Here is a 57,671-nt window from a genome sequence, read left to right as displayed (position 1 = left end):
ACTATCTGGAACAAAATCGGACAGTCTACCAATATAGCCTCCACATTTACCGATTTTTTCTAAATCCACTATATTCCTATTGTCCATGGCAATAATATAATCAAACTTTGTTAAGTCTTCTTTTTCTATTTGACGTGCTTTAATTCCTTCAAAAGAGACTTCATTTTCTGTTAAAATTTTTTGCGTTCCTTTATGAGGCGGCTGTCCAATATGCCAATCTCCTGTCCCAGCAGAATCAATTTGAATCTCATTTTCTAACCCTTCGTTTCTAACAAGTTTTCTAAAAATCGCCTCTGCCATAGGTGACCGACAAATGTTTCCAAGACAAACAAACAATACTTGAATCACATTTGTTCTTCCCTTCTTGTTGCTTTCTTATATACATATAGTATAAACAACCAATGATTAATTATAAAGGAAATTCCTACTAATTTAATAGGATTGAAAAGTTTCATTAACGAAAATGATAAAAAATGTTAAGATAATCTTATGTTATTTTAAAGGGGGACACTTCGGTGGATTTATCCGTAAAGTCACAAGAAAATGTTGAACATATGGTAGAAGCCATTAAAGAAAAATTACGTATGGTCAATGCAGGTGCCATGAAAGCTGCGAACTTTGACGAAGATATGTACGAAGATTTACGCGACATTTACGATCATGTTATGAAACGTGAAACATTCAGTATTAGTGAAATGCAAGCTATTACAGAAGAATTAGGTACATTAATGAAAAAATAGCGAAGACAAGCTGTGAAGAATATTTCTTCACAGCTTATTTTATAGAATTCCAACAAATTCATGAAATCACTTTATTCCGCATCCCCCAAAGCCAAAGTACGATACAATGAAGATAGAACCTCATCGTAGATTATTTCCTCACGCATATCACTACATGTTTTTTTACTGAAGGTGCTTATAATAAAATACCTCATTTACATGCTTTTGCCCGCGTCTCTCCAGAACATAAAGTAAAAATTGTTAAAGCTCTGCGTGCAAAAGGAAATATCGTCTCTATGACTGGTGACGGTGTAAATGACGCTCCTTCTTTAAAGGGTGGCAATGGGAATCACAGGAACAGATGTTGCTAAAGGCGCAGCTGATATGGTATTAACAGACGATATTTTTTCTTCCATTGTGAAAGCCGTTGAAGAAGGCCGAAACATTTATTGCAACATAAAAAAAGCAATTCTTTTTCTTCTTTCTTGTAACTTCGGGGAAATTATTGCACTTTTTTTAGCTATATTACTTGGATGGGCGATACCGCTGCGTCCTATTCATATTCTTTGGGTCAATTTAATCACTGATACACTTCCTGCTTTATCGCTCGGTGTTGATCCTGAAGACCTTGAAGTAATGAAAGAGAAACCTCGCAGAGCAAAAGAAAGTTTATTTAGCGGAAGCATCCCTTTTCTTGTTCTAAATGGTATGGTAATTGGAATGATGACTTTAATCGCCTTTATTGTTGGTACAAAGCTCTATACAGGTGATACAAATCTTTTTCCAGCTTATATTCATGAAGATGCTTTATTGCATGCACAAACAATGGCTTTTGTTGTATTAAGTTTTTCTCAACTTGTTCATTCATTTAACTTGCGATCACGTACGAAATCTATTTTTTCAATTGGACTCTTTACAAATAAATATTTAGTTTTCTCACTGCTAATCGGTGTCGCTATGCAAGTGTGTATCATCTCTATTTCACCTCTTGCAAATCTATTTGGCGTACACCCTTTAACATTAAAAGATTGGGGATTTGTACTTTTTCTAAGCATGATTCCTCTTATCGTTAACGAAGTAATAAAATTATTCAAGAAAAGTGAAAAAGCGATGAGTTAAGTTTCTCATCGCTTTTTGTTTATCCTCGCAATTCTTTTTTAATATTCTCTGTAAGCTCAGCCATACGCTTACGCCCTTCTTCACGTTCCCGCTTATTTTGTTCTTCAATTTGCCGTGTTTCTTGCATGCCCCTTGAAATAATATTCCAAGTTTCTTCTAACGTCTCCATTTTAATACTCGAAGACCCAGATAACCTCGCAACCTCTACACTTTGTGTTGCAATATTTTGGGCATTTTTCTTAAGAAGCTCATTTGTACGACGATCCAATTCGGCCATTGAATCCGCAACTAGTTTTTGACGCTTTGCATTTACAGCTTGAATAATTCCATTTTTGAAGATTGGGATTGTAGTAATGAAGGCTGTATTGATTTTCCCAATTAATTTATTATTACCACGTTGAATCATCCGAATTTGTGGTGCTGTTAACAATGCAACCATACGAGCTTTTTCCAAATCATCGATACGCTGCTCTAAAATTTCAACAGAGTTTCTAAGAGATTCTAACTCGATTCCTGCTAATTGGTCGTTATTTTGCACCCGTTCTTTATACATAGGAATTAATTCTGTATTTAAACGTTCTAACAACATTTCGCCTGCGACCACGTACTTCTCTAAGTCTAAATAGTACTTTAAATTTTGATCATATAAACCGTCTAGCGTACCGATTGATTTTTTCATTTCATCTTGATATTTCGTAATTTCCACATATACTTTGTCAATTTCGCGCCCCATTGTTTGATATTTACTAAAGATTTGTTCAATCAATTTATCTGCTTTTTTAAACATACGAGAGAAAAATCCACCTTTTTCTTCCGCAAAATCTTTACTATCAAATTTATCCATAATTTTACCAAGTTGTTTCAGTAAATCACCGGAATCTTCGACCTTCGCTAATGACATTGTATGTAAAATTTGATCGGCAAAGCGAGAAATTTCCATTGAAGGCTCTTTACCAAGCTCAATTAATTCCAGCTGATCTTTAATATCAATGGCATTATAAATTCGTTGAACTTCTGGATCCTGTCTAAGTTGCATGCGCACATCTTGTGCCGTTTGTTCCGTTAATTCTGTTTTAGAATCAAGTATAACTGGATTCTTCATATACATTTCTCCTTTTCCTTATAAAAATGGACGAAATAGCCCTTTAATTGTTTGAGATAAATTCTTATAAGCTGATGCACCATGAAATTCAAGATTGAAATTCACTTCCTCAAGCCAATGGGAATCAAATGCTGCTTCTGCAATATAGGGCTCAATATCATTTCTTCCTGTTGGATTGAAGTGTAGTACATCAATCCCAATTTGGTTTAAAAATAACAATAACGCTGCGTCAGAACGTGTTAATTCCCCACTCTTCTCATTGTTAAATATAACAATTTTTGGCACCTCTTGTGAATAATCGAATTTCTCAAGAAGTTCTAAAATATGAGGTGGAATTTGAGAAAGTTGCGCAAAAACATATAATGCAACATCTTGTTTTGTTTCTTTTCCAATTGGTTTAAATAGATCGCTTTCGCATGTATGAATAATAGCTTCTGCGATACCATGTTGCAGTCCTTCAGGCAGGCGCTTATGTGGCCACCAATGACTATTCATAATTTGATCTGGATGTAATTTCCCGGCTCGATCTAATGCATCTCGATAATGAAATTGAAAGTTAGCTTTTTGTTCTTTTGTAAATGGAAATCTATTAATTAATAGACTATTATCAAACGATGTAACAGCTTTTAATCGCTGAAAATATTCTTTTTCACTTTTGGAAACCCCTGATATTTTCGCAAATAGAGAAGGAATATAAATATGTTTATTCTCTACAAAAAATGTCGGGCGGACAAATGCCTTTTCTTTTGTAAGAATGAAAAGTTCATCGTATGTTGTCTTGAGTGTACGTGCTACGGGTGTATACATGCGGAATTGCCACGGTTTATATAAGAGTGAATTATCATGATGAAGCACTTGTTCAATTTCCTTCGATGCTTGATATGCCACTGTTGCAACGCGCTCACGGCGGCGGTCTGGAAATGGCTCCAATGAAATGCGTCCTGGGTGAGAGAATACAAAAGTTCGCCCCTCTTCATCAATACTTTCCAAAACATCTTTTCCTTCTGGATGATAATATAAAACGTCACATCCAAGCATAATAAGAAAATATAAAAAGTAGATGCGGCTCTCTTTTGCATCACCATACCAAATAATACGTGGCATTTGTTTTTTATAGTGAATTGTAGAGAACCACTTAGCTATATAATTCTCACTTAATTTGATTATATCAATTAAGAAGCGACGAAATCCTTCTGTTTTTAATGATTGATTATGTTGCTTCTCATATAATTTCAATATAGAAATAAAAGTACTATGTATATAGTACTGTAAATCTGGATTCTCTACTTTTGGTAACAATTGTTTCCCCGATAAGTGTGCAACAAGCCGATTCACAGTAAGACCATTTGGCGCTTCTTGATGCACAGCAAATATCTCTTGAATCTGACGAAGTTTTTCAGAATCAATGACTTTATCTAAATTTTGTTCATACAATACATGAATTCCTTTTGTTTCACTATAATCATATAATTCATTAAAATACTCATCGACATCATTAGGAACTCCAAGAATACGACAGGCTATATAGCTAAATCTCATTTCATTTTCTGTTAACTCATATTGCGGACGTTTTTCTAAAATTGTTTCGAATAGCTGTAAATGAGCTTCTTCTTTTAAAGGGTGTGGATGAAGTGTAAAACGCGAAAACACGAAGGTTCACCTCCAAAAACATTTGCTGTTAAAAAAGATTCATTTATTTCTTTATTATACCATTTTTAATTATAAAAAATGGGCGCTCGTATAACGAGCAAACCCAAGTCAATTATTTATCGTCTTCCTTCGTAGCCGCAACTTCCTCTCTGGCTTGTCCTTTTCGCATATAATGCAAAATAAATGTTGCACTAAATGCGATCACTAAAATCATAAAGAATAACCAGTGCGGTACTTCAATATGAATCACAGATAGTAACATCTTCGCTGCAATAATTAAAATTAAAATATACGCTGTCGATTCAAGTTCAGAAACACGTTCTAATAATCTTAAAAATACGCCTGCAATACCACGCATCATTAAAATACCCAGCATTCCACCTAATAATAGAATCCAAACTTCATTGGATACACCAAAAGCTGCAAGAACGCTATCTACTGAAAATGCAATATCCATAAGCTCAACCATGACAACTGTTCCCCAGAATACACCAAATATTCTAAAGAGAACGCTATTTTGGTTCATACCATGAGCTTCTTCTTCTTCACTCTCACCTTTGCGTTTGTCAATAAAGTACTTGATAGAAAGCCATGCAAGGTAAAGGGCTCCAAGTACTTTCACCCACCATAATTTAATTAAGAACATCCCGATTCCAATTGCAATAAATCGGAACACATATGCACCAATTAAACCATAAAATAATGCTTTTTTACGCTTCTTTTCCGGCAAGTGTTTTACCATTACAGCTAACACAAGTGCATTATCAGCAGATAATAATCCTTCAAGTACAACAAGTGTACCAATTAAGCCCCAAGACACTGGATCTTGTAATACTCTAATCCACATGTCCAAATCAAAAAATTGGGCATACGTATCAAGGATTCCTTGTAAAACGCTCATCTTACCATTATCCCCTATTCTTTGCTAGATTTATAGAAAGGGCAAAAAGAAGGAAACGAAGTTCGTTTCCTTCTTATGCATCCAAGCCATACGCTCTTACAAGCGCACCTAATCCCCCTTGGAATCCACTTCCTACCGCATTAAACTTCCATTGTCCATTATGACGATATAATTCACAAAAAACAACTGCTGTTTCAATGGAAAAATCTTCTCCTAAATCAAAACGTAAAATTTCTTCATTTGTTTCTTCATTTACTAAACGAACAAACGCATTTGCGACTTGTCCAAAGTTTTGATTCCGACTTTCCGCATCATAAATTGTAACTGTAAAAGCTATTTTTTGAACATCCTCTGGAACTTTTGTTAAGTCTACAATAAGTTGCTCATCATCGCCTTCTCCTTCACCTGTACGGTTGTCACCTGTATGTAAAACAGATCCACAAGGAGACTGCAAGTTGTTATAGAAAATAAAATCTGTTTCTTTCGTACATTTTCCATGTGCATCTAGTAAAAAGGCTGATGCATCTAAATCATAATCAGATCCACCATCATACGCCTTAATATCCCACCCAAGGCCGATTATTGCTTTTTTTAGACCAGGGCTTGTCTTACTCAAATCGATTTTCTGTCCCTTTTGCAACTGGATCGCCATCTATCTTCACCTCTATTGTCATTCTATATATATGAACCTAATTACTCTACATCTAATCCAAAGTTATTACATAATGCACCTAATCCACCTTGGAATCCACTTCCTATCGCATTAAACTTCCATTCGCCAGCATGACGATATAACTCGCCAACAACAACCGCTGTCTCAATCGAGAAATCTTCTCCTAAGTCATAGCGGATTAATTCAGCGTTCTTTTCTTCATCTATAATGCGTACGAAAGAGTTAGATACTTGTCCAAAGTTTTGGTTGCGACCTTCTCCTTCATAAATAGTAATTGTAAAGCAAATGCGCTCAATACTTGCAGGAACATTCTTTAAATCTACTTTAATTACTTCATCATCGCCGTCTCCTTCGCCTGTACGATTATCTCCTAAATGTTGTACGGAACCATTTGCGCCCTTTGGATTGTTATAGAATACAAAGTCTTCCGCTCCGGAAACTTTTCCATTTGCCCCTACTAGAAAAACGCTAACATCTAAATCAAAATCATGTTGTCCATCATAACGATTTGTGTCCCATCCAAGACCTACAAGTACTTTAGATAATCCTGGATTTGTTTTTGTTAAATCAACCTTTTGTCCTTTTTTTAATGAAATAGATGCCATTTATTCTTCCTCCTTAAACTCAATTACTGATAACGAGATACAATCTCACTTAAATTTTTATCTTGTGTGCCTTCCCCAACCGCAGAGAACTTCCACTCATTTCCGTATCGATACATTTCACCTGCAATTAATGTCGTTTTCCCACCGTAATTTTCAGATAAATTGTAACGTGCTAATTCTTCACGCGTTTGCGGATTTTGAATACGAATATACGCATTCTGAATCATTCCAAAGTCTTGACGACGATTCACACAATCATAAATGTTTACAACAAACACTAAACGATTAATACGACTTGGAACTTTATGCAATTCTACGAAAATTGTTTCGTCATCGCCTTCTCCTTCACCTGTTAAATTATCACCTGAATGAATAATACTCCCACAAGCAGAAAGCTTATTCCCAAAATAAACGAGATCATTCTTATTCACAAAACGATCGTTTTCTAGCATAACTACTGATGCATCACAATCGATGTTTGGTTTACTGCCAAATAAGGAAGAGAGAAATCCACCTGATTGTCCCACAGGATCCCATCCTAAACCAACCTGTAGTTTTGCTACTTTTGGTTGTCCCTTCGTTAAATCAATCTTCTGTCCTTTTTCTAAAATAATAGGCATGAAGTTTCTTCCTTTCTACAAGATATTCTCCCGAAAAGGGAAAATATTGTATTCTTCTCTTATATTGTAGCATTTCTTGTCGATTGAAAAAAAGAATAAATTTTCAATTATTATGAAAACATTTGTATTATTTATTTAGATGGATGTAATAAATGGTAAATTGCTCCAATCATTCCAGCATGATTACCATGTTGCGCAAGCTCAATCTCACAGTTTTCATAACTCTCTCTATTCAAGTATTCTTTTACTTCTTTTTTCACTTCTTCTAAAAAGACGTTCCCTCTTGCGGTAATCCCTCCCCCAATAATGATTGCTTCTGGGTTAAAAATGTAAGCAAGGTTACTAATTCCAATCGCTAAATGCTGAAAGAATTTTTGAACAGCTTGCGTTGCTTCTTTATCCTTCTTATCGTATAGTTCAAAGATTCTTTTCCCATCCCACTGACCGCCACTTTTATATTGCTTTACAAGGCGAATTAATCCTGAAATAGATGCAACTTCTTCAAATTTTTCCCCTTCTATTCGCATATTCCCCCATTCGCCCGCACTAAATGAATGACCACGATACAATTTCTCACCAATGATAATTGCACCACCAATTCCTGTACCTAGCGTAAGCATAATAAAGTTTGCTCTTTGCTGTCCGACTCCCTTCCATTTTTCTCCTAATGCTGCACAATTTACATCATTCTCTATAGATACAGGGACATTCAATATATTTTGTAATCTCTCAATAATTGGAATGCCCGCATAATTTGGTATATGATCTATTCCGCCTGTTATGATTCCTTTATGAATATCGACAATTCCAGCTGTACTAATGCCGATGCCAGAGATATCGTGAAGTTTCATTAAATGATGAGATAAATGAATCATTTTTTGAACAATCTGCTCCCCACCTAAATGGATTTCTGTCGGAACTGCATGATGTACTAGCACGGTTCCCTCTTCTGACACCACTCCATATTTCATTTGTGTACCACCAATATCAACTGCAATATAATGTTTCATTTTCTTTCATCTCCCAGTACCCTTACTTTTCTATACTTAATTATAACGAATCGAAATTCATATAAAAAAAGGATCTTCATTCTACACGTAAGATCCTTTTCCAGACTAAGTCACATACATTAATATGCTTTTCCCCAATAGACTAAATTGTTCGCTTTTTTGTTACAGCATACACATTCTTCCGCTAACTGCTCTTGTTCAAATGGTATGCAACGCGATGTCACGCCTACCTCTTCTTTTAATTTCTCTTCACATGTAAGGTCGCCGCACCACATCGCTTTAATAAACCCTTGCTTTGCATTAGCTACTTGCTTCATTTCATCAAAACTTGTAACGCTGTATGTGTTTGCATTACGAAATGCCTTTGCTTTCTGAAATAAGAAATTATGAATTTCATTAAGTACCAATACAATCCGCTCTTCTAATTGATCCATTGATACACATTCTTTCTCCTTCGTATCTCGTCTAACAAGTACTACTTGATTTTTTTCGATATCTTTTGGACCAACTTCTAAACGAATTGGCACACCTTTCATTTCATACTCATTAAACTTCCATCCTGGTGTTTTACTACTCGCATCTATTCTTACACGTGCAACTTGTTGAATTCGCTCTTTTAACTCTGCTACTTTTTCCAATATCCCTTCTTTATGCTGAGCAATTGGCACAATCATCACCTGCACTGGTGCAACTTTTGGCGGTATAACAAGTCCATTATTATCACTATGAACCATAATAAGCCCCCCAATCATTCTTGTGGATACGCCCCAAGATGTTTGATGTACATATTGCCATTTTCCATTCCGATCTAAATATTTAATCTCAAATGCTTCAGAGAAATTTGTACCAAAATTATGAGATGTTCCTGTTTGAAGTGCTTTCCCATCGTGCATTAAACTTTCAATTGTATACGTCGCTTTTGCTCCTGCAAATTTTTCCTTTTCCGTTTTCTTCCCTTTAATGACTGGAATTGCTAAATACTCTTCACAAAATGAAGCATATACATTCAAAATATTTAAAGTTTCCCTTTGCGATTCCTCTGCCGTTTCATGAATTGTATGACCTTCTTGCCATAAAAATTCAGTTGTGCGAAGAAATGGTCTCGTCGTTTTTTCCCAACGGACAACTGAACACCACTGATTATATAATTTAGGTAAATCATTATAAGACTGAACAATTTTTGAAAAATGCTCACAAAATAATGTTTCAGATGTTGGACGCACACAAAGTCTTTCCCCTAACTTCTCATCTCCTCCATGTGTAACCCATGCTACTTCAGGTGCAAAGCCTTCCACATGATCCTTTTCTTTTTGAAGTAAGTTTTCTGGAATAAACATTGGCATATACACATTTTCATGACCGGATGCTTTTAATTTTTCATCCAGCACTTTTTGTATATTCTCCCATAATGCATATCCATATGGACGTAAAATCATACAACCTTTTACACTTGAATAATCAACCAGTTCTGCTTTCTTCACAATATCGGTATACCACTGAGCAAAATCTTCCTCCATCTTTGTAATGGCTTGCACTTGTTCTTTTTTCATATTTTCCCCTCCTTTAAAACATAAAAAAAGCCCGCGTCCCGAAATAGGGACCGAGCTTTTGCCGGCGTTACCACCCTGATTCATGCACAAAAGTTGTACATGCTCTCTTTTTTGATAACGGGAATTTCCCGCCGCATATGCAGAACGCAAAGGTAGGTTCCATATCGCCTTTTTAAGAATCTTTCAGCCAATGGATTCCCTCTCTGAGAAAAAGATGAGATATGTACTAGTCCTTTTTCATCGTTATAACAAGATAAATTTTCCTATCATCATAATATAAATTATTTTTTAAAACAATAGTTAATTTTCTTAATTTTTTATATTCTTTTCATTCTCTTCTACGTTTATACTTAATCTATACAGATGTATTTCGAAAAAGCTTAAAAAATTGATGAGCAATCATACCAATAAGTGTTCCCAATAATATAAAGAAACATGCTATACCATATCCCAGTCCTTCCCAACTACCAATAACGAAAATTGTGACTAACAAAAAAGCTATGCAAAGAAGGATTACGACAAGTGCAAATATAATATCAAATGATTTTGCTGGAAACAATTTTTTTAACAAAAACGAAACAGTAAATACGATAACAATGGTCATCGCTCCAATGATATAAAAGACTTCAAATCCATCCATTTCATTCCTCCTTTCATTTACTTTCGTATCCTTATTTTATGTTTGATTTTTCTGAAAGTAAATATTTGAATTTGTTCATACCATCTTTGTAATCTCCTTTTAATAGGAGTATAAAAACAAATGAAATCTTGAGGAGGTGTACACGATAATGAATACAGCAGTAACGAATCATGTCATCATTTTATCTTTCGATTGTTTATCAGCCTTAGATTTTCCTATATTACAAGAGCTTCCCCATTTTCAATCTCTTATGCAGCGAGGAGCAATCGCCAAAAAGGTGGAAACAATTTATCCTTCGTTAACATACCCAAGCCACGCTACGATTGTAACTGGCAACTATCCTAGTAAACATGGCGTTGTGTGCAATACTTTACTTCAACCAGGGCGAGAATCACCAGATTGGCATTGGTATCGGCGTTCCATTAAAGGAACAACATTATATGACGAAGCACGAAAAGCAAATTTAACGACAGCAGCACTTCTATGGCCCGTTACGGGAAGAGCGAAAATAGACTATAACCTACCAGAAATCTTTCCAAATAGACCATGGCAAAATCAAATTTTAGTTTCATTATTTAGCGGCAGTCTGCTTTATCAGCTCGAACTTAACCATCGTTTTGGTCATATTAGAAAAGGATTATCGCAACCAGAACTCGATGATTTCGTTCTTGCTTCCGCTGTTTATACGATTCAAACGAAAAAACCTAATGTGATGTTTGTCCATTTTACAGATTTAGACACGCAACGCCATTATCACGGATTTCGTTCTCCTGAAACAGAGGCGGCTATCAAACGGCACGATGAGCGGTTAGGAAAAATAACAAAGGCTTTACAAGCAAGTGGGATATACGAAGAAAGTACCATTATCGCACTCGGTGATCACAGTGCTCTAAATGAAAGTAAAGCAATTCAATTAAACGTTCTCTTTCATCAAAAAGGACTCATTTCTATTAATCAAAGGGGCAAACTCACACATTGGAAAGCATATTGTCAAAGTTGTGACGGTTCAGCTTACGTGTATGTAAAAGATAAAAATGATATACAAACGATTCAAACTGTTCAACATCTTCTTGAGACCCTTCTTCAAAATAAACAAAATGGAATTGAATTTATTCTTCATGATGAAGCGGCAAAAGAATATGGCGCTGATGGCAATTGTCTTTTTATGCTAGAAGCTCAGGAAGGTTATTATTTCACTGAAAGTTACACCGGAGATTTTATAAAAGAAATTACAAAGAACGATGTAATTTCTAATAAAAAGTATACATTCGGTACACATGGTTATTCTCCTACAAAACCAAACTATGAAACAATCTTTATAGCGGGTGGAAAAGGAATTCGACAAGGAGTTGTCATTCCATATATGCGACTTATTGATGAGGGCCCTACCATTGCACGCTTACTTGGATTACACCTTGGCAAAACGGATGGAACTGTAATAGAGGATTTACTACAATTGTAAAGAAAAATGTGTATATGTAAAAATTATGTAAAATTCATCTCTGTTTCTCTTTTTATCTGTTATGTTTTTGTACACTACTATTAGAACATACTAAGGAGGAACACTTTATGAAAAAAATATCTAGGCAAGAAAAAAGCTGGATATTGTATGACTGGGCCAATTCAGTATATTCACTTGTCATTACAACCGCACTCTTTCCTATTTACTTTAAATCTGCGGCAAAAGAAGCTGGTTTATCCGGTGCAACTTCAACAGCATTTTGGGGATATGCAAACTCTATCTCTACACTCCTCATTTCTATACTTGCGCCAATACTTGGCACCGTTGCCGATTATAAAGGATTTAAGAAGCGCTTTTTCATCTTCTTTTTCAGTCTGGGCATTCTATTTACAAGTATGCTAGCTATCGTTCCTACTTCACAATGGTATCTATTACTCATTTGTTATATGTTCGCTTTAATCGGATTTGCTGGTGCAAATATCTTTTATGATGCATTTTTAGTCGATGTTACATCAGAAGAGCGAATGGACCAAATTTCAACGCGCGGATTTGCACTAGGCTATATCGGAAGCACCATCCCCTTTATCGGTTGTATTGCTCTTATTATGTTATCACAAAAAGGAATCATTCCCTTATCAGCAGGCATAGCGAGTCAAATTTCTTTTGCGATTACAGCTCTTTGGTGGGGACTATTTACAATTCCCATGCTAAAGAATGTAGAACAAAGACACTATATTGAAAGAGAATCAAAACCAATTGTTATGAGTTTTAAGCGTTTAACAAATACTTTTAAAAACATAAAACAATATCGAACCGTCTTTATATTCCTACTCGCTTACTTTTTCTATATCGATGGAGTGGATACGATTATTACTATGTCGACAGCTTATGGAACAGATCTTGGTATTAGTGCAACAAATCTCCTTATCATTTTATTTGTCACACAAATTGTAGCTTGTCCATTCGCTTTACTATACGGAAAACTCTCTGCAATGTTTACAGGAAGAAAAATGTTATATGTCGGCATCATCATCTATATTAGCATTTGCATATATGCTTATTTTCTAAAAACAACGTTAGACTTTTGGATTCTTGCTATGCTTGTCGCAACTTCTCAAGGAGGAATTCAAGCATTAAGCCGTTCCTATTTTGCTAAATTAGTACCGAAAGACGCCGCAAATGAGTTCTTTGGATTTTATAACATTTTTGGTAAATTTGCTGCAATTATCGGTCCCGTACTCGTCGGTGTTACAACCCAATTAACCGGAAAAACAAATACAGGTGTATTAAGTATTACGGTTTTATTTATTCTAGGGGGCTTCATACTAACACGCGTACCTGAACACACTACTTCCGTTACACCACCAACGCCAAAATTAGAAACATTATAATGAAAAAAGTGCCATTTTATAGAAAGTGGCATTTTTTAGTTTGAAAATATACTTTCGAACCACGTTCGAAGCGTATGAATCATTCCAATTTTAACAGCAAGTTTAATAACGAAAACTCATCTTGCAGCTATAAAAACAGAATGCTAGCTTTCTTTTATTTTTCACTTTCTGTTTCTTCTCCATTTCACAATATGACTCATTCTACGCTATGTGCAAACGAACTAATCAAACGTTTGTTTAAAACGAACGATGCGCCTGTAAAAAGCAAAATGAAACAAATGCATTTGCACGTCAATCATATAAACACAAGCACCACTAAACTTACTTCTACTACAAACATACTACACTAACTTTATTTTTTCTCTTACTGCTGATCCGTTCCTAATCTTCAACAAGCTGCGACTTAACTCATACAATTGCATACCAATAACCCATAAACTTGCAGAAAGTTTATTTTTAATCATTCATTTTTAGTTTTCACGATGCAATTTACATATATCAGGAAACTGGGAGACTGTGAGAAAATTTTCTCAAACAGGAAGAATATTATTAGGTTTTGGAGCGACTCAAGTGTTTTGGGGACTTGTAATGCTTAATGGAATTAATTTATTTGAGCATACAAGTAAAATGGTGAAATATAGTATTCTAATTACTGGAATAGTTTGTTGCATTGCATCTAACTTTTTTAAAGAACCTAGGAGTGGTACTAATAAGTAAATTAATGTTAACTTAGCGGAAGTATATCAATCTCTATACTTTTTAGCTACTGCTCCGAATATTGTATTTCATATACAAGTTGTAAATTTAACTTTTCCATTCTTTCTCCTAGTCTACAAATTATCATTGTAATATCAATATATCCTTTGTCTATATAGTTATCGAAAAGTTCTAAATAAAAAGGGTGTAAATCCCCCCCTTTTTATTTAAAGCTTTTAACACCATTTTGCTTTGTACTTTCCATTTGATTTGTCACTTTCGCACTACCTATATTCATACGTAAAATAGGTAAAATTGCCATTAAACTAAGTAGCATTGCTATACAAAAGACAACGATGATTGAAGTCACTTCTTTCACTCCTCCAGCAAATGCATTCCCCATTAGCATAGCTCCCATAAAAATTGGAAGAATGGTACCATTTACACGCCCAACCATATTTTCTGGTACAAGCTGAATCATAAGTGTGCCAACAACAATATTAACACAAGCTAAACAAATGCCCGTTCCAAACCTCATGAAGCTAGTCAACCAAAATGATGTTGATACTCCCTCTACGAGAAATGATAGAGCTAATACAAACATACCAAACACAAACATTTTCTTCGGATGTACCTTGGAAGCAAATATAGCAGCAATACCACCTCCAATTAGCATTCCTATTCCATCGGCAACTGCTAAATATTGAACAGCTTCCTTATTTAATCCTAATCGTTCAATAACGAGAAAAACTTCTAATGGATTCGTTAATCCAACCGCTAAACCGATAATCGCAAAAGCAACTGTAATCATGCTTACATTTTTCGTTTGAAGAACGAATTTCCACCCTTCTTTTATATCGCTTCCTAATGTACGCTCTACTTTTTCCTCTTTTTCAATCCATATTGGTAAAAAGGACAATGCCAGGGCAGATAACAAAAAGAGTCCAATTAAGCTATATAACGCTGTAAACACCCCTAATTGTGTATAAACAACAGACCCTATAACTGGACCAAAAATGAGAAACAATGACTGTAACGTTTGATTGAATGCAATCGCATTTGAAACATATTTTTCTTCTACATAACGCTTAAAAATTTTTGATGATGAAGGCTGAGAAAATTGTCCAACAATCGCTGAGACAAGCGTTGCAAAAAATATGGCCTGCCAATAATCCATTTTTAACAATACAATAATACCTATAATGGAACATACACTTAACATATCGCCAGCTACCATTGTTCGGTTCGGATTCCACCGATCAGCTAGTGCACCGCCGACAAATGAAAAAATAAAAATAGGTGCATACTCCATAACCGATAATAATGAAACTGAGATAGGATCGTTGTTCGTCCTTTCCATAACAAAATATAAAAGTGCCATATTTCTTATCCAAATAGCAAGTTGTTGCAAAATATCGGATATCGTGACTAATAAAAAAGCGCGATTACTAAATAAATTTTTCATTTGAACCTCCTTATAAACCGACCGTTCGGTCTATTTTTATAAGAGAAAGACTACTGATTTAAGAATCAGCTGCCATTCCTTGTAACAATACATCAATTGCTTTTTTATAAACTCGTTTCATCTCTATAGGATCAAGTTCATAATAAAGCACACCAAGCCCAGACAATAAACCATTTACAATATACATAAGATCACGAATATTATCCTGACGAAATTCCCCAGATTGGATTCCTTCCTCAATTAATTTTTCAAATACACCATATGATGCTCTTGCTAAAGTAAGCATTTCATCTAGTACTTCTTTACTCACCACTTGGCTTGTAGAAAACTCTTCTACCGCACTAAAAATCGGGTGTTGTGTATCTTCTACATGAAATTCCGCAAGACCATATAGTTTTTCAGTACTCGTATGATATTGCTTTTCTTTCACATTCCACTTCTCAATCCAATCATACGTATGTTGTTTGACCACAAATAAAAATAGTTCTTCTTTACTTTTGAAATGATAATAAATGCTTCCTTTACTGCGCTCTGTAATTTCGCAAATTTCTTCCATAGATGTTGCAGCGTAACCTTTTTGCGAAAATAATTCTTCTGCTTTGTATGCAATTTCTTTTTTTATTTCTTCTGCACTTTTTCGCATATTCCCCTCCAAAAAACCGACCGTTCAGTCTAATGATAACAAATATAAAATCTTCATTACAAGGTGATATTTCCTAAATTCAGAAAAAAATATTTTTTTAAAGCTAATGAATCGATTCTATGTTTCTATTTATGATCTAGTAAATATACAGGATAAACATTTGTTTCACCGATTTCATAGCAGTTCATCTTAATTAATCAAACGTTTGTTTAAAAAGAAACATACTAAGATATGAACCGTACCCTATAAAATGGACAGTTTCATAAAAAGGCCTTTAAAAATCAAGCACTTAAAAGATGGTTCCGATATTGTAACAGAGCCATTTTGTGATTGTTCATTGATAACGATCATAATTATAATCTTGCATATACTCGTCTATCACTTGTTGAAGAGATTGGAATGTTTAACAACACTTGTCGTTTCATTCATCCATATCATTATGTTTAAACGGTTTTCGCTTAGCATTAGAAAGAATTGCTCCTTGTATAATACTATTATGAGCCAATGCATCATGCAGAATTAAATCTTCTTGATTGACAATATTCCCAATAGTATTAACGTTAGTACTGTGTCCCCCCACCTGAATTAGAGCATCTTCTACATTTAAGAATTCAGCAATTTTCCTTTCAAGCTTTTGATGAATTTCAATTTCTCCGCTAAGTAATCTGCTACCAGAAACACTTGTCCCAAAACGATTTATCGCCTCAATAACAGACTGGTTAATAATATTTGAACCATTAATACCGAGGTAATTGTAAGTGGAATAATTGATCTTCTCTTCTCCGTCTATAATAATTCTATTTGATGCTATTCCATGGTTTTCTCTGAAATACGGAATGTATTTTCTGCTTTCAAGATATTTATGAAACTCTTTAACTTCAGGAAAATCATCAAGCAATGAAGTTGTCTCTTGACTCATTTCTATCTCTAATTTTTCACATATCAAGTTAATAATATTCTCTACTGTTGTATCCTCTTGTTGAAAAACCGCTTCTAAATCGACTTCTTTCATTTCAGGAAAGTCATGTACTACTAATCTATAAAAATCCATAACCATCAATGAGTCAAGACCAAGGTTATTCACTAATGAATGAGTTAAAGCAATTTCACTTTGATCATAACCTGTTATTTCAGCCAAATGACTAATAATTTTATCGAACACTTTATTCATGGTAAACCTCCATTATCCTTTTATGTTGTAGCAAAATGATCTATTAAAAATTTAGCAGCATTTACTGGACCCTCAATATTATCTAAAAGTTCCTGCATCTTTTTCGCCTTGTTATGCATCTCTTTATTTTTTAGCGAAAATTCTATTAGTTCACCAATCTTCTTAGTTGTTATATCTTTTCGTTTAAGTGCTAATGCATTGCCAAAGAGAACACATTCATTTATATTAACTCTTTGTTCTGCCTGCAGTCCAAGTCCAAGGAATGGTTTTCCAGATAAACAAGCTGTTTGAACTGTACCTTCTCCGCCATGAATAATAGATAAGTCTATTATGTTTCCCAATTTATGAGCAGGGAGTAAATCACATAGAATGATATTCTTGCTACTAGAAAAAGTATTGCCACTAGACGCCAGTGTTTTCTTCATAGGGCATATTACTGTCACCGGAAGTTTCTTTAAAACATGTAAGAATTTCATGACAATTTCTTTACTTCCGGAACTTCCCATCGCAAAATAAATAACAGGTTGATTTGAGGGAAGACTATTCAGAAATGAAGGTATAGGAATATCTAGTTTTGCATAAACCGGACCAATATATTTATAGTTAGCCGGAAGCTCTTCCACACCACTAATTTCAGGAATGGTTGTAATTAAATTGTAATCTGCATCTAGTGCATCTATGGTGTATTTTGGAAGGGGCACACCTTCTTCTTCTGCCAATCTAGAGAAAGACTTTGGTTTATAAGTAATGCCTAAAGCAACCTTTTTATAGAGATTCATGATGAATTTTTTAGGTAAGAAAGGCTTATTAATTATGGAGGGTAATTCTAGATGTCCTTTTAATAAAAAAGTTCTAGTGTATGCTAGCGGTTTAATATATACAAGTGGTGTTTGACAAGCTCTCGCTGAAATAAACATACTTAATGTAGTTCCGATAACGACAACTGCCGGATGGTAAGCATTTATAATTCTTTTCTCATTCTCAATTCGTTTTTTGAGATGTTCGTATGTAAAAGGATGTTTTATGCCCTTCATCTGATCAACTTTCATGAGTTGAGTGATATCATCTTCACTTAAGTCTGGTTCAAGATGGATAAATTCAAAGTTAGCCCTTTCAATAAGGTAAGCATATTTTCTAGAATAGCCTATAAATAGGCACTGAAAATATTCAGAACATTTTTTGGCTACTTCTATTGATCTAGTAGTTTCGGCCAAGTTAAAAGTTTCTGGTGCAAAAAGAATTACTTTTTTAATTATCCTCACCTCCCCATATTTACCAATTTATAACAATCATCATTATACGTGATATATAATTATCGAACAAGGTATTTTTGTTTTTTTCTATAATTTATTTATATAAATTATAATCTTTATCTTTACTTATTTTCCTATGAATCGAAACCGTACAGAGTAACGCTTTACTTGGTATCCCGTTGATACAATCTCATCATATAATACTGCACAATTAATGGTACCTTCTTTAATCCTTTGAAAGACGTATGATTTATATGAATTTAGTTTACTTGGCATTTTCTCTACTTTCTTTTTGGACGGTAATTCATCATGTTGAATATATTTCCGAATAGTTTTTCGGATCAAACCCTGTTTCCTCAGATACTGCTTTAATTGTTCAGCCCTTTTGATACAATTGCCTAATCATAAAAAATCCCCCAATCCTGACCATAGTTTCTCCACTTCGTTTAAGTCCTTGGGAGAAACAATTTGTTTGAATGTATCTAAAAAGTGTATCCAATGTATTTTTTGAGGAGATAATGGAGTTACAGACAAACAATGACCATCCTTTCATTTTTAATTTCACACTGAATAAGGATGGTCATTGTTTGTCTTTTTATATCATTTTCTTAACTTGACAGCTCCATTTCTAACAGTCTCCACCACCGCAGCAGCCATCGCCTCCGAAAGAACTTCCACAATCATGGGAGCTACCGCTATCATGTGAAGTCCCGCTATCAGATCCTGCAAATAAAGCGAGGGGAGGTGAAATATGAGTAGATGAATTGTCCCCATTTCCTGTTTTATGTAGGTTTACTTTTTTATTATTTGAGCGAACTGTTTTTACAAGCATTCCGATTAAAATGAAAAATAACAATGCTGCGATTGCAAATCCCATTTCAATCCCTCCTTTCTATTACACCTCACTACATTTTCATTTCTTGCTCTCTTACCGTAATTTATGAAGGATTTGATTTTGATACATACGAAAAGCCGAACTTCCTTTTATTTTTCTTTTTTCCATTAACTGTTGAAAGCGAAGTGTTTTTTCCGTTAACTCTGCTTTTAACTTTTTCGTTTCTGACTCATCATAACAACACGCAATCAAATCCTCTATTTTTAATATCTCCTTTTGTAACTCCATCTCCGGAGGAATCATATGCGCATTCTTCAAAATTTTATAACTCATTCTAAGTTCTGAAGGTACCATTGAAAGATCTTCTAATTGCAGTGGTTTTCCCTTCCCAGATAAATCATTAAGATCACCATTATGAATTGCTTGCTGAATTTTTTCCTCAGCAATATGCAAGAAAACATCCACACTCTCCCCTCCTTACATCCTTTTCCTATTATGTTACAGGAACATACAAAGAATTTCCATTTCATAACGCCTCTTCTCTAAACAATTCTTTCTCAAATGATTCTCTAAATCCCTTTATTTTTAAGTTTTATTCTTCCTACTGTATGCATACTTCGCTTACTGCACTCCTTTATATTGAGAAAACCTTTTTCCAAGCAATAAAACGTTTACACTCAATATGGTGTTTGCTACGATGAAATTACCCCCTGTTACTTGTATAGACCTCGTGATGTCTGTTTGTTTTCGTTAATCGGCAATTTTGCCATTACACCTATTTCAATTTTGAAAGGAGAAATGATAATGAAGATTAAAAAATGTTCACTCTTGCTTCTGTCTCTACTACTCTTCTTGCCTCTTTTTCTTACAAACTTTATAGCTCCAAATTTCGCATCAGCAGATTCGTCATCAACAAGCAAAAAAATCGTTGGATATTTCCCTTCGTGGGGGATCTATGGCCGCAACTATCAAGTTGCCGATATAGATGCTTCTAAGCTCACTCATTTAAACTATGCATTTGCTGATATTTGTTGGAATGGCAGACACGGCAATCCTTCTACACACCCAGATAACCCAAATAAACAAACTTGGCCATGTAAAGAATCTAGCGTCCCACTACAAAATAAAGATGTTCCAGACGGTACGCTTGTATTAGGCGAACCATGGGCTGATGTTAATAAATCCTTTCCTGGTTCAGGAACAACATGGGAAGATTGTGATAAATATGCTCGCTGCGGGAATTTTGGAGAATTAAAGCGATTAAAGGCAAAATATCCACATTTAAAAACGCTTATATCCGTTGGGGGATGGACTTGGTCTAATCGCTTTTCAGACATGGCTGCTGATGAAAAAACGAGAAAAGTATTTGCCGAATCTACTGTCGCCTTTATTCGAGAATATGGTTTTGATGGTGTAGATTTAGATTGGGAATACCCAGGCGTTGAAACAATTCCAGGAGAGAGTTACCGTCCCGAAGATAAACAAAATTTCACACTACTTCTCCAAGATGTTCGAAATGCACTCGATAAAGCTAGCTCTGAAGATGGAAAATCCTACTTATTAACAATTGCTTCAGGTGCAAGCCAGCGCTACGCTGACCATACAGAGCTTAAAAAGATTTCCCAAATTGTAGATTGGATTAATATTATGACATATGACTTTCATGGAGGATGGGAAGCTACTTCCAATCATAATGCTGCACTATATAAAGATCCTCAAGATCCAGCAGCTGATACAAAATATTATGTAGATGGTGCAGTAGAAATTTATAAAAATGAAGGTGTCCCAGCAGATAAAATTGTACTAGGTGTTCCTTTTTATGGTCGCGGTTGGAAAAGTTGTGGGAAAGATAACAATGGACAATATCAGCCATGTACACCAGGTAACGATGGAAAACTAGCCTCTAAAGGTACTTGGGATGATTATTCTACCGGTGTTACAGGGATATATGATTATGGTGACCTAGCAGCAAACTATGTAAACAAAAATGGTTTTGTCCGTTACTGGAATGACACCGCTAAAGTGCCATACTTATACAACGAAAATACAGGAACATTTATTAGCTATGACGACAATGAATCTATGAAGCATAAAACAGATTATATAAAAGCAAAAGATTTAGGCGGGGCAATGTTTTGGGAATTAAGTGGAGATTGTCGTAAGAGCTCAAAATATGACTGTAATGGTCCAAAGTTACTTGATACATTAGTCACGGAACTATTAGGAGGACCTATTCAGCAAAAGGATAACGAACCCCCAACAACTGTAAAAAATATTGTTGTGACCAACAAAAATGCCAACTTCGTACAACTAAGTTGGACAGCATCTACTGATAATGTCGGTGTTACCGAATATGAAGTTCGTTCTGAAAAGGAGAAATGGACAACAACAACAAATAACATCACAATTAAAAGTTTAGCACCAAACACAGAATATGTTTTCTCTATCATTGCAAAAGATGCCGCTGGGAACCAATCACAGCCTTCTTCTATTACTGTTAAAACAGATGACAGCAATACTTCGCCCCCAGACGGTGCTGAGAATGTGATATTTGCAGTTACTTCCAATTGGGGCAATGGTTATAATTTCTCTATTACAATTAAAAATACTGGAACGACACCTATTAAAAACTGGAATTTAGAATTCGATTACAATGGAAATTTAACGCAATTTTGGGATTCGAAACTAATTCGTAAAGAAAAGGATCATTATGTCATAACAAATGCTGGCTGGAATAGTGAAATTCCTCCGGGTGGCTCTGTTACAATTGGCGGTGTCGGAACAGGAACTGTAGCAGATATGTTAAATCCAGTTATACAAACAAATTAGTTTGAACTTACTTTCTATTTATTGAACTCTCCCATCCCTCTTTCTAAGAATCCCTGATGGGGGAGTCTTATTTTCATAATACCTTTCCTCGGTTTGTTATTTACTCTAATCAGTTGAAGTTATTCGTATATTTACCATGTCCCTGTCTCGTTATAAATCTATTTCAAAACAGATCCTTTCTTCATACGTTCTCACCTTATTGTATTCCGCTATTTTAGAGGAGTAAAACTCCCACTGATTAAAGTTTCACTCTATATAATAATTCCTCTTCCAGATTCCTTTCATTTAGTATGGGAACCTTTCTTTTTAGACAAAAACAAATAATCCTTATATTAAGTTTCGGATATGAAGTTTATGTGAAGTTCGATTGAAGTTTACATGAATTTCCTTTTAAATCTCTTGTTTTTCTTTATTCACCACATTATCCTGTAGTCATAGGGACAATCGTTGTTCTAATTTAAGCTATCTGTACATATAAACAAAGATAGTAGCCTGTTAGGGAAAGGCATCTATAAATAGTTATAAAATAGACAATATGATAGAAAAAGCACGCTTATATGCGCACCATAAGCGTGCTTCTTCATATAATTCTCATGTAAGAGTTCTCCAAAATCATGTTAATCACAGGGAAAAGGCATTCACTATAAATGTGAATGTTTTTCTTTTGCTGAACTTCTATTTCTCTAAAAAATAACAAGCCTCTGAACATCTCACATTCAGAGGCTTTCTTTATTTCTTCATATACGGAGCTAATGTCTTTAAAATTTCTGTTTTATCTTCTTTTAATTCCACAGATGTTAACATATCCATTGTTCGCGGACGGGGTAAATGAACGTGTACTTCCCCTACAATAGTTGCTGGTCTTTGCGATAAGATGAATACACGGTCAGATAATAGTATCGCTTCGTCTAAGTCGTGCGTTACCATTACAATTGTTTGTTTCTCTTGATGCCAAGAATCTAACAGCCAGCGATGCACTTCCATTTTTGTAAAGGCATCTAATTTTCCGAACGGTTCATCAAGTAACATAATAGGTTTCTCACATAAATACGTACGAAGAAAGCTAATCCGCTGCCTCATTCCTCCAGATAATGAGTCGGGATAATGATCTGCATATTCAAACAATCCAAATTGTTTTAATGCTTCCATCCCCTCTGCTAAACGTTCTTTCTTAGACTTCTTTCCCTCAATTTCTAATGGCAACACAATATTTTGTAAAGCTGAACGCCACGGAAGCAATAAATCTTGCTGCGGCATATAACTTACACAATCTTGTGTTTGTACAAGCTCATCATGATACGTAATCTCACCGCTAGTTGTATCTTCCACACTGGCAATCATATTAAGCAATGTACTTTTCCCACAACCGCTCGGGCCTACAAAGGATACAAATTCACCTTCTTGTATAGAAGCATGAATATTCTCTAATACATTTTTACCACCGAATGCTTTCACAACATCTTTTATTCGTAATCCACTCATGTTTCACTTGGAAGGAATTCATTTGTAAAGGCATCTTTTACATCAATTTTCTTTTTGATTACCTTATTATCGTATAAGAAATTCATGTAATTTGTCCAAACTTCTTCCTTCTGTACTCCCCACGCTTTTGCATCATCTTGATATTTTGTACTTAACCACTTTTGACTTTCTTGCACTAACTCTTTATTAATATCTGGAACATTCTTGATTAAAATATCAGCTGCTTGTTTTGGCTCCTGAATTGCAAAATGATATCCTTCTGCTGTTGCACTCATAAACTTTTTCACAACATCTTTATTTTGCTTTATGTTCTTTTCACTTGTGATAAGAACAGGGCTATAAAAGTCTAGTGCTGGATCTAAATCTTTTACCATTATTGTATTTAATTCTTTTCCTTGACGTTTCGCTTCAATTCCATCCCAGCCATAATAAATCCATTCAAAATCAGCATCACGACCAATTGATTTGAAGAAATCTGTTTGTCCAAGCACAATTTTTTCTACTTTACTAAAGTCGGCTTGATGTTTATCCATAATGGTTTTTAAAGTTGCTTCCTCTGCTGGTGCTCCCCATCCTCCATAACGCTTTCCTTCAAAATCTTTTGGTGAAGTAATATTATCTTTTTTTAAAGAAGCAAATGCCGATGTGTTATGTTGAATAATTGCTCCAATTGATACAACTGGAATCCCTTCCACACGTGCCGATGTAACATTTTCTTGATAGCTCACACCAAAATCAGCTTTTCCAGAAGCAATCATTTGCTCTGCTGATACATTATCACCAGGCTGAATAACTTCTACATCTAAACCTTGTTTCTTATAATAATCTTTTGTTTTTGCCACATATAAACCAGTATGGTTTGTATTCGGAAACCAATCTAAAACAACTTTTACTTTTTTCTCTTTGTCACTGCTCTCTTCTTTCTTCGCTGTATTACAGCCGACAACACTTACTGCAAACAGTGTTGCTAACATGACTTTTAAGCTCTTTTTCATTTTCTGTCTTCCTTTCTATATATCCATGGTGCTGTTATTCTGGCCATAAACTCTACGATAAAATATAAAAATAACGTGACGATTACAATCATAGCCGCTATACCAAATACACGAGCAGTTAAAAACGACTTTGTTGCACGGGTTAACATAACCCCTAATCCTTCACTTGCACCAAGCCATTCCCCAATAATTGCCCCCATCACACTATATGTAACAGCAATTTTTAACCCTGAGAAAAAATATGGAAGCACAGCAGGAAATTTTACTTTTTGATACATTTGCCATTTTGATGCACGCATTGTTTGTAATAATTTGAGCATATTTTTATCTACCGTTTGAAATCCTTCTAAAATACTAAGGGCAATTGGGAAGAAACAAACAAGAATAACAACCATCACCTTTGGTAGCATTCCATATCCAAACCAAATGATAAATAGAGGTGCAAGCACAACAATTGGAATAGTTTGTGAAATAACAAGTAACGGATTCATAAGAAGGCGAAAAATCGGGATAACATCCATCATAATAGCAATACTTGTTCCAAGTAGAATTGCAAAAAACAAACCGCTTATCACTTCTTGCAACGTCTTTGTTATATTTGGAAGTAATAGCTCTTTCATGCCAATTAATTCTTGTATAATCGTAGAAGGTTTTGGCAGTATCCATGGTTCAATGTGAAATAATGAAACAGATCCTTCCCATATCGCAATGAGAAGAATCAGCCAAGCTGTTGTAATTGCGAAATTAGATCGCTTCTGTTTTTTCATATTCATCACGATACTTCCATACTTTTTCATCAATTGTTACACCTGTGCTTGGACGATAGTGGATTTTAATAGAGGTAATCACTTCTTCTGCTCCAGCATCTACACAAGCTTGTTGTGCACGTTTTATAATATCAAGAAGTTCATTTAAATCTCCTTCCATCGTTGTTTCCATCGCACCTACTTCATAACGAACGCCTGATTGTTGGACAACTTCAATTGCCTTATCCACGACCGTATATAAATCTTTTGTTTTTGCTTGTGGTACCACTGAAAATGAAATTGTAACTTGTTGTGACATGCTAAAATCCCCTTTGCAAAATAATATGTTAAAAACAAGAAAAGGCTTTCCCACTATGACGTAGGAAAGCCTTGTATGCAAGTTATTATAAAATAACATATGCTACATTCCCTTAAGCAACTCCCTACGCTGGCATTATCCAGATCAGGTTGAGGGTCGATGTTCCTTTACATCCTCTCAGCCACTTGGCTCCCCGGTCCTTAATTCGTTTTCATTGTAGCATGATTTATTTTATTGAACAAACAAAAGCATGGTACATCTTGTCTGTTATTTTTCTACGTTTGGAAAATACCCCACTTGTTCTCCATGTGCTAATAGCTTCTGAATAAACTGTTGGTCAATTATTGGCACTGCAATTTTCTTTTTCTTTATCCATTCATTTGTTCTTTTTGTACCTATTACAAATTCAGACTGCTGCGCTCCATCGCCAGCTACTTGTGAAGCAATCAATTCTGCTATCTCCTCATCCTCTTTCGCTAACTGTAACCCTGAATCTACATATTGCGAAAGAGGAACAATTTCTAAATGATGCCCGCATTCTATCATTAACTGCACAAAATGTACAAAATCAATCGGATCTGGATGACAAATATGCAATGTTTCACCTATAATTTGAGGATCTTGCATATACGCCACAATTGATTTACTTGCAAAATCAATTGGAGCAAAGTCCACTTTCCACTTCACGTTTGGTGCTTGTCCAATTAATAACATCGTTTTAATGAGGCGATAAAATGCATTTCCTTCAATATTTTGTTGAAATACTCCCGTTTCGGAATGGCATGTTAAATTACCAGCGCGATAAATATTCCCTCTCATGCCACGACTCATTGCTTCACGAACAAGATTTTCTGCCTGTAGTTTACTATTGGAATACACATTCTCTAACTCTACATGATACTCAAAATCACCGCGTTTTTTATACATATCCCATTGTTCTACTGCTAAATCGATTGGAATACTAATCGTAGAAATAAAATGGAATGCTGCTCCTTCATCGGCTAATGCAAGCATGCGCTTTGTCCCTTGAATATTTACATTTTCAAATTGCTTTACATCCCCAAAATGTCTTACGTCTGCCCCGCAGTGAACGACTGTATCAACTTTAGAACGTATCGCTATAAACTCTTCCTTACTAAGTCCAAAGTATTCTTCACCAAGGTCACCAGGAATAGCTGTTATACGTGCCAGAGCTTCATTTGGAATATCATGAAAATATCCTGTTAAAGTTTCCATAATTCTTTGCTCTACATCTTTTTTAGGTCTTACTAAACAATAAATATGAGCTGAGGTTTGCTGCAATAATTCATATAGGATATGTGATCCTAAATAACCTGTTGCTCCTGTTAAAAAGACATTGGAAATCCGGTTATTAGTTATTCCTTCCGTATACTGAATAGCCTCTGGTTCATGTATCCATTTATATTCATGAAATACATTTTCTTCTAGGGTTAACTCCCTTTGTATTCGCGCTAACTTATACACTGTCTTTTCCTTAAAGAAGTCTTGAATTGTTAAATGCGGAAAATCTTCTTTTAACAATGTTAAAATACGTAATACTTTTAATGAATGCCCACCAATGGTAAAGAAATCATCATGTACACCAATTTTGGAAACTCCTAATACTTCTGTCCAAGCCTGTGCGATAATCTTCTCTGCTTCAGTAGATGGTGCAACATATTCTTGTAGGCGAGTCGGCTCATACTCTTCTTCTAGTTGCCCTAGTTTCTTAACATCTATTTTCTTATTTGGTGTAAGCGGTAGTTCATCAATATAAATTAACTTAGACGGAATCATATAATCTGGTAACTGCTCTTGTAATTTGTAAATGAGTTCTGACATCTCTTTTTTTGTTAAAGTTGTATAAAAAGCAATCAAATATTGACTTCCTTCTTTACTTTTCTTAGCAAACACAATATTTTCTTTTACATTATAATTTTGAGAAATTTGATTTTGAATTTCTCCTAACTCAATACGGTGTCCTCTAATTTTCACTTGATCATCTTTTCTATGTAAAAATTCAATATTCCCGTCTTCTAAGAGTCTAACGATATCTCCAGTTTTATATATATTAACAATAGGGTTGAATGGGTTTGGAACAAATGCTTCTACTGTTTTTTCCGGTTTATTAAAATATCCTTTTGCTAGTCCTACTGATTCTATATGCAGTTCGCCAGGTACACCAATTGGACAAAGCCTCATATTCTCATCCAATATCATAATTTGATAATTTGCACACGGCTTACCAATTGGAACACTTACAATGTTCTCATCCAACTGACTCGGAATCGGATAAGTTGTTGTTACAACTGTACACTCTGTCGGTCCATATACATTATGAATTTCAATATTTGTTCCAATTCTTTCTCTCCATAATTTAATCACCTCGATCGGTAACATCTCTCCTCCAATTGCAATCCGTTTCAATGAACTCAGCTTATATATCTCTTCATCTTCTAAATAGGTTGCTACTTGTCTTACAAAAACTGTTGCTAACGCTAAAATAGAAGTTGCTTTTACTCTATGGATTGCATTTGCAAATGCTTCTACCGATAAGCGTTCTTCTTCTAATAATACATATAAGGTGCCTCCGCAAAATAAAGCAGCAAATAATTCCCATACAGAAGCATCAAAGCTAAATGAAGGAAACTGTGCAAATACATCCTCTTCTGTTAATTTATACTGTCGTTGCATCCAAGTACATAGATTGACAACACCTCGATGAGCTAACATTGTTCCTTTTGGATTCCCTGTCGATCCTGATGTATAAATCATATATGCTATATCATCACAATTGATAGGAAGCTTCACATCATTAACCAAATAATTCTCACTATCATAGATTGAGATTGCTTGAATACCTTTAGATGTAATCTCTGTTTCTTTTGTTAAAATAACTTTCGCTTTACTATCTTGAATAATGTACTCAATTCTACTCTCCGGATAATCTGGATCAATTGGAACATATGCCGCATTAGCCTTCAACACAGCTAATATACTTATCACTGTGTCGATACTGCGTTTCATAAAAATCCCCACATAATCTCCTGGTTGCACACCATTTTGTATTAACATGTGAGCTATTTGATTACTTCTTTGATTCAATTCTTGATACGTTAAAGCACCTTCTTTAGAAGATAATGCAATACGATTCGGAAATTGCTTAACCGTTTTATAAAACATCTCAACAATGCTTTTTTCTGGATATGTTGCTTTCGTATTATTTATCTCATTATAGAGTGCTATCTCTTCATCTGTAATAATTTGGAAATTATCAACGTGTTCATCTCTATTCTGTAAGGCATGTATGAATACTCCCTCTATTTGCCTCATATAGCGAGCAATCGTCTTTTCCTTCCAAATCAAACCATTAAATATTACTTCTACACCTTGCTTCTCTTCATTAAGGACAAACTGTAATATATCATTCTCCTGTGAATGATAGTATGTTTGACCAACAATAATAGGTGCCATTCCAAATAGATTATCATGCTTTTGTAATTCTTGTATGTCTGTCTCATCCATCGCTTGAATTTGACCTATTTGCTCAACGATCTGTTCTTTTAACTTTTTATAAGAAAGGAAAGGAGAGATTTCAATCACAATAGGAAATAGTTTTTCCCTTTCATGATACAAAACAATTATATGTTTCTCATTAGCAATATGATGTAACCACATTATACTTGCTCCTAACAGATCAACCATATTAATTGTTATTGGAAACAATATTGTTTTTGTATCTACTTCTCCCTCTAGATTCCGGAAATCCATAGGAATTCTACTTTTTCCGTTTATTCTTTCTAGAGACTCTTTGATTGTTTCATTATAAGAATTTGTTAATACTGCTTCCATGTCATTCACTTCCCTTACCATCTACACCTTGTTTATGCTCTATTCGCTTTTAAATTCACCAATCAATTCTTGTAACTCTTGAGCAAGCCAACTTAAAGATGTTGCTAGCTCAGCAATTTCTTGAACAGTCATCTCTTGCTCCTTCATACTTTCTTCTACGTGATTACTACTTTCTGCATATGTCTTAGCAATCTGAGATAAATGATTCACAACCTGCACGATTCCTTGACTTTTTTGTAAAACATCACTTGAAGTACCTGAAACTGCTTTCACTTGACTTGTAACAGACTGCGCTGATTTTAAAATTTTGTTAAAGAACTCACCGCTACTATGAACAAGCTCAATTCCTGATTCAACTTCTTTTGAACCTTTTTGCATCGAAACTACAGCTTCTTCTGTTTCTGCTTGTGTTTCTCCAATCAATTTGGCAATATCTTTAGCTGATGTCTCTGTCTGCTCCGCTAATTTACGCACTTCATCTGCTACCACTGCAAATCCTCTACCAGCTTCTCCAGCTCGCGACGCTTCAATAGAGGCATTTAGAGCAAGTAAGTTTGTCTGGTTTGAGATGCCTGTAATTACTGTTACAATATCGCTAATTTGTTTAGAACGATTTTCTAACGAATAGATAATAGAAGATAAATCTTGAACCGCACTTTGAATTAAATTCATTTGTTTCACAATTTGAGAGATAACTTCATTTCCTTCTAAAGAATGTTGCTCCATGCTTTCAGATGCACTTGTAACATGCTTCGCAGCACCCGTAATTCCCTCAAGACTACTGCCCATCTCATTTACAATATGCAAACATTTTTGTACGGAAGCCTCTTGAGACTGTGCTCCTTCATTTAATCCTTCTATAGAACTTGCAATCTCCTGAACTGCCATATTGTTTTCTTCTGTACTTGCAGATAACTCTTGTGAAGAAGAAGAAACTTGTTCTGCTGTCTGCTTTACTTTATCAATAATCGCTTTAAATTTTTGTATTGTCGTGTTGAAATAAGCATTAATAATTCCAATGTCATCTGATCGTTCCCTTAATTGAATATTTAAATCGCCATCTCCTACTTTCCGTAATCCTTCACGCAACTCTTGTAATGGTGCTAAAGAACTACGAACAATAAAGAATTGAATTCCAATAGCAAGCACTAATGATATACTCATAAAGATTAAACCTTGTATGATAAATTGTTGTTTTGTACTCGGAACAATCGATGCATCTACATCCGCTGCTACAACTGCAATAATATTTTTTTCTTTATCCATAATTGGCTCTAATATTGTTACCCATGAACCAAGCTGATCTTCATATACTTCTGTCATTTGTGCTTTCTTTCTATCCATTACCTTATGGTATGCATTCATCCAATGAGCAGGCATATCGAAATAATCACCTGGTTTCACAGTTACAGATTTAGCTAATTCCGTATTCAATCCGACAATTTGTGGCGCATCTTTTTCATTTGTTTTTGCACCTGTAATATATACTTGCCCAACACTTTTCAAATCTTTTGCTACTTTATCGAGCTGCTCTGTAATTCTTTCTTTCTTCACTCTTTGAGTTTTAGGATCTTCTGCAACCTCTCTAATCAAATTCTGATCCAGTTCATTTAATACAATATCTCCTGTTTCAATTGACTGTTTTTCAAATAAATTCATCATGCTATCTTGGAACATGTTAAGACTTAATACCGCCATACTTCCAACAAGCGTAAAAATGACCAAGACAGTCAGCAATACATTTTTCTGTAAAAACGATAACTTATGCCAATATTTCCTCATAAAAGTACTTCCTCCTTATTTTTTTGTATAGTTAAATAATATAATGTTTTAGCCCCTAAATTGATATTATTTCTCATTTAAAGGTACGTAAATAAAAAAAAGACCAATATCAAAAATTGGTCAAAACCAATCCAATCTATTCGGTAACTGACTAGCTTCGCCTTCTCTTGACCTTAAGCCCTACAGTTTTGCAGCCTTATGTTTCCACGAGTTTGCCTTTCTCGCCCAATGAGTTGAATAATATGGGGGTTTTATGAGAATTAAATATTCCCTTTCACAGGTTACAACATCATAATCAAAATGTCTACTTATTAAAAAATAACGATATATCATTTTTTCAAAATACTTTCACGAAAAGAATGAATGTTCCTTTTTATATGTTATATAATAAAAAATGTTTAGAAATAAGGGGTTTTCTTGGATTCTTTCTAGTTTTTCAATTAAATTAAATTATTCAAAAATATCAACCCATTAAATTTCTGGAGGTAGTTTATTATGTTTTGGTTACAATTTCTTACCCTACTACTCTGTATTTTCATTGGCGCACGCCTTGGTGGAGTTGGCTTAGGAGTGATGGGTGGAGTTGGTATGGCAATACTTGTATTTATCTTTCACCTACAACCTACAGCACCTCCAATTGACGTTATGCTAATGATCTTAGCAGTCATTACAGCTGCTGGTGCCCTACAGGCAGCAGGAGGAATGGACTACCTTGTCCATCTTGCGGAAAAAACATTGCGAAAAAATCCAAAGCGTATTACATTTTTCGCACCTATTGTTACTTATTTATTTACATTATGTGCCGGAACAGGCCATGTTGCCTATTCTGTCCTTCCTGTTATCGCAGAAGTATCACGTGAATCAGGAGTTCGCCCTGAACGCCCGATGTCAATCGCCGTAATTGCTTCCCAACAAGCCATTACAGCTAGTCCTATCTCAGCAGCAACTGTTGCACTTCTAGCAATGCTAGCTGATTATAAAATTACTTTATTTGATATTTTAAAGGTAAGCATTCCATCTACTTTTATTGCTTGTATGCTAGCAGCTTTCGTTGCAAGTAAAATGGGAAAAGAGTTAAAAGATGACCCTGAGTATTTAAAACGATTAAAAGAAGGTATGATTCCAAAATTAGAAGAAAAGAAAGAGTTCGTCGGTACAAAAGGAGCGAAATTATCTGTTATCCTCTTCTTATTCGCAACTGTTTTCGTTGTTCTCCTTGGTTCATTTGAAGCACTGCGACCAGGCTGGATAATCGATGGAAAATTCGTTCACCTATCGATGCCAAATGCAATTGAAATGGTTATGTTAACAATTGCCGCTCTTATTATTATTTTATGTAAACCAAATGTAGAAAGCATTGTATCTGGTAACGTTTTTAAGGCTGGTGCTACAGCTGTTGTTGCTATTTTTGGTATCGCTTGGATGGGCGACACGTTCTTTAATGGTAACTTAACTTTCATTCAAGGATCTATTCAACATTTAGTAACAAGTGCACCATGGTTATTCGCTATTGCACTATTTGTTCTATCTATCTTATTGTATAGCCAAGCAGCTACTGTACGTGCTCTTATGCCACTTGGCTTATCGCTTGGTATTTCACCAGCACTTCTTATTGCAATGTTCCCTGCAGTAAATGGTTACTTCTTCATTCCAAATTACGGAACAATCGTTGCTGCAATTAACTTTGACCGTACAGGCACAACACGTATTGGTAAATATGTACTAAATCATAGTTTTATGATTCCTGGTCTCATTGCAACCTTTGCTTCTATCGGTATCGGAATGTTACTTATTTCGATTATGTTTTAACAAAAAAGCGCATGACTTATTCTATAAGTCATGCGCTTTTTTTCCATTTAATCAAACGTTTGTTTAAACTAGTACCTTTGTTTTATACAATCCTCCAACTAAACTCTTCTACTCTATACTAGGCTCCAATATATATTGACTTGCCTCTGCTAATAACTTTGGAAAATCATCTGGAAAAAAGTTCCCTAATCCTTCTCTTACAATACATTTGCACTCCACATTATATGTTTTAAATACTTCCATTAACTCCATCGTTTTCTCATGTAAGATGAGAAAACAACTGTTCAATCCCCATCTTTACTTCTTCACTTGATGCACGAATGCTTTCGCACTGTCAAAGGCTGAACTCGCCAAACTAATGGCTGAAATAACCGAAACACCATCTGCTCCTGCTTCTATTACTGAAGAAGCATTTTCGATTGTAATTCCACCGATTCCAACTATCGGTATATTAATACCTTTTTCCCGAAAATAACGTAATCCATTTAATCCTTGAACTGCTTTTGTATCTTTTTTTGTGTTTGTTGGAAAAATAGGGCCTATTCCTAAATAATCCGCACCATTTGCAATGGCAAAATGCGCTTCTTCTATTGTATGAGCAGACACTCCAACAATTTTATCGCCCATTTTTTCACGGACAACTTCAATTCCTTCATCATCTTGTCCAACATGAACACCGTCTGCATCCAGCTTAAGCGCTAAATCCACATCATCATTCACAATAAAAGGAACTCGATACTCCCTACATAGCGCTTGTAACTGTTTGGCAAATTGGACTCTTTTCTCTCCAGTTAGAGCTCCTTCTCCTTTTTCCCGAAATTGAAAAAGGGTAATGCCACCATCTAGTGCTTCTTTCATTACTTGTAATGGACCCTTGTGACAGTTATTGCTCCCCATAATAAAATATACTTGTAATAACTGAGACATCTTTTCTGTTTCAATGCGTGCCATCTCTCTCATCTCCCTAACGAACTTCTTCTGCTTTTCCATATTGTTCAATATCGCTTATGGTAACATTTGCTAATTGATTTAAGAATTCTACTTGGAAACTGCCTGGTCCCTGATCTACTGTTTTACTCGCAGCAATCTCCGCTGCTACTCCATAAAACGTTAATGCAGCAACCGCTGCTTTTACATAATCTTGTTCAACTGCCACAAATGCTCCCATTACTGAAGTTAATAAACAACCTGTTCCTGTCACCTTTGTTAAAATTGGATGACCGTTACGAATTATAACGGTTCGCTTACCATCTGTGACAATATCTTCTTTTCCTGTAATTACCGCGACTGTACCTAGTTTGTTCGCTGCTTTTGTTGCAATTGCTACAGAATCACCATTTCCAGTTCCAGCATCCACACCTTTGATTTCCCATTTTTCATGAATAACATTCGCAATTTCCGCTGCATTTCCGCGGATCATCGCTAACTTTATTTCATTTGGTATATGTCTTGCCACTTCTGTTCGATACAAAGTTGCTCCTGCCCCAACTGGATCAAATAATACTGGGACATGCTGTTGATTCGCTGCTTTTCCAGCAATGAGCATTGCTTCAACTTCATCTGGCCGGAGCGTACCCATATTTAAAACGAGTGCTCCTGCAATGCTAGCCATCTCTGCTACTTCTTCTTTTGCATATGCCATGACTGGTGATGCCCCTAACGCTAGCAAGCCATTTGCTGTAAAGTTCGTTACAACTACATTTGTAATATTATGCACAAGTGGATTCGTTTTTCTTACTTGTTCCACCACTTTAGCAATTTCTGTTATATGCATTGTTTCATCTCCTCCTCGTTTCCGTAATGGGAGATACACAAAAAGACACTTCGCGTATGCAAAGTGCCTGAACATGTGTTTTTTACACTCTCCCTACGCTGGCATTATCCAACAGGTTCTAATGGTCAACGACAGATTAGCCGTACTCTCAGTCTGCATCCGCAAACTCCCATGTGCTTTCTTATTCATCTACTTCAAAGTCTACTCTTATTCTAGTAAAATAACAAGTTCTTTCCTTTCTATATGAAAGGTGAAGTGAAAAGAGAGCATTCGTCTTTATATTGCTTTATACCGAATCAGTATGCATAGAAAAACAGCGATAGGATGCGCTCCTATCGCTGTTTTTCATTTTATTATTTTAAAGCTTTAGATACTTCTTTTACCATTTCTGATACAGACTCAAGCCCGCCACCAGATAGGTACCAGTAGTTTGGATCTAAATAAACTACATTGCCATCTTTCACAGCATTTGTTTTGCTAACAATTTCGTTTTCCACTACTTGTTTTGCAGAAGATTTACCGCCAACAACAGCACCTCTATCTACTACAAATAAGTAACCTGGGTTTTTCTCTAAAATATATTCGAATGAAACTTTGTTACCATGTGTATCAGCTTTAATATTTGGGTCAACAGGAGTTATCCCAAATACATCATGGATAATACCGAAGCGAGATTGTGGCCCATATGCACTTACTTGACCATCATTCGCTAAAATAACTAACCCTTTTTTATCGCTCTTCTTAGCTTTTTCATTTAATGCTGCTACGTCTTTTTCAACTGCTGCAATTTCTTTTTTCGCTTGTTCTTCTTTACCGAAGATTTTTGCTAATGTTTCAACGTTTTCTTTAAATGATTTCATGTAATCTTTTGTATTTAACTCTACATAAATTGTTGGAGCAATTTTTTCAAATTCTTTGTATGAATCAGCTTGTCTTCCAGAAATGATAATTAAATCTGGATTCATTTCGTTAATTTTTTCGAAATCTGGCTCTTTTAAGCCACCAACATTTGTATATTTTTTATCTTTATATTTTGAAAGATACGATGGGATATTTTTCTGTGGTACACCAGCCACATCAACGCCTAATTTATCTAAAGTGTCTAATGAACCAAAGTCAAATACTACAACTTTTTTCGGGTTTGTTTTAACTTTTGTTTCCCCTAACTTATGCTTGATTGTAATTTCTTTCGCTTTACTTTCACTAGCTTCTGTCTTTTTATCAGTAGAAGCATTATTGCTACATGCTACAGCCATGATAGCAAGCATGAAAGTTAATAGTAGCATCGCTAACTTTTTCATTTCAATCACCTCTATAAGTTTTTTTAAATTATTTTAATTGATCGTGCATTTGCACAATCAAAAATAACTTCCTCTTATGAAAAATAAATACAAATATTATTTCCAGCTATTTCTTCAATGTGGATGTCCATATCATAAATCCCCTTTAAGACTGCTGGATTAATAATTTCATTTGTTGGCCCTTCTTTCATGACCTTTCCATCTTTCAAAGCAACAATATGATCAGAATAACAAGAAGCAAAATTAATATCATGAATTACAATTACAACTGTTTTCCCTAGTTCTTCAACTAAGCGTCTCAGTACTTTCATAATTTGTACAGAATGCTTCATATCTAAATTGTTAAGTGGCTCATCTAGCAAAATATATTCCGTATTTTGAGCAATCACCATAGCGATATACGCCCGTTGTCTTTGCCCACCACTTAGTTGGTCTAAATATTTATGCTGAATATCCTCAAGCTCCATATAACGAATTGCTTCCTCAATATGTTTCTCATCTTCCTTGGTCAAGTTTCCTTGTGAATATGGGAATCTACCAAAGCTGACTAGTTCGCGAATCGTGAGACGCAAATTAATGTGATTCGTTTGCTTTAAAATAGAAATTTTTTTTGCAAGCTCATTACTATTCCACTCACTAATTTCTTTATCCTCTATATAAATTTCACCAGCATCTTTTTTTAATAATCTGCTAATCATGGAAAGCACTGTACTTTTTCCTGCCCCATTCGGACCGATGAAAGATGTGATTTTTCCTTTTGCAATTTTAATCGAAACATCTTCAACAACATTTTTGCTTCCATATTGTTTTGATATATTTCTTACTTCTACCATGATTTACTCTCCTTCAATAGAAGATAAATGAAGTATACGCCCCCAACAAAGTTTACAATGACGCTTAAAGTTGTATTAAATTCAAATACTCTTTCAACAATCAATTGTCCACCTACTAGAGCGATAATACTAATAAAGATAGAACCCATAATTAAATATTTGTGTTTATATGTGTACAAGAATTCACGCGCAACGTTTACTACAAGTAATCCTAAAAATGTAATTGGACCAACTAGCGCTGTAGAAATAGAAACTAAAATTGCGATAACAATTAAAAGTTTTTTTACGACTTTGTCATAATCTACGCCTAAGTTAATTGCCTCTTCTCTTCCAAGTGATAATACGTCTAATAGTTTCAACTCTTTATATACGTAAGCAACCACTACTATAATCCCAATAACGGATACTGCAAGTAACTCTGTTTTCACGTTGTTAATACTGGCAAACATTTTTCCTTGCACAATTTGAAACTCATTCGGATCAATAAGCACTTGCATAAAAGAAGACAAACTTTGAAAGAATGTCCCGAATATTAATCCGATTAAGAGTAAGAAATAAATATTATTTCCTTCTCTTTTAAATAAAAATTTATAAAGAAACAGTGAAAAAATCACCATTAAACTAACGGATATAAGAAAGTTCGCATTTGTATTCATCATAGCAAAATGCTGTGACCCAAATAAAAACACAACAAAAGTTTGAATAAACATGTAAAGCGAATCTAACCCAATCACACTCGGTGTTAAAATACGGTTATTACTAATCGTTTGGAAGATCATGGATGAAAACGCAATAGCTCCACCTGTTATGATCATTGCTAACAATTTCTTCGCTCTTCTTGGTAAAGCATAATCTAGTGTGTTCATATTTAAGTTAATGAATAAAAAGATTCCAATGGCTATTACGGATACAACGGCAAGTACTGCCAACATCAACTTATAATTCTTTTGTTTTCTATGTTGCATATGCGTTTCTCCTCATTAATAAATAAAGGAAGATTCCGCTTCCGATCACTCCTACTGTAAGACCAATCGAAATTTCATACGGATAAATTACGACCCTACCAAGTATATCGCAAGCTAGTACAAAAACAGCTCCTAACAAGGCAGTATGAGGTAAACTATTTTTCAAATGATCTCCGCGATAAATTGAAACGATATTTGGAATAATAAGTCCTAAAAATGGAATCATCCCAACAGTTAAAACAACTAATGCAGAGATGAGAGAAACGATAATAAGCCCAATATTTAGCACTCGATTGTAATTCATTCCTAAATTCGCTGCAAAATCTTCCCCCATTCCAGCAACGGTAAAACGATTTGCATATAAAAAGGCGATGATTACAAGCGGAATACTGAAATATAAGATCTCATATCTCCCCTTCATAATCATTGAAAAGTCACCTTGTAGCCACGAATTAATATTTTGAATTAAATCATATTTATAAGCAAAAAATGTTGTAATGGAACTAATAATGTTTCCAAACATAATTCCAACAAGCGGAATAAAAATGGCATCTTTAAATTTAATTCGCTTTAAAATTTGCATAAACAAAAATGTACCAGCTAGCGCAAAAATAAATGCGATAAACATTTTTTCAAGCGGGCTTGCTGTCGTAAATAACATTAAGGAGACTAAAACGCCCAACTTTGCACTATCCATCGTTCCCGCAGTTGTTGGAGATACAAACTTATTTCTGCTCAGTTGCTGCATAATTAAACCACTTATACTTAAACTGACACCAGCAACAATAATACTAATGAGACGTGGTAATCTACTGATAAATACAATTTGCATTTTCTCTTGATTCCAATGCAAAACATCTGTTAGACTCACATCTTTTACACCAATAAAAATAGATGCAACCGATAAAACAATAAGCATGATAAATAAATATCTTTTTTTCATAATGTTTTCATGGTACAGATTATGTTCTGTCGCCATCACTTGATTTCAAACAGATTATAATCCTATCATTTTATCCCCCTCACCTATTTATAGAATGATAGAAATCATAATTCTAGCAAGCGCTTCCATTTCTTGCCGCGAACTATTCGTCATAATCCAACCTTTTTTAGATGTATCAATCGGATTCATCTGACGTTTCGGCAACGTTATGGTAACCTCTTTTTAATGATAATGAATTTCATTTGCGATGTCAACGTATAACTTATAATGCAGTGAAGTTGTAAGCAATCGAAATCCCCCATACTCTACCGATTATCCCCACCAATCAAGCTGCTACGGGCAGCCCTCATCCTTATCTTCCTTGCTTCCCTCCCATTCTTGAAGTGAGAAAATAGCGGGATAAACAGATGAAGCTCTATTCCAAACAGCAAATGATAGTGACTCCAAAGCAGTTTCATAAGGTTTATAAAGAAAATAAGAAATTAAGACAAGAAGTAGAGATTCTTAAAGAAGCTATGTCAATTATAACTACCAAATAGAAGGTGTTCCTTACTGTTCTTCTTGAAAACTGTGGTATATTATACGGTATATAGTTAGTAAAGGAGTTTGAATACATGGCAAAGAGTGTAGTAATTGCTGAGAAACCATCAGTTGCACGGGATATCGCAAAAGTATTAAAGTGTACAAAAAAAGGAAATGGATTTTTAGAAGGGGATAAATATATCGTGACTTGGGCTCTTGGACACTTAGTGACACTTGCAGACCCTGAGGCTTATGATAATAAGTATAAAACATGGAATCTTGAAGATCTTCCTATGCTTCCAGAACGTATGAAATTAGTTGTTATAAAACAAACGGGAAAACAGTTTCATGCTGTGAAACATCAACTTAGTCGAAATGATGTTAATGAGATAATTGTGGCTACTGATGCAGGAAGAGAGGGAGAATTGGTTGCCCGTTGGATTATTGAAAAAGCAAAAGTGAAGAAACCCATTAAACGTTTATGGATTTCTTCTGTAACAGACAAAGCAATTAAAGATGGTTTTCGTAATTTAAAACCAGGTAAAACTTATGATAATTTATACGCCTCAGCCGTTGCTCGTTCTGAAGCTGATTGGTATATCGGCTTAAATGCTACTCGTGCATTAACAACAAAATTCAATGCTCAATTAAACTGTGGGCGTGTGCAAACACCAACTGTAGCTATTATTGCGAGTCGTGAAGATGAAATCAAAAACTTTAAAGCTCAAACATACTACGGTATCGAAGCTCAAACAACGAATAATTTAAAACTAACTTGGCAAGATGCAAAAGGAAATAGTCGTAGTTTTAATAAAGAAAAAATTGATGGTATCGTAAAAAGCTTAGATAAACAAAATGCTACTGTTGTGGAAATTGATAAAAAACAGAAGAAATCATTCTCTCCTGGCCTTTATGATTTAACTGAATTGCAACGTGATGCAAATAAAAAGTTCGGTTACTCTGCAAAAGAAACATTAAACATTATGCAGAAATTGTATGAACAGCATAAAGTGCTAACGTATCCTCGTACGGATTCACGCTACATTTCATCTGATATCGTTGGAACACTTCCAGAGCGTCTAAAAGCATGCGGTGTAGGAGACTATCGCTCTTTAGCACATAAGATTTTAAATAAGCCGATAAAATCTAATAAATCATTTGTTGATAATAGTAAAGTAAGTGATCATCACGCAATTATTCCAACAGAGGGATATGTTAATTTCTCTGCGTTCACTGATAAAGAACGTAAAATTTATGATTTAGTTGTAAAACGTTTCTTAGCTGTTTTATTCCCAGCATTTGAATACGAACAACTAACATTACGCACAAAAATTGGGAATGAAACGTTCATTGCGCGCGGAAAAACAATTTTACATGCTGGTTGGAAAGAAGTATATGAAAACCACTTTGAAGATGATGATGTAACTGATGACGTAAAAGAACAACTTCTACCTCGTATTGAAAAAGGTGATACATTAACTATAAAGTTAATTACGCAAACATCAGGTCAAACAAAACCACCTGCACGATTTAATGAAGCAACTTTACTTTCAGCAATGGAGAACCCTACAAAATATATGGATACGCAAAATAAACAACTTGCTGATACGTTAAAATCGACTGGTGGATTAGGTACTGTAGCGACACGTGCAGATATTATCGACAAACTTTTCAACTCTTTCTTAATTGAAAAACGTGGTAAAGATATTCATATTACCTCAAAAGGTCGTCAATTACTTGATTTAGTACCAGAAGAATTAAAATCACCTACACTAACTGGTGAGTGGGAACAAAAACTTGAGGCAATTGCAAAAGGCAAACTAAAAAAAGAAGTCTTCATTTCTGAAATGAAGAACTATACGAAAGAAATTGTTACTGAAATTAAATCGAGTAATAAAAAATATAAACATGACAACATTTCTACGAAGTCTTGTCCAGACTGCGGTAAACCAATGCTAGAGGTAAACGGCAAAAAAGGAAAAATGCTCGTATGCCAAGACCGTGAATGCGGTCACCGTAAAAATGTATCCCGCATAACAAATGCCCGTTGCCCGCAATGTAAGAAAAAATTAGAGCTACGTGGTGAGGGGGCTGGTCAAATCTTTGCATGTAGATGCGGCTACCGTGAGAAGCTATCTACCTTCCAAGAACGCCGCAAAAAAGAATCTGGTAACAAAGCAGATAAACGTTTCGTTCAAAAATATATGAAACAGCAGCAAAAAGAAGCAGAGCCATTAAATAATGCATTAGCAGAAGCATTGAAGAAATTAAAATTTGATTAAATGAAAAAAGCATTGTCCATCAAAAGTTTTGATGGACAATGCTTTTTTCGATTAAGGTGAAACAGTGAAAGTCAGTTTAGAAAAAGGATATGGGGACTGAATCTATAGTATGAAGTAGCATTAGCTAGAAAAATATTTCTAATCGTTTGATTTCCAATCTTATTTACAACACCACGCTGGAATATGGTCTCAATATTGCCCTGTGATAATCGTAAAACACTCAACAAAAAAATTTAAAACTGCTATACATTTTTCGATTACTTTATCATTTCTAAAACGCCATATTAATCAAACAAAAGGTTCCTACCAAATTCGGTAGAAACCTTTATAATTAGTGAATAATTTTACTTCCTTTTGCATTCTCAACAAACTTTTCACTCGATTTATTAATTGGTGTTTTCAGTAATAATGCAAGAATTAACATGATTACAACGAACACACTCAATACAAGTAAATCTCTAATGACAATATCCCAAAGCATTCCACCTACTGTTTCACGAATTGCACTAATCGCATATGTGAACGGCAAGAATGGATACATTGCTTGGAAGAATTTCGGTAACATTTGAATTGGGAACGTTCCTCCCGACCCAGCTACTTGTAGTACGAGTAAAATGATTGCCATTGATTTCCCAACGTTTCCGAAAACAGAAACGAGAGAGTATACGATGCAAACAAAGACTGCACTGCTAAATAAACTGAATACCACAAACCAGAATTTATCAACTACGTACGTACCAAGTAAGAACATATCTCCCATCGATACAATAAACGCTTGTGCAAGCCCTATCGTTAAAAACGTTAAGAAGCGTCCAAAATAAATTTCATGACTCTTATATTCCGTCCCCGGTTCATGCACTTCTACTGTTAATAATGAAACCATTAACAATGCTCCTACCCATAATGCAAGCACTGTATAAAACGGTGACATTGCTGAGCCATAGTTTGGCATTGCAAATAATTTATTTTCTTTTAATTTCACAGGATTTGCAAAGAAATCACTTTGCTTTTCAACATCATTTTTCAATAAACGAATAATATCTTTTATATCCTCTTCCGATTCAAACTGACGAATTTTATCTGCTAGTTCCTTTATTTTTTGCTGAGTAGCTGGCATCTGCGCTTTAATATCTTTCAGTTTCTTTGTGCCTTCTACCAATCCTTTTGAGGAGTCTTCTAGCAACTTCTTCACATCTGGAAGCTTTTTATTCGCATCACTTAAAATTTTAGATGTATTTTTTGACATCTCTTTTGTACGTGCAATTGCTGCATTGAAGTTTGGAACGATTTCGGAATCGTACCTTGCTAAAATATCACCTAATTGTGCTGAAGTATTTTTGGATACTTCATTAATACTTTCAATAATATCTTTCGCAGGTTGTTGTCCTTTATTAATCGCTTCAATTCCTTTATCAGTTAATTTTATACCTTTTTGTAGAAGACTTTGTGCTTTTTTCAGCTTCGCAATTTGATTATTAAAGTTTTTATCACTATTGACATCAGCAAAAACTTTATTCGCACTCTCTAAGACAGGTATCATATCAGTAATCATATTTGAAGCTGCTTGGAATTGACTGTTTAAACTATTTAAAGCTACTTTTGTTGAATCTAATCCATTAATCCCTTTATTTTCAAAGTCTTCTTTTGCTTTTTGAAGGATAGATTTAGTTTGTTCATATTGCTGTCTTACCTTATTATACTCTTCATTCACTTTATCACTAGTCTGCTCCAAAGTATTGACTGCTTTTTTATAATCCGCTACAAACGTTTCATTATAATCCTTTTCCGCTTGATCAATTAAAGCGTTTGTTGCGTCTAATTTTTGATTAATTGCATCTCTCACATCTTGTTTTACTTCTTGCCCTGAACTAATTAAGTCATTAAGACGTTTAAATCGATTGTTCAAATCTTGCTGTCCTTCTCGAATAGCTGTTAAATGTGCTACTCTATCACCGAAAAACTTCTTACCAAAATCAGTTGTTGCATTCTGCTGAAGTGTAGACATCATGGTAATGATTGAAGAAAGATTGTCTATATGAGTCTGGAGATTATTAGAAATAGTAGTGATATTTTTCTTTGCTATTTCAGGATCAATACTTCCATTTTGTAACCCATCCATCACACTCTGTGCATATGCAGTACCTGTACGTGCTGAGTTTAAAACACTATTCACTGTTTGATTAATGTTTCTTGCTATATTTTTGTAACCTTCATCATTAATTTTTGGAAGGTCCGGAAGCGTAGGTAACTGAGAAATATCAGGAATATTCAAATTCGCCCCAGGTCCCATTAAGAAATCTGTTATAGCCGCTGCACCATCCATTCCGCTTTTTAGAGCCGTTAAATCTCTCTTTATTGTTCCTGGTGCATTCTGTAATGTCTCATCATTTCGTGCAAAGAATTTATCTAAGTTGTTCAAAGTTTCCTGCCCATCATTAATGACGCTCTGTACAACTGGCAGATCCTCTTGCGCTACTTTTACAATATCTTGCGCTCTAGTTGCATCATCTAGTGCTGTATCCATAAGTTTATTCATTTTTGGAAATTGCGCTTCTAACTTAAATACAAGATCTTTTACTTTTTCAATACTTGGCAAGTTTGTTTCTAAATCGATTCCAAGGCTATTGAAAATTTTAAAAATCTCTCCGTTTGCTGTTTTAACAAAGTTCTTACTAATTTCTTCTGTAATACCTGATGCACCTTTTGCTGTAATTTTCGGTGCAATCGCATTTACTTTTTCGTTTACGAAATAATCTAGTTCTGGTTTTTGCGGATTATCACTAATAACCGTCGCAATTTTTTCAGAGAAATCTTTTGGAATTGTAATACTTGCATAGTAATCTCCATGTTCAACCCCGTAGATTGCTTGTTTCTCATCAACAAACTTCCAACCTAGATTTTTGTTTTTCTTGAGTGAATTGACAATTTCGTCCCCGATGTTAATATCTTTCCCCCTTATATTCGAACCAGCATCTTGGTTAGAAACTGCAATTGGCACTTCGTTTGTATTCCCGTATGGATCCCAAGAAGCCTTAATGTTAAACCATGCATATAACGATGGCAAAATCATTAATCCTAGTACAATAACAATCGCAGCCCAATGTTTAGCTACATTCCGTACATCTGTCGTATAAATACGCCATATTTGTTTCATATAAGCAATCACCTAATTATATATTTTTCCTTATTCCAAAAACGATACATGCATTTTGCAATTATATCATTTTCCACCACCCGAATTAAACGAAAATACTCGATTTTTCCAATCTATTCTTTTGCTTACTTCATTATATAACGAAGTAAGCAAAAGAATACATACAAAATGACCAAATTGGTTTTACATTCATTAATAACAAATATATAGGAAATGTCATAAAAAATACAAGTATTTTCTCTTGGAAATACTTGTATTTTTCAAAAACATCCTCATAGCTTCTGCAGCACTATGAGGATTTCTTCTATTATACGTTCAATTGAACTTCTACTCCAAAATGATCTGAAATGATCTTCCGATTCATATCATTAAAAATAACTTTTGAAGAAAAAACCTTTACTGGTTTGTTACTTAACACTAGATCAATCCGCAAGTTTTGCTTATTTTCGTCCCAGCCAGCAATTTTCCCTTGTACGGTTGTTCCTTCATCTTTCTCCATCGCTAATGCGTATGTATCGTAAAAATTATTTTGTATCATATAATCATATCCTTCTCCTCTTAAATGAGCATTATTATTAAAATCACCCATTAAGAATGAAAGCTCATGATCATCAATGTGCTCCATGAAACGATTCACTTGTTCTCGGAATGGTTCTTCCTCATCATTCCACCAACCAAGGTGACAAGAATAAAAGGTTATGTTTTTCCCTTGATAAAAAATTGTTGCATAAACAATCTTACGTGTTTTCCAATACGTTGTATCCTTACTTTCTGATACGAAGAAAGAACCTCGTTTTATAATCGGATGCTTCGTTATAATGGCTGAACCTTCTTCATATATGTCATAGCCAATATGCGCGAAGTCCCAAACCATACTGTAATTTTCTAAACCTAACTGTTTAAGCTCTGCAAGCAATATAAGACCAAAGTTATCCTTCTTTTTGTTACCATATACACTTTGAGCTTTTATAGATTGGCTTACCTCTTGTAAAGCAATTACATCGTAATTTTCTTCTTGAATCGTCTTAGCAAGGTATTTTATTTTTTCTAATTGATTCTCTTCTTGCCAAGAATGACAATTTAAAGTTAATACTTTCATTTCTTATGCACCTAACATGTCTTGAATATCTGATTTTAATACATCTGCTTTTGGACCGTATACAGCTTGCACACCTTTATCTTTTACAATAAGCCCTAATGCCCCATTTTGTTTCCAATCTGTTTCTGGTGCAACGACACTTAAATCTTTCACTGTCACACGTAAACGTGTCATACAAGCATCTACATCTGCAATATTATCCTTTCCACCTAGAAGGTCAATAACTTTTGTTGCTAAAGACCCTTCTTTTCCATTTGCTATTTGTTCTGAAGAATCATCTTCATTATCAATATAATTACCCGCACGCCCTGGAGTTGGTAAATTAAATTTTTTAATTAAGAAATGAAATACGGTAAAGTTTAAAATAAAGAACATTACTGAAACAATCACAAAATGAATTAAGTCTCTTGTTAACCCTGCATGAACCATCATTGGTGTACGAGTCATTAATTCAATAAATCCAAATGCATGTACTCGTAAATTAATAAGATCTGCCAATGCAAATGCAAGACCTGTTGTAATTGCATACACTATATATAATAATGGCGCGATGAACATAAACATAAATTCAATCGGCTCTGTAACACCTGTTAAAAATACCGCTAATGCTGCTGAAAAGAACATTGGCTTATATTTTGCACGTTTGTCTTTATCAACATTGTAAAACATTGCAAATGCAATCCCAATTAGTGATGCTGTCGATCCAATTACTTGTCCTACTTTAAAACGAGCTGGCACTACATTATTTAACAAATCGTTATATGCTTTTGTATCCCCATTTGTTAATAAATTATTTAAATCTGTAACCCATGCCAACCATAGCGGGTCTTGTCCTGCAACCACTTGACCAACTTTCGAACCCGTTAACATTGTATATGTCCCACCAAGTTCTGTATAGTTCATCGGAATCGTTAACATATGATGTAATCCAAACGGCAATAACAGACGCTCTAATGTCCCGTATACGAATGGCGCGACAACTGGTGCACTGTCTTTCGATGCCGCAATCCAGCGTCCGAACTCATTTAATCCACTTTGGATGAACGGCCATAAAAGTGATAAAACAATTGCCGTAATGGTAGACCAAACAATTACAACAAATGGTACAAAACGTTTCCCATTAAAAAATGCTAATGCCTGTGGTAATTTATTATAGTTATAATATTTATTATATAAAGTGGCACCTAAAAACCCTGTAATAATCCCTACGAATACTCCCATATTGAGCGCTGGTGCACCAAGTATAGAAGTGAAATAATCTTTTACAAGTAAATCTCCAGCTAATAATGAAGAAACTTCCGCTTTTGAATCCGCTAACATTTCAGTGTTAACACCAAATATAGCTCCCGTAATCCGGTTTGTTAACACAAATGCTAACAGCGCTGCAAACGCACCGCCTGCGCGGTCCTTTGCCCACGATCCCCCAATTGCTACTGCAAATAAAATATGCAAGTTTGTAATAATCGCCCAACCAATGTCTTCCATAACTCTAGCAATCATATGTACAGCATTTACATCTCCAGCAGCCATACCGATTAGCTTACCAATAGAAATCATTAAACCTGCAGCTGGCATAACTGCTACAACAACTAACAACGCTTTCCCAAACTTCTGCCAAAAATCAAAAGACGTAATTTTCATCTGTTTTTTCCTCCCTTTGTTTACCAGTTTCCTAATAAGACAACATAGAATTTCTCTACATATATGAAAACAATTCCAAACAGAGAATTGACGCAAACGTTTTCATAAATTAATTTTAATAAAAGCGCTTTCACATTGCAATAAAAAGTTTTTTCTAAACAAAAAAAGATGCTACGAGAGCACCATTTTTTTTAAGAAATACGATAAATTCTTGCTTCATAAGGATTTAAGATGATTTTCTTATTTCCTTCATCTTCAGAAATTTCATAGTTACTTAAAAGCAATCGATTGCTTTCTAACGTGTATGAATTCTTATGATAGATAGCTTCCTTGCTTGACAGATTGGTAATCACAATTATTTTTTCATCTTGTAATGTACGCGTGTATGCATAAATTTGCGGATCATCCTCTAATAATAAATCATACGTACCGTAATTGAAAACAGCATGTGCCTTTTTTAGAGCAATCATTTTCTTATAAAAATTCAAAATAGAATTGGGTTCTTCTTGCTGCTTTTGGACATTGATTTCTTTATAATTTGGATTGATTCCAAACCAAGGTGTTCCTGTTGTAAAACCTGCATTTTCTTCGCTACTCCACTGCATAGGTGTACGCGAATTATCGCGACAAGATGCCCATATAATTTCCATCATTTCTTGATGCGATACACCTTGTGCAATTTTCTCACGGTATAAATTTTTAATAGCTACATCGTCATAATCATCGATATTAGGAAACTGAACATTTGTCATCCCAATCTCTTGCCCTTGATAAATAAATGGCGTTCCATGCATAAAGAAATACATCGCTCCTAAAGCTGTTGCACTTTCACGCCAATATTGCTGATCGTCTCCCCAAGTCGATACAATACGTGGCTTATCATGGTTTTCAATATAAAGTGCGTTCCACCCTTTATTTTCTAAACCTTTTTGCCATTTTGTTAACACTTTCTTCAACTCTACAACATCAAGTTCTTTTTTCTTTTCAGCATCCCATAAACTTAAATGTTCAAATTGAAATACCATATTGAATTTACCGTTTTCCTCTCCAACCCAAAGATCTGCATCTTCAATTTTGACACCATTCGCTTCTCCAACAGTCATAATATCGTATTTTGCAAATGTATTCTCTTTTAGTTCCTCTAATAACGGCTGAATACCATTCACATTCATATGTTTATCAAAAGAAGATACATAAGGTAACCCTTTGGGATTTGGCATGTCTTTTAGTCCTTCTTCTTTCTTAATATGACTAATCGCATCAACACGAAATCCATCTATTCCCTTATCTAACCACCAGTTCACTGTCTCATATAAAGCTTCGCGAACCTCTTGATTCTCCCAATTTAAATCCGGCTGTTTCCGTGAGAATATGTGTAAGTAATATTGGTCTGTTGTCTCATCATATTCCCAAGCAGAACCATTAAAAATACTTTCCCAGTTATTCGGCTCTTTTCCATCCTTACCATCACGCCAAATATACCAATCGCGTTTTGGATTATCCTTAGATGATCGCGATTCAATAAACCAAGGATGTTCATCACTTGTATGATTAATAACCAAATCAATAATTAATTTCATACCGCGCTTATGCACTTCTTCTAGTAATGCATCAAAGTCTGCCATTGTACCGAACTCATCCATAATTTCGCGATAGTCACTAATATCATAACCATTATCATCGTTTGGTGATTTATACATTGGACAAATCCAAATAACATCTATCCCTAAATCTTTTAAATAATCAAGCTTTGCTATAATACCTTGTAAATCTCCAATACCATCACCATTTGAATCCATAAAGCTACGTGGGTAAATTTGATAAGCGACAGCTTCTTTCCACCATATTTTATTCATAATAGCGCTCTCCTTCTATATCCCTCTTTTTTATGCAAACGTTTTCGTAACACTATCATAACAAAATATATCAAGTTTGCAACGATAATTTTCATCTTACTATTCAATATCCTCTTTTCTCTCAAAAACAATACCCTTTTATTTTTGCCTATTTTTTTTGCAAATTTACAGGCTATCTCTTATCTATCTCCTTTTGTTCTCACTAAATAAAAAAAGCCATCCAATTTATGTTTGATTTCTCTCAACATTTTGGATGACTACCTCTTCTTCTCATTTCTTCTACTCATTCTGTCAATTATGTGCTGTCTTTTTGTCATGTAATAACTTCAATTCGATATTTGGTATTGTATTTCCCACTACATTTTCATCTAATGAAACTGGAATTTGAAATTTAAATTGTTTTGTTTCATGCCGCTGTAAATAAATAGGTGTTGGTACGTGATAACCTTCGATATTTTGTTCTGTATCTTGATGCAACACAAGTTGTAATGCTTGTGCATAATTACGATAATTCTTTAAAGTAACTACACAATTTTTCTCTCGTTTCTCTCCTCTTTTCTCTATCTTGCATTCACTATCTTCCTTTTTATATTCAATTGCCTCTAACCCTGTTTTCCCCGCATAGTACCAAGTTTTATCAAGAGTTTGAATGAGTTGATTAAATGTGAATGGCAATATACACATTATTACTCCTATACATCCACTTTTCATTTTATGAAATCTTTTTAACCAGTTAGAATGATTCTTTTCCATCCACTTCATAAAAAGTAAAAAAGAAAGCCCTTGTAATACACAAGATGTAACCCATACATTTGAAATTTTATAATTCATATAAATATATGTATCTACTGGAAGTCCATATGAATGAAATAATTTCTCTCCTACTAGTTCGTTATCGTTTGGAAATTTTAACACTAGTAATACCCCGACACTATAAAATATAGCAAGCAATCGATCATATTCAATACGGATCATTCTTTCTTCCCCTTTGTTTTTATTATCGATTTTAGCCAATATTATCGGAATATACAATCTTTTTTATAGAAATGCCTCATAAATATATATTCATTCATGTACAATTAAAATGATAAAAGCATTGATACATCTTTATGTCTCAATGCTTCTTTTCTCTCACATTCATTATTGTATTTTTCACATAGCGCTTTCTTCAAAATAAGTAGGATTATGTATTGTAATTTTTTTACCTAACACGGTAACAATACGGTCATTTTTCAATTGTTTTAATACGCTGCTAACTGTCTCTCGAGATGTTCCAGATATTTTAGAAATTTCAATTGTTGTCAGTGGACAAGGGATTACAATTTCTTCACCGTTTGGTTCGCCTAAGTCATGCATTAAATAATTTAATGTTTGAATAACACGATCTTGTGCATTAGGAATCGTAATGTTTTGCACACGATTTTCATTCAACTTTAATATTGAGGATAACTGCTGAACAATGTGCATTAATTGTGTTCGATTTGCCTTCACCATATCTTCAAAAATTACTGTCGGAATATAATACACATCGACATCAGTTATAGCTTCTGCCGTATAGCTGTATCCTTTATCAGTAAACATACCACTATAAGGAAAAATAGAATATCTCTTTACATAGTCTTCATATAATAAATTTCCACTTTGATTTACTCGTTCTAACTTTACAAAACCATCTAACATAAGGTAAATTCGTTCTCTTGAATCTCCTTCTAAAAATAAAAATTGTCCTTTCTTATAGGTGCGCCAATAAATAAATTCCGTTAAACCTTTTAACTTTTTGTCTGTTACATGAGAAAATAATTCAAACTGCTTTAAATCTTTAACCACATTCCGCCTATTCATAAGAAATCCCTCTTTCTTGCTATACATGGTATTAAAACATCAAGAAAGCGCATTCAAGTAAATTTTATCATAACCCATCCACATCTCTTAATTTCATAATGAATACTTTATGAACATTGATTACGAAAGATTATTAGTAAGTAAAAAGAATGAAGCGAACCGCTTCATTCTTTTTACTTACTAGCTTTGAACTCCCCCACTTAGCTAACGCTTGAAGTGGAGGATTCCTACGAACACCGATGTACCCATCGGTTATTCAGTAGGCTACCCCCGCAGTTCCTACGGTTAATACGAAATTCGTATGGTATTTGCAGTCTTATCTTAAATAAGCTACCTTATACATACACATGCTTCTTGTTGAGAAATAATAGTACCTGCTTTCTCTTCCAATGCTTCATATATTTTGTCTAAAGAAGTAATAATTGTTTTTCGTCCTGGACCTGCATTAACAAAATGAATAGCTGCTTCAATTTTCGGAAGCATACTTCCTGGTGCAAATTGCTGTTCCTCTATATATTTTTTTAATTCATCCACTCCAATCGATTCTAGTCTCTTCTGATTTGGTTGATTATAATTTATGTATACATAATCAACTGCGGTTAAAATGATGAGAGTGTCCGCACCTACTAGTTCAGCTAGCTTTTGAGCAGCAAAATCCTTATCAATAACAGCCTCCGTTCCTCTCAATCCTTCTTCAGATTCAATTACTGGGATCCCGCCACCACCAACAGCGATTACGATATTCCCAGCTTCTACTAATGAATTGATTACTTTATGTTCATGAATGCTCACAGGCTTTGGTGACGGAACAACTCGTCTCCATCCTCTTCCGGCATCTTCCTTAAATACAGCTTTTGTTTCCTTCATTAAGTGTCTTGCTTCCTCTTCCGTATAAAAGGGTCCTATTGGTTTTGTAGGGTTTTGAAATGCTTCATCTTTCTCATCAACAATCACACGAGTTATTACTGTTGCTACTTCTTTTTTTATATTTTGTTTTTTCAGCGCTTTTTCAATTGCATTTTCCATCCAATACCCAATCATTCCTTGGCTCATTGCACCGCAAGTATCCAATGGCATCGCCGGTGTTTTCTCTGTTTCTGCTACTTTTTGTTGTAATAAAATATTCCCCACTTGTGGACCATTCCCATGTGCAATTACAATATCAATGTTATTTCCCATAATTTTAACAAGTTGTTCTGCTGTTCTTTCTAGTGCTTTCTGCTGAGCCTCAGCAGTAGCATTTCCAGATTGTATTGCATTTCCTCCTAATGCAACTACGATTTTTCTTCTTTTCATATTTCAGCCCTCCATTTCATTTTTTATAACGTAATACTACCTGTAATTAATCCATAAATTGCAAAGAATGCTAATGCACCAATTGCTACAGATGATGCTAACTCTATACGAGTAAATATTTGTTTTTGATGTGTTTGCTTTTGAACATTGTAAAAAATGAAAATACCAGGTGCATATAAAGTCATGGTTAATAACAAGTATTCTAGTCCCGCAGCATAGACTAACCAAACTCCATAAATACTTGCAACCGAACCAATGATTATATTTTTTATACGATCATTTTCTTTAGATTTCAAACTATATTTAAGTTGATAAAATGCTGAAAAAGCATACGGAATTAAAATAGCTGAGGATGCAAGAGAGAAAGCAAAGTTATATGCTTGATCTGAAACAACAAATGTTAATAAGAAAATTTGAATGAGCCCATTTGTTATCCATAATGAGTTCACAGGAGCTTTGTTTTTATTCTCTTTTGCAAACCATTTCGGAAATACTCCGTCTTTGGCAGCTAAGTATGGAATTTCGGATGCAAGTAATGTCCAACCTAACCAAGCACCCAATACAGAAATGACTAAACCTAAATTAATAAAGACTGCCCCCCATTTTCCAACTATACTTTCAAATAAATATGCCATAGCTGGATTTCTCAAATTTGCTACATCTGCTTGTTTCATGAGTCCTAGGGATAACAATGTAATTAAAATATAAATAATCAATGTACCAATTAATCCAATAACTGTCGCTTTTCCAACATCACTTCTATTTTTAGCGCGGCTTGATAGAACAACAGCTCCTTCAACACCAATAAATACCCAAAGTGTGACAAGCATTGTACTCTTCACTTGGCTACCTACCGCTCCCCAAGAAAAAGAACCAGCTTGTCCCCAAAAGCCGTCTAAGAAAATATCAAAATGAAAAACGAAAATTCCTACCATAATAAATACAAATACAGGCACTAATTTCGCAATTGTCGTTACTAAGTTCACAAGTGCTGCTGATTGTACCCCGCGTAAAATTAGCATGTGAACGCACCAAAGTAATACACTTGCTCCAATAATAGATGCAACGTTTTGCCCCCCTTCAAAAATAGGGAAGAAATATCCTAATGAAGCAAATAATAATGTACCGTAAGCGACATTCCCTAGCCAAGCTGACAGCCAATACCCCCACGCACTATTAAATCCCATAAAATTACCAAATCCAGCTTTTGCATAACTAAAAATGCCACCATCTAAATCTGGTCTTTTGACAGTTAAATTTTGAAAAGATAAACCAAGGGCAATCATTCCAATACCCGTTATAATCCATCCAATAATAATAGCCCCTGCGCCAGCACCTTTTGCCATATCACTCGCCAAATTAAATGCACCACCGCCAATCATAGAACCAACTACAAGGGCGATTAAAGTAAAGAGTCCTAATTTCTTTTCTTCATCCATTCCACTCACCTCTCTTAATTTGCAATATTACAAATAGTGAATGATTATATCCAAAGGAGGAGAAAGGAAGGAAGCAATACTTCCTTCTTTATTTCATATCCCCTAAAGTAGCTGCCATAACCGCTTTAATTGTGTGCATTCTATTTTCAGCTTGATCAAATACTTTTGAATATTTACTGCGGAATACCTCGTCTGTTACCTCCATTTCGTTCAAGCCGTATTTTTCATAAATTTCTTTACCATACATTGTTTCCACATCATGAAATGCAGGTAAACAATGTAGGAAAATCACATTATCATTTCCTGTTGCTTGAATCATTTGCATATTCACTTGATAAGGCGTTAATAAAGCAATCCGTTCAGCAAATTTATCTTCTTCTCCCATAGATACCCATACATCTGTATAAATGACATCTGCATCTGCAACCGCTTCTTCCACATCGCTTGTTACCATAACACGATTACTATATTGTTTCGCTAAGTCGATTACTTCTTGCGCTGGCCATAATGACTCTGGTGCACAAATACGAACTTCCATTCCAACAATTGAACCACCAACTAATAAACTATTCGCTACATTATTCCGGCCATCACCAACATAAACAAGCTTCACACCTTTCAAATGCCCTACGTGCTCTTTAATTGTTAGAAGATCTGCAAGTGTTTGTGTCGGATGCCACATATCTGTTAAACCGTTCCATACTGGCACGCCAGAGTTTGCAGCTAACGATTCTACTGTTTCATGAGAAAAACCACGGAACTCAATTCCATCAAACATACGGCCTAACACTTTTGCTGTATCTTCAACAGATTCCTTTTTACCAAGCTGAATATCACCTTTTCCCAAATATTCAGGATTTGCACCCAAATCAGTACAAGCGACTGTAAATGCGCATCTTGTACGGGTTGAAGTTTTTTCAAATAGGAGTGCAACGTTTTTTCCTTCTAAATAATGATGTGGGATACCATTTTTCTTTTTCTCTTTTAATTCCGCTGCTAAATCAAGAAAATATAATAATTCTTCTTTTGTAAAATCTTTTTCAGCAAGAAAACTTCTTCCTTTTAAGTTTGATCTCGTCATTAACATCGTTCATCCCTACTTTCTCCGTTATTTATCACTAAATATCTTTTCTAACAATCGGCATACTCATGCAACGTGGACCCCCACGACCGCGTGATAATTCCGAGCTTAATACCTCAATTACTTCAATTCCATGTTCACGTAATAAAGCATTTGATACATAGTTGCGATCATATGTAACAACTACTCCTGGAGCAATTGCTAATGTATTCGATCCATCATTCCATTGTTCACGAGCAGAAGCAATTACATCTCCTCCTCCACAAGGAATCAATACTAATTCTTGTAAGCCTAAAACTTCTTTTAAAACTTCCATCAACGATGTGCGATGTGTAATTTTAAGAGTCTCTTCATCCAGACCTTTTTCCAAAATGTAAATGTTCATATTCCCTTTTGGTCCTTGAATAGCTGGATGAATGGTAAATTTATCATAGTCAACCATCGTAAAGACTGTATCTAGATGCATAAATGCTCGGCATTTTGGAATTTCTATTGCCAATACTTTTTTAATTTTATTTTGACGACTAAATAAGTTCTTAGCCAACCGTTCAATCGCTTTTGCTGATGTACGAGCAGATACACCAATCGCAACTGTTTCTTCATTTAAGATAAGTTCGTCACCGCCTTCAATTGGAAACTTATAATCACGATTTAACCAAACTGGTACATTATGATTTGCAAATCGTGGATGATATTTCATAATGTATTCTATAAACAATGATTCACGTCTACGTGCTGGTTCTCTCATTTTGTTAATGGTTACCCCTTCACCTATCGTAGCCGCCGGATCACGCGTAAAATATAAATTTGGCATTGGGTCTAAATAAAACGGATAATGATCTTCCATTAATTCGTATAGATGTGTTTTTTGACTTGTGTCAATTTCATTTTTCCGCACACCGCCCATAATTTTTTGAATCAATTCTTCATTTGAAAAGGAAAGTAAATATTCTTTTAAGGTTTGATGCGCAACATTGGCATCAGCTTGCCCTTCTTTTAAAATACGATTAACAAATTCTTCACGAAATTTTTTATCAGTTAATGCCTCTGCTGCTAGCGTTTCTAAATAAAGAACTTCCACACCCCGATTACGTAATGTTTGTGCAAAGTAATCATGCTCTTTTTGAACAATTGGTAAGTAGGGAATATCGTCAAATAATAATTGTTGCAAATAATCTGGTGTTAAATTCTCCAATTCTTTTCCAGGACGTTTTAATAAAACCGTTTGCAACTCCCCAATTTCTGAAGTAACATGAATCGGATGTTTCATTTGTTGTACCTCCCTTTAAGTTCGTTTGATATCTTACAAGTACATCATAAACAGAAAACATTTCCGCTTTTGTGAAAAGGTTAACATTCAATGGTGAAATATTTCACAAATTATTTTTTAAAGTCATATATAGTTGTATTTTTATAAATCGTTTTATCACATATCTCACAATATAGTTATTTGTTCTGTATATATCAATGAATATTAGAGTATGAAATGTATAAAAAAAATCCCATTTCTAATCTCTATTAGAAATGGGATTTCATCTACATAATAAAATTTAGTCGTTCTTCTAAAATTTTTCTATCAGAAAGAGAATGAGAAATAATAAGACATGTATCGTTTCCACATACACATCCTATTTTTTCTTTCCAATCTAACGAATCCAACAAAGCACCAATCACATGTGCATTACCAGGTAACGTTTTAATAACCGTTAATCGATCTACATAATCAACTTTCACAACTACTTCTTCTAATTTTTTCTTTAACTGCATATCCGTTTGTAAATGATCCTTCGAGAAAAATTTATATATTGGTAATCCTTTTGAAGAAGCTACTTTTATTATATTTAATTCTCGAATATCTCTCGAAATGGTAGCTTGTGTTACAGACACACCTTGTTCTGCCAATAATTCTACTAATCGCTCTTGTGTATCTATTTCATATTCTTCTACTAATTGTTTAATAAGTCGTTGTCTTTTTTCTCTTTTCATAAAAGACACCCCTTCTAACATTATAACTTTATTATATCTTGCTATAATTTTCATTCAAAAGAGACAATCATAAAAGTTGCGGAAACGTTCATAGTTTTTAGTAAAAATTCATTATTTATATCACTTATATGATGTATTGTGTTATGTATCTAGAAATAAAAAAATGCTCGTAAAGTGCTTCAGAAAAAATTCTCACAAAATAAAAAGGAAGAACATAAATAAAATGTACCCTATAGGATAGACACTTAAAAAAAGGTCTATTCTATAGGGTATTTCTTGTATAATGAGAGAAAAATGAGAATCGGAGACATTTCAAAATGACGAAAAAACTATTTACA

48 protein-coding genes, 1 pseudogene, 3 riboswitches and 1 other annotated feature (1 of these 53 running past the window's edge) are annotated in these 57,671 nt (G+C 34.7%); of the genes and pseudogenes, 8 read left to right on the top strand and 41 right to left on the bottom strand.

Annotated elements, in window-relative coordinates; all coding sequences use genetic code 11:
- Positions 1-348: the 5' portion of a low molecular weight protein-tyrosine-phosphatase gene (locus MR056_RS12160; RefSeq protein ID WP_011983507.1), read on the bottom strand. It extends 117 nt beyond the left edge of the window; only the first 348 of its 465 coding nucleotides appear in the window; the start codon lies at positions 346-348; its stop codon lies off the left edge, out of view.
- Positions 349-515: 167 nt separating this feature from the next.
- Between MR056_RS12160 and MR056_RS12155 the strand changes: the two genes are divergently transcribed.
- Together MR056_RS12155 and MR056_RS12150 are read left to right on the top strand one after the other, a co-directional pair.
- Positions 516-740: a DUF1128 domain-containing protein gene (locus MR056_RS12155; protein ID WP_011983505.1), complete on the top strand. Its 225-nt coding sequence runs from the start codon at positions 516-518 to the stop codon at positions 738-740.
- 179 nt (positions 741-919) lie between these two features.
- Positions 920-1,838, top strand: a pseudogene (locus MR056_RS12150) (HAD-IC family P-type ATPase); the annotation flags it as partial.
- A 19-nt stretch (positions 1,839-1,857) separates the two neighbouring features.
- Here MR056_RS12150 and MR056_RS12145 read toward each other — a convergent pair.
- From MR056_RS12145 to MR056_RS12105, 9 genes are all read right to left on the bottom strand, one after another.
- Positions 1,858-2,940: a toxic anion resistance protein gene (locus tag MR056_RS12145; protein ID WP_087097646.1), complete on the bottom strand. Its 1,083-nt coding sequence runs from the start codon at positions 2,938-2,940 to the stop codon at positions 1,858-1,860.
- 18 nt (positions 2,941-2,958) lie between these two features.
- Positions 2,959-4,590, bottom strand: a complete 1,632-nt coding sequence (locus MR056_RS12140; protein ID WP_011983503.1) for a YceG family protein — start codon at positions 4,588-4,590, stop codon at positions 2,959-2,961.
- A gap of 112 nt (positions 4,591-4,702) precedes the next feature.
- On the bottom strand, positions 4,703-5,491 hold the full coding sequence (locus MR056_RS12135; RefSeq protein WP_242136562.1) for a TerC family protein: 789 nt from the start codon (positions 5,489-5,491) through the stop codon (positions 4,703-4,705).
- Between the two features lie 73 nt (positions 5,492-5,564).
- Positions 5,565-6,143, bottom strand: a complete 579-nt coding sequence (locus tag MR056_RS12130) for a TerD family protein (RefSeq protein ID WP_087097645.1) — start codon at positions 6,141-6,143, stop codon at positions 5,565-5,567.
- Between the two features lie 41 nt (positions 6,144-6,184).
- On the bottom strand, positions 6,185-6,769 hold the full coding sequence (locus MR056_RS12125) for a TerD family protein (RefSeq protein ID WP_011983500.1): 585 nt from the start codon (positions 6,767-6,769) through the stop codon (positions 6,185-6,187).
- A 23-nt stretch (positions 6,770-6,792) separates the two neighbouring features.
- Positions 6,793-7,389, bottom strand: a complete 597-nt coding sequence (locus MR056_RS12120; RefSeq protein ID WP_087097643.1) for a TerD family protein — start codon at positions 7,387-7,389, stop codon at positions 6,793-6,795.
- 131 nt (positions 7,390-7,520) lie between these two features.
- A complete protein-coding gene (locus MR056_RS12115) occupies positions 7,521-8,399 on the bottom strand; it encodes an ROK family protein (RefSeq protein WP_087097641.1) in 879 nt (292 codons plus the stop codon).
- Between the two features lie 119 nt (positions 8,400-8,518).
- On the bottom strand, positions 8,519-9,949 hold the full coding sequence (gene proS / locus MR056_RS12110; RefSeq protein WP_087094406.1) for a proline--tRNA ligase: 1,431 nt from the start codon (positions 9,947-9,949) through the stop codon (positions 8,519-8,521).
- Positions 9,950-9,991: 42 nt separating this feature from the next.
- Positions 9,992-10,199 (bottom strand) — a binding site (T-box leader).
- A gap of 105 nt (positions 10,200-10,304) precedes the next feature.
- The gene (locus tag MR056_RS12105) at positions 10,305-10,589 is read right to left on the bottom strand and encodes a YesK-like family protein (protein ID WP_011983496.1); all 285 of its coding nucleotides are present in this window, start codon (positions 10,587-10,589) and stop codon (positions 10,305-10,307) included.
- Positions 10,590-10,737: 148 nt separating this feature from the next.
- On the opposite strand from MR056_RS12105, the gene MR056_RS12100 reads away from it, so the two are divergent.
- The 3 genes from MR056_RS12100 (at position 10,738) to MR056_RS12085 (ending at position 14,159) form a co-directional block, all read left to right on the top strand.
- Positions 10,738-12,051 (top strand): alkaline phosphatase family protein, encoded by a 1,314-nt coding sequence (locus MR056_RS12100; protein ID WP_087097640.1) that lies wholly within the window; start codon positions 10,738-10,740, stop codon positions 12,049-12,051.
- 107 nt (positions 12,052-12,158) lie between these two features.
- Entirely contained in the window at positions 12,159-13,442 is a 1,284-nt protein-coding gene (locus MR056_RS12095) for an MFS transporter (RefSeq protein WP_087097638.1), read from the top strand.
- A gap of 516 nt (positions 13,443-13,958) precedes the next feature.
- A complete protein-coding gene (locus tag MR056_RS12085) occupies positions 13,959-14,159 on the top strand; it encodes a hypothetical protein (protein ID WP_087097636.1) in 201 nt (66 codons plus the stop codon).
- Between the two features lie 202 nt (positions 14,160-14,361).
- Here MR056_RS12085 and MR056_RS12080 read toward each other — a convergent pair whose 3' ends face one another.
- The 7 genes from MR056_RS12080 to MR056_RS12050 all read right to left on the bottom strand — a co-directional run bounded on the left by MR056_RS12080 (position 14,362) and on the right by MR056_RS12050 (position 19,970).
- Complete coding sequence (locus MR056_RS12080) at positions 14,362-15,603, bottom strand: MFS transporter (RefSeq protein ID WP_087097633.1); 1,242 nt, start codon at positions 15,601-15,603, stop codon at positions 14,362-14,364.
- Between the two features lie 58 nt (positions 15,604-15,661).
- Positions 15,662-16,246 carry a TetR/AcrR family transcriptional regulator gene (locus MR056_RS12075; protein WP_011983492.1) on the bottom strand — a complete coding sequence of 195 codons (585 nt, stop codon included), beginning with the start codon at positions 16,244-16,246 and terminating at the stop codon, positions 15,662-15,664.
- Positions 16,247-16,667: 421 nt separating this feature from the next.
- A complete protein-coding gene (locus MR056_RS12070) occupies positions 16,668-17,417 on the bottom strand; it encodes an aminotransferase class I/II-fold pyridoxal phosphate-dependent enzyme (protein ID WP_242136561.1) in 750 nt (249 codons plus the stop codon).
- Between the two features lie 20 nt (positions 17,418-17,437).
- The gene (locus tag MR056_RS12065) at positions 17,438-18,679 is read right to left on the bottom strand and encodes a nucleotide disphospho-sugar-binding domain-containing protein (RefSeq protein WP_087097631.1); all 1,242 of its coding nucleotides are present in this window, start codon (positions 18,677-18,679) and stop codon (positions 17,438-17,440) included.
- A gap of 117 nt (positions 18,680-18,796) precedes the next feature.
- Positions 18,797-19,015, bottom strand: coding sequence for a hypothetical protein (locus tag MR056_RS12060; RefSeq protein ID WP_087097629.1), 219 nt, complete (start codon positions 19,013-19,015; stop codon positions 18,797-18,799).
- 283 nt (positions 19,016-19,298) lie between these two features.
- Positions 19,299-19,547 (bottom strand): hypothetical protein, encoded by a 249-nt coding sequence (locus MR056_RS12055; protein WP_011983491.1) that lies wholly within the window; start codon positions 19,545-19,547, stop codon positions 19,299-19,301.
- A 51-nt stretch (positions 19,548-19,598) separates the two neighbouring features.
- Entirely contained in the window at positions 19,599-19,970 is a 372-nt protein-coding gene (locus MR056_RS12050; RefSeq protein WP_011983490.1) for a DnaJ family domain-containing protein, read from the bottom strand.
- A 339-nt stretch (positions 19,971-20,309) separates the two neighbouring features.
- Here MR056_RS12050 and MR056_RS12045 point away from each other — a divergent pair, with 339 nt between their 5' ends.
- Positions 20,310-22,334 (top strand): glycosyl hydrolase family 18 protein, encoded by a 2,025-nt coding sequence (locus MR056_RS12045; protein ID WP_242136560.1) that lies wholly within the window; start codon positions 20,310-20,312, stop codon positions 22,332-22,334.
- Positions 22,335-23,063: 729 nt separating this feature from the next.
- On the opposite strand, the gene MR056_RS12040 is transcribed toward MR056_RS12045, so the two are convergent.
- The 6 genes from MR056_RS12040 to MR056_RS12015 form a co-directional block, all read right to left on the bottom strand.
- Positions 23,064-23,816 carry an ABC transporter ATP-binding protein gene (locus tag MR056_RS12040; RefSeq protein ID WP_011983488.1) on the bottom strand — a complete coding sequence of 251 codons (753 nt, stop codon included), beginning with the start codon at positions 23,814-23,816 and terminating at the stop codon, positions 23,064-23,066.
- Positions 23,813-24,811: an ABC transporter substrate-binding protein gene (locus tag MR056_RS12035; RefSeq protein ID WP_087097625.1), complete on the bottom strand. Its 999-nt coding sequence runs from the start codon at positions 24,809-24,811 to the stop codon at positions 23,813-23,815. The genes MR056_RS12040 and MR056_RS12035 overlap by 4 nt, the downstream gene beginning before the upstream one ends.
- The gene (locus MR056_RS12030) at positions 24,808-25,584 is read right to left on the bottom strand and encodes an ABC transporter permease (RefSeq protein ID WP_140388383.1); all 777 of its coding nucleotides are present in this window, start codon (positions 25,582-25,584) and stop codon (positions 24,808-24,810) included. Before MR056_RS12030 ends, MR056_RS12035 begins: the two co-directional genes overlap by 4 nt.
- Positions 25,556-25,876, bottom strand: a complete 321-nt coding sequence (locus MR056_RS12025) for an MTH1187 family thiamine-binding protein (RefSeq protein WP_011983485.1) — start codon at positions 25,874-25,876, stop codon at positions 25,556-25,558. The genes MR056_RS12030 and MR056_RS12025 overlap by 29 nt, the downstream gene beginning before the upstream one ends.
- Positions 25,877-25,980: 104 nt before the next feature.
- A riboswitch (TPP riboswitch) is annotated at positions 25,981-26,082 on the bottom strand.
- Between the two features lie 61 nt (positions 26,083-26,143).
- Positions 26,144-29,728, bottom strand: a complete 3,585-nt coding sequence (locus MR056_RS12020; RefSeq protein ID WP_140388380.1) for a non-ribosomal peptide synthetase family protein — start codon at positions 29,726-29,728, stop codon at positions 26,144-26,146.
- Between the two features lie 39 nt (positions 29,729-29,767).
- Positions 29,768-31,510 (bottom strand): methyl-accepting chemotaxis protein, encoded by a 1,743-nt coding sequence (locus MR056_RS12015; RefSeq protein WP_210370660.1) that lies wholly within the window; start codon positions 31,508-31,510, stop codon positions 29,768-29,770.
- A gap of 139 nt (positions 31,511-31,649) precedes the next feature.
- A riboswitch (cyclic di-GMP riboswitch) is annotated at positions 31,650-31,737 on the bottom strand.
- Between the two features lie 268 nt (positions 31,738-32,005).
- Between MR056_RS12015 and MR056_RS12010 the strand changes: the two genes are divergently transcribed.
- Entirely contained in the window at positions 32,006-33,319 is a 1,314-nt protein-coding gene (locus MR056_RS12010; protein WP_087097619.1) for an anaerobic C4-dicarboxylate transporter family protein, read from the top strand.
- Positions 33,320-33,427: 108 nt separating this feature from the next.
- On the opposite strand, the gene MR056_RS12005 is transcribed toward MR056_RS12010, so the two are convergent.
- The 7 genes from MR056_RS12005 to MR056_RS11975 form a co-directional block, all read right to left on the bottom strand.
- A complete protein-coding gene (locus MR056_RS12005; RefSeq protein ID WP_157671232.1) occupies positions 33,428-33,571 on the bottom strand; it encodes a hypothetical protein in 144 nt (47 codons plus the stop codon).
- A 45-nt stretch (positions 33,572-33,616) separates the two neighbouring features.
- The gene (gene thiE / locus MR056_RS12000) at positions 33,617-34,270 is read right to left on the bottom strand and encodes a thiamine phosphate synthase (protein ID WP_011983480.1); all 654 of its coding nucleotides are present in this window, start codon (positions 34,268-34,270) and stop codon (positions 33,617-33,619) included.
- Between the two features lie 13 nt (positions 34,271-34,283).
- Positions 34,284-35,093, bottom strand: a complete 810-nt coding sequence (thiM, locus tag MR056_RS11995) for a hydroxyethylthiazole kinase (protein ID WP_087097617.1) — start codon at positions 35,091-35,093, stop codon at positions 34,284-34,286.
- A 73-nt stretch (positions 35,094-35,166) separates the two neighbouring features.
- Positions 35,167-35,276: riboswitch (TPP riboswitch) on the bottom strand.
- 170 nt (positions 35,277-35,446) lie between these two features.
- Positions 35,447-36,394 carry a siderophore ABC transporter substrate-binding protein gene (locus MR056_RS11990; RefSeq protein ID WP_011983478.1) on the bottom strand — a complete coding sequence of 316 codons (948 nt, stop codon included), beginning with the start codon at positions 36,392-36,394 and terminating at the stop codon, positions 35,447-35,449.
- Between the two features lie 74 nt (positions 36,395-36,468).
- Positions 36,469-37,227, bottom strand: a complete 759-nt coding sequence (locus MR056_RS11985; protein WP_011983477.1) for an iron ABC transporter ATP-binding protein — start codon at positions 37,225-37,227, stop codon at positions 36,469-36,471.
- On the bottom strand, positions 37,221-38,192 hold the full coding sequence (locus MR056_RS11980; protein ID WP_011983476.1) for an iron chelate uptake ABC transporter family permease subunit: 972 nt from the start codon (positions 38,190-38,192) through the stop codon (positions 37,221-37,223). The genes MR056_RS11985 and MR056_RS11980 overlap by 7 nt, the downstream gene beginning before the upstream one ends.
- The gene (locus MR056_RS11975; RefSeq protein WP_048724317.1) at positions 38,182-39,135 is read right to left on the bottom strand and encodes an ABC transporter permease; all 954 of its coding nucleotides are present in this window, start codon (positions 39,133-39,135) and stop codon (positions 38,182-38,184) included. The genes MR056_RS11980 and MR056_RS11975 overlap by 11 nt, the downstream gene beginning before the upstream one ends.
- Before the next feature lie 614 nt (positions 39,136-39,749).
- Between MR056_RS11975 and MR056_RS11970 the strand changes: the two genes are divergently transcribed.
- Entirely contained in the window at positions 39,750-41,939 is a 2,190-nt protein-coding gene (locus MR056_RS11970; RefSeq protein WP_087097615.1) for a DNA topoisomerase III, read from the top strand.
- A gap of 331 nt (positions 41,940-42,270) precedes the next feature.
- On the opposite strand, the gene MR056_RS11965 is transcribed toward MR056_RS11970, so the two are convergent.
- The 11 genes from MR056_RS11965 to argR all read right to left on the bottom strand — a co-directional run bounded on the left by MR056_RS11965 (position 42,271) and on the right by argR (position 57,333).
- Positions 42,271-45,093: a YhgE/Pip domain-containing protein gene (locus MR056_RS11965; protein WP_087094390.1), complete on the bottom strand. Its 2,823-nt coding sequence runs from the start codon at positions 45,091-45,093 to the stop codon at positions 42,271-42,273.
- Between the two features lie 307 nt (positions 45,094-45,400).
- Positions 45,401-46,192, bottom strand: coding sequence for an endonuclease/exonuclease/phosphatase family protein (locus tag MR056_RS11960; RefSeq protein WP_087097613.1), 792 nt, complete (start codon positions 46,190-46,192; stop codon positions 45,401-45,403).
- A 3-nt stretch (positions 46,193-46,195) separates the two neighbouring features.
- On the bottom strand, positions 46,196-47,833 hold the full coding sequence (locus MR056_RS11955; protein WP_011983471.1) for a PTS transporter subunit IIBC: 1,638 nt from the start codon (positions 47,831-47,833) through the stop codon (positions 46,196-46,198).
- Positions 47,834-48,024: 191 nt separating this feature from the next.
- A complete protein-coding gene (locus tag MR056_RS11950; protein ID WP_087097611.1) occupies positions 48,025-49,689 on the bottom strand; it encodes a glycoside hydrolase family 13 protein in 1,665 nt (554 codons plus the stop codon).
- Positions 49,690-49,980: 291 nt separating this feature from the next.
- Positions 49,981-50,664, bottom strand: coding sequence for a hypothetical protein (locus MR056_RS11945; protein WP_011983469.1), 684 nt, complete (start codon positions 50,662-50,664; stop codon positions 49,981-49,983).
- A 177-nt stretch (positions 50,665-50,841) separates the two neighbouring features.
- Complete coding sequence (locus MR056_RS11940) at positions 50,842-51,531, bottom strand: Crp/Fnr family transcriptional regulator (RefSeq protein ID WP_011983468.1); 690 nt, start codon at positions 51,529-51,531, stop codon at positions 50,842-50,844.
- A 330-nt stretch (positions 51,532-51,861) separates the two neighbouring features.
- Positions 51,862-52,827, bottom strand: coding sequence for a carbamate kinase (gene arcC / locus MR056_RS11935; RefSeq protein ID WP_210351344.1), 966 nt, complete (start codon positions 52,825-52,827; stop codon positions 51,862-51,864).
- Positions 52,828-52,850: 23 nt separating this feature from the next.
- Entirely contained in the window at positions 52,851-54,266 is a 1,416-nt protein-coding gene (gene arcD / locus MR056_RS11930) for an arginine-ornithine antiporter (protein WP_087097607.1), read from the bottom strand.
- Between the two features lie 88 nt (positions 54,267-54,354).
- Entirely contained in the window at positions 54,355-55,353 is a 999-nt protein-coding gene (argF, locus tag MR056_RS11925; protein ID WP_011983465.1) for an ornithine carbamoyltransferase, read from the bottom strand.
- A 31-nt stretch (positions 55,354-55,384) separates the two neighbouring features.
- Positions 55,385-56,617, bottom strand: a complete 1,233-nt coding sequence (gene arcA / locus MR056_RS11920) for an arginine deiminase (protein WP_087097605.1) — start codon at positions 56,615-56,617, stop codon at positions 55,385-55,387.
- A gap of 266 nt (positions 56,618-56,883) precedes the next feature.
- Complete coding sequence (gene argR / locus MR056_RS11915; RefSeq protein WP_011983463.1) at positions 56,884-57,333, bottom strand: arginine repressor; 450 nt, start codon at positions 57,331-57,333, stop codon at positions 56,884-56,886.
- Positions 57,334-57,671: the final 338 nt, after the last annotated feature.

It is taken from the genome of Bacillus cereus group sp. BfR-BA-01360, from assembly GCF_022663595.1.
Taxonomy (GTDB): domain Bacteria; phylum Bacillota; class Bacilli; order Bacillales; family Bacillaceae_G; genus Bacillus_A; species Bacillus_A cytotoxicus.
The sequence above is the reverse complement of the archived record's forward strand: the minus strand, read 5'-3'. Positions and strand labels throughout refer to the sequence as shown.

Excerpts from the sequence above, each read along its gene's own strand:
- MR056_RS12135 (WP_242136562.1), bottom strand. The coding sequence starts at position 5,491 with ATGAGCGTTTTACAAGGAATCCTTGATACGTATGCCCAATTTTTTGAT.
- MR056_RS11985 (WP_011983477.1), bottom strand. The coding sequence starts at position 37,227 with ATGGTAGAAGTAAGAAATATATCAAAACAATATGGAAGCAAAAATGTT.
- MR056_RS12015 (WP_210370660.1), bottom strand. The coding sequence starts at position 31,510 with ATGAGGAAATATTGGCATAAGTTATCGTTTTTACAGAAAAATGTATTG.
- arcC (WP_210351344.1), bottom strand. The coding sequence starts at position 52,827 with ATGAAAAGAAGAAAAATCGTAGTTGCATTAGGAGGAAATGCAATACAA.
- MR056_RS11940 (WP_011983468.1), bottom strand. The coding sequence starts at position 51,531 with ATGAATAGGCGGAATGTGGTTAAAGATTTAAAGCAGTTTGAATTATTT.
- proS (WP_087094406.1), bottom strand. The coding sequence starts at position 9,949 with ATGAAAAAAGAACAAGTGCAAGCCATTACAAAGATGGAGGAAGATTTT.
- MR056_RS11955 (WP_011983471.1), bottom strand. The coding sequence starts at position 47,833 with ATGAAAATTACGTCTTTTGATTTTTGGCAGAAGTTTGGGAAAGCGTTG.
- MR056_RS12055 (WP_011983491.1), bottom strand. The coding sequence starts at position 19,547 with ATGGGATTTGCAATCGCAGCATTGTTATTTTTCATTTTAATCGGAATG.
- MR056_RS12030 (WP_140388383.1), bottom strand. The coding sequence starts at position 25,584 with ATGAATATGAAAAAACAGAAGCGATCTAATTTCGCAATTACAACAGCT.
- MR056_RS12130 (WP_087097645.1), bottom strand. The coding sequence starts at position 6,143 with ATGGCGATCCAGTTGCAAAAGGGACAGAAAATCGATTTGAGTAAGACA.
- MR056_RS11990 (WP_011983478.1), bottom strand. The coding sequence starts at position 36,394 with ATGAAAAAGTTAGCGATGCTACTATTAACTTTCATGCTTGCTATCATG.
- MR056_RS12070 (WP_242136561.1), bottom strand. The coding sequence starts at position 17,417 with ATGAATAAAGTGTTCGATAAAATTATTAGTCATTTGGCTGAAATAACA.
- MR056_RS12020 (WP_140388380.1), bottom strand. The coding sequence starts at position 29,728 with ATGGAAGCAGTATTAACAAATTCTTATAATGAAACAATCAAAGAGTCT.
- MR056_RS12005 (WP_157671232.1), bottom strand. The coding sequence starts at position 33,571 with ATGGAGTTAATGGAAGTATTTAAAACATATAATGTGGAGTGCAAATGT.
- MR056_RS12035 (WP_087097625.1), bottom strand. The coding sequence starts at position 24,811 with ATGAAAAAGAGCTTAAAAGTCATGTTAGCAACACTGTTTGCAGTAAGT.
- thiM (WP_087097617.1), bottom strand. The coding sequence starts at position 35,093 with ATGCATATAACAGAAATTGCTAAAGTGGTGGAACAAGTAAGAAAAACG.
- MR056_RS11975 (WP_048724317.1), bottom strand. The coding sequence starts at position 39,135 with ATGAAAAAAAGATATTTATTTATCATGCTTATTGTTTTATCGGTTGCA.
- MR056_RS12145 (WP_087097646.1), bottom strand. The coding sequence starts at position 2,940 with ATGAAGAATCCAGTTATACTTGATTCTAAAACAGAATTAACGGAACAA.
- argR (WP_011983463.1), bottom strand. The coding sequence starts at position 57,333 with ATGAAAAGAGAAAAAAGACAACGACTTATTAAACAATTAGTAGAAGAA.
- MR056_RS12105 (WP_011983496.1), bottom strand. The coding sequence starts at position 10,589 with ATGGATGGATTTGAAGTCTTTTATATCATTGGAGCGATGACCATTGTT.
- MR056_RS12080 (WP_087097633.1), bottom strand. The coding sequence starts at position 15,603 with ATGAAAAATTTATTTAGTAATCGCGCTTTTTTATTAGTCACGATATCC.
- MR056_RS12075 (WP_011983492.1), bottom strand. The coding sequence starts at position 16,246 with ATGCGAAAAAGTGCAGAAGAAATAAAAAAAGAAATTGCATACAAAGCA.
- MR056_RS11965 (WP_087094390.1), bottom strand. The coding sequence starts at position 45,093 with ATGAAACAAATATGGCGTATTTATACGACAGATGTACGGAATGTAGCT.
- MR056_RS11970 (WP_087097615.1), top strand. The coding sequence starts at position 39,750 with ATGGCAAAGAGTGTAGTAATTGCTGAGAAACCATCAGTTGCACGGGAT.
- MR056_RS12095 (WP_087097638.1), top strand. The coding sequence starts at position 12,159 with ATGAAAAAAATATCTAGGCAAGAAAAAAGCTGGATATTGTATGACTGG.
- MR056_RS12125 (WP_011983500.1), bottom strand. The coding sequence starts at position 6,769 with ATGGCATCTATTTCATTAAAAAAAGGACAAAAGGTTGATTTAACAAAA.
- MR056_RS12100 (WP_087097640.1), top strand. The coding sequence starts at position 10,738 with ATGAATACAGCAGTAACGAATCATGTCATCATTTTATCTTTCGATTGT.
- MR056_RS11960 (WP_087097613.1), bottom strand. The coding sequence starts at position 46,192 with ATGAAAGTATTAACTTTAAATTGTCATTCTTGGCAAGAAGAGAATCAA.
- MR056_RS12120 (WP_087097643.1), bottom strand. The coding sequence starts at position 7,389 with ATGCCTATTATTTTAGAAAAAGGACAGAAGATTGATTTAACGAAGGGA.
- MR056_RS12040 (WP_011983488.1), bottom strand. The coding sequence starts at position 23,816 with ATGAGTGGATTACGAATAAAAGATGTTGTGAAAGCATTCGGTGGTAAA.
- thiE (WP_011983480.1), bottom strand. The coding sequence starts at position 34,270 with ATGGCACGCATTGAAACAGAAAAGATGTCTCAGTTATTACAAGTATAT.
- MR056_RS12025 (WP_011983485.1), bottom strand. The coding sequence starts at position 25,876 with ATGTCACAACAAGTTACAATTTCATTTTCAGTGGTACCACAAGCAAAA.
- MR056_RS11950 (WP_087097611.1), bottom strand. The coding sequence starts at position 49,689 with ATGAATAAAATATGGTGGAAAGAAGCTGTCGCTTATCAAATTTACCCA.
- argF (WP_011983465.1), bottom strand. The coding sequence starts at position 55,353 with ATGTTAATGACGAGATCAAACTTAAAAGGAAGAAGTTTTCTTGCTGAA.
- MR056_RS12010 (WP_087097619.1), top strand. The coding sequence starts at position 32,006 with ATGTTTTGGTTACAATTTCTTACCCTACTACTCTGTATTTTCATTGGC.
- arcD (WP_087097607.1), bottom strand. The coding sequence starts at position 54,266 with ATGGATGAAGAAAAGAAATTAGGACTCTTTACTTTAATCGCCCTTGTA.
- MR056_RS12115 (WP_087097641.1), bottom strand. The coding sequence starts at position 8,399 with ATGAAACATTATATTGCAGTTGATATTGGTGGTACACAAATGAAATAT.
- arcA (WP_087097605.1), bottom strand. The coding sequence starts at position 56,617 with ATGAAACATCCGATTCATGTTACTTCAGAAATTGGGGAGTTGCAAACG.
- MR056_RS12045 (WP_242136560.1), top strand. The coding sequence starts at position 20,310 with ATGAAGATTAAAAAATGTTCACTCTTGCTTCTGTCTCTACTACTCTTC.
- MR056_RS11945 (WP_011983469.1), bottom strand. The coding sequence starts at position 50,664 with ATGATCCGTATTGAATATGATCGATTGCTTGCTATATTTTATAGTGTC.
- MR056_RS11980 (WP_011983476.1), bottom strand. The coding sequence starts at position 38,192 with ATGCAACATAGAAAACAAAAGAATTATAAGTTGATGTTGGCAGTACTT.